Below are 57,671 nucleotides of genomic sequence, written 5' to 3' on the forward strand. Positions count from 1 at the left end.
GTGGTTGAAGCGGCCCCGGTTGTGGTTGCCGAGCCTGCACCAGTGGTTGAAGCCCCTGTGGTTGCCGAAGTCGCCGCTCCAGTGGTTGAAGCTGAAGCCGCTCCTGCCAGCGCCCTGACCGAAAACGGTCGCGCGCCGAACGACCCACGTGAAGTGCGTCGCCGTCGCAAGGAAGCTGAGGCCGCTGCCGCTGCCGCCGCTGCTGCACCGGCCGTCGCTGAAGCCGTGGTTGAGCACACTGCCCCAACCATCGACGAGAACCTGCGTTCCGTTGACGAAGTGGTAGAGCACACCCCAAAGGCCCTGGAAGCAGAGCACGAGCCTAAACCCCTCGTCTGATTCCATCAGCCACTAAAAGCCCCGCCTGAGTAATCAGGCGGGGCTTTTTTATGCCCGGACACATACGCTGTGATCAACATGAGCGTACGGCAGTTCGCCCTGAGCGCTATCCCAATTGGTCAGAATCCACGAACGGTCTATCCAGAAATCACGGGCTTATTTTTAAACCTGTGCTCCTGAGATTATGCGGCACCTCTTCACAACAAGGAGTGACCCGCATGACAGACCATTCGATCAAAGGCAAAGTCGTTCTTATCGCCGGTGGAGCAAAAAATATGGGCGGGCTGATCGCTCGCGACCTGGCACAGCACGGCGCCAAAGCGATAGTGATCCACTACAACAGCGCATCAAGCAAAAACGACGCAGATGCGACCGTTGCTGCGATCAAGGCTTTGGGTGCAGAAGCGGTATCCTTTCAAGCGGACTTGACCTCAACCGGTGCCGTCGAAAAGCTGTTCTCCGATGCCGTAGCCGCGGTAGGCAAGCCCGATATTGCAATCAATACCGTCGGCAAAGTCCTGAAAAAACCGATGTCCGAAATAAGCGAGAAAGAGTACGACGACATGATGGCCGTCAACGCCAAATCGGCATTTTTCTTCATCAAGGAAGCCGGTAAACACCTCAACGACGGCGGCAAGATTTGCTCTATCGTCACGTCCTTGCTCGGTGCCTTTACACCCTTCTATGCGGCCTATGCAGGCTCAAAAGCCCCTGTCGAACACTTTACGCGGGCCGCCTCGAAGGAGCTTGGCGAGCGAGGGATCTCCGTAACGGCGGTAGGCCCAGGTCCCATGGATACGCCGTTCTTCTATCCGGCCGAAGGCGCCGATGCGGTCAGTTACCATAAAACCGCCGCCGCACTGTCGTCGTTCTCCCACACAGGCCTTACCGACATCCAGGATGTCATTCCCTTTATTCGCCACCTGGTCAGTGACGGCTGGTGGATTACCGGCCAAACAATTCTGATCAACGGCGGTTACACCACCAAGTAATCTGCAACGTGGAGAGCTGCCCACTGCTTTATCAGTATTTGCGCTGCCCGCCTTGGCAGCTTCTATGCTGATCCAGTTATTTCGATAATTTGCCGGCATCTTCGCGACATTGGAGCCCGTTGCCTACATGGCAAACTTGCGTGTACAGGCAACCCCGGGCGAAACATCCCGGCGAGACGGTAAAGCATTGAAGCGCAAACCTCGGTAGCCACAGTATGGAAAAGTTCGAGCAGTACCGTGTATTCGTACAAGTCGCTGAAATGGAGAGCTTCATCAAGGCCGCTCGGGTTCTCCAACTACCGAGGGCCACAGTGTCGGCGGCCATTCAGCAATTGGAATTGAGTGTCGGCACTCGGCTCCTGCACCGAACGACGCGTAAGGTATGCCTGACGGCGGACGGCACTCGACTGCTGGAACGTACCCGACAACTACTGGCTGATATCAGTGAAGTAGATCAACTGTTCCACACCCATCAGACCCAGGTCGCGGGACGTCTGGACGTTGATGTTCCCAGCCGCATTGCGCGTCGATTGATCGTACCCGCACTCCCAGACTTTTTGAGGGATTACCCCGCGTTACAACTCGCCCTGGGCTCCACCGACCGGGCGATAGATCTGATCGAAGAACGTGTCGACTGTGTCGTCAGATTTGGAACCCCACACACCAGCAGCTTGGTGGTCAGGCCTCTGGGGCGGGTTGCCCTCATCAACTGTGCGAGTCCTGGCTACCTGGCGACGCATGGCACCCCTGAACACCCAAACGAGTTAACCAAAGGCCACGTAGCGGTCGGCTATGCGCCTGGTATTTCGGGTGCTGAGCTGCCATGGCAGTACATGCAGAACGGCATCGAAAAAACGCAAGTCCTGCCCGCTGACGTGATTGTGAACAACGCAGAAAACTACATCGCTTGCTGCTGTGCCGGGCTGGGTTTGATTCAGGTTCCCAGGTTCGATGTACAACACTTGATCAACGTAGGCGTGTTGGTAGAGGTAATGCCGAGGTATCGTCCGGCACCTATGGAGGTCTCGGTGCTCTATCCGGACCGCCGTCAGCGCTCCCGGCGCCTCAGCGTATTCATAGAGTGGCTTGGCACATTGATGTCACCTTATTTTGAGAAATGACGCAGCCATGCGGCGCTCTTGAGTTTTCGCGAGCACGTCCACTCCTACAGGTTGAAGCTCAATGACTGCGGCACATCCACGTCCCATAAAACGCCAGGATCATCCACCTGCACTTCCCTTAAGGCAGCATTCGTAAACAACGGCCTGGCCCCACGGTCGCCCGTCAACGTCATCAAGGCAGGGCCGAACGCCCGACCGAACGCAACAGGGTGCCCATACTCGCCGGCATGCACCGGCACGTGAATGCCCTCGACCTCTAGCCCCTCCATCACTTGCGTGATGCTCGACGGACGAATAAACGGCATATCCCCCAGCAACACCAGCCAACCCTGCGCCGAGGCACTGACCGCAACGGCCGCAGCAATACTGTCGCCCATGCCAGCCGAATGCAGCAGCAACACTTCACAGCCATGCACTTGCGCCAGGCGAATGACCTCGACCCGACCTGGTGAGGTCACCAACCAACGCTGAGTTACGCTCTCAGGCAAGTTCAACAGCACCTGCTCGATCACCGGCCGCACCACGCCATCCCGGCCGACGCAATCAGCCAGCAATTTGTCTTTGTCTGCCCCCGCCTCGGCCCGAAAACGACTGCCCTGCCCTGCTGCCAGCACAATCGCCGCAACGGTCACTCGGCCACCACCGGCAATGGCTTTTTCTGCATCGGTGCCACGCCGTTCTTGATCGCGACAATTTCAGCCATCAGCGACAGTGCAATTTCCGCAGGCGTATGGCTGCCGATATGCAAACCAATCGGCCCATGCAAACGCGCAATCGCCTCTGCCGACAAACCCAGCGCCGCCATGGTCTCCCGACGCTTGTGGCTATTGACCCGCGAACCAAGGGCGCCAATGTAGAACGCCGAAGAATTCAACGCCGTCAGCAATGCCATATCGTCCAGACGTGGATCGTGGGTCAGGCAGACGATGGCCGTGCGTTCATCAGTCTGAATATTCAGCACCGCCTCATCCGGCATGCCCGGCACAAAGCGGCCGTGCTGCTCTTCCCAGCCGTAGACGAACTCTTCGCGCGGATCGCAGATCAGCACCTCGAAATCCAGCAACCGCGCCATTTCCGCCACATAGCGCGACAACTGCCCGGCACCGATCAACAGCAGACGCCAGCGTGGGCCGTAGATGGCTCGCAGGCGTTCGTCATCGAAGGTCACGACATCGGTCTTGCTCGCACCGCTCAAGGTCACTTCACCGGTGGCCAGGTTCAGCTCCCGCGCGACAATCTGGTGATCCTCACAACGTGCCAGCAGTTGCGAGACCCACTCCCAGTCGCCCACACGCTCTTCGGTCAGGCGCAACGTACCGCCGCAAGGCAGGCCAAAACGCGCCGCTTCATCGCGTGTAACGCCGTAGGTCACCAACTGCACTGGTGGCCCGTCATCGGCCAAGCGCCCATCCTGCAAGCGCGCAATCAAATCATCCTCGATGCAGCCGCCGGACACCGACCCAATCACCACGCCATCGCCACGTAACGCCAACATCGCCCCCGGCGGACGCGGCGCGCTGCCCCAGGTCTGGACCACGCTGTACAACACCACCCGTTGCCCGGCGCGGCGCCATTCGAGCACGCTGCGCAGGACATTCAGATCCACACTGTCCATCAGGCCTTCGCCTCCTGCCAGCCTTGCAGCTGGTAACGTACCGGCAAGTTACGGATGCGCTTACCCGTGGCGGCAAAAATCGCATTGCACAGCGCCGGTGCAATCGGCGGCACGCCGGGCTCACCGACACCGCCCAACGGTACCTCGCCTTTTGGCGTCACCAAGTGCACAGCGACTTCCTTGGGTGCCAGAGACATGCGCGCCACTTCGTACATGTGGAAGTTGTCCTGCTGGACCTTGCCGTCCTTGAAGCTGATTTCACCCAGAACCGCGTTACCCAGGCCCATCACACAGGCACCTTCGAACTGCGAGCGGATGCGTTCCGGGTTGATCTGCGGACCACAGTCCACGGCAATATCGGCTTTGTGCACGATCAACGTGCCGTCGCCTTTGACTTCCACTTCGATCACCGCCGCCACGTAGGTCACGAAGCTGTAGTGCACCGCCAAGCCCAATCCTCGGCCTTTGGGCAGCGTACGCCCCCAACCGGCCGCCTTGGCGGCGGTTTCCAACACGCCACGCAGACGCGCGGTGTCGATCGGGTAACGCTCAGGGGATTCGCCGTAGTTCCATTCATCGCTCAGGGTCTTGGGATCGATCTGACGGTCCGGCCCGAGCAACTTGATTTGATACTGCAACGGATCTTGCCCGGCCTTGTGCGCCAACTCATCAACAAAGCTTTGAATCGCGAAGCCATGAGGGATGTTCGACACCGAACGGTACCAGCCCACGCGGGTGTGAGCGGCGGCCTCGGGGTTTTCCAGGCGCACATTGGGAATCGCGTAGGCCATGTTGGTAAAGCCCATGCCCAGCTCAAACGGCGCCTCGTGGTTCATGCCCGGCGCGAACAGCGCGGTGATACTCGGCGCGACGGTGCGATGCAGCCAGGCGGACGGCAGGCCGTCCTTGTTCAGGCCAGCCTTGAGGTACTCGGCGGACACGGTATGGAAGTAGGAGTTGTGAATATCATCTTCACGGGTCCATTGCACCCGCACGGCCTTGCCGGGGAACTCCTTGGCCAGCACCGCCGCTTCGATGATGAAGTCCGGCTTGGATTTGCGCCCGAAACCACCGCCCAGCAAGGTGACGTTAAACGTGACGTTGTCGAACGGCAAACCCAGACGTTCGGCGATACGCTCACGCGTCACTTGCGGCGCCTGACTCGGCGCCCACGCCTCGCACTGGCCCTTGTCAAACCGCGCAATGGCGACCATCGGTTCCATCGGCGACTGGGACAAATGCGGCAGGTAGTACGCCGCCTCCAGGGTGCTGTCGGCATCGCCCATAGCTTGATCGAGGGTGCCGGTATTGCGCACCACCTTGCCCGGCTTCAATGCCGCCGCTTCCAGCTCCTTGCGGTAGTCGATGGAGTTGTAGCCCGCGTTGACGCCGTCATCCCAGACAATGTTCAGCGCCTCACGGCCTTTGATTGCCGCCCAGGTGTTACTGGCCACCACGGCCACGCCACCCAGGGGTTGGAACTCGGAGGGCAAGGGCCGGCTTTCGATTTCCAGCACCTTGACCACACCGGGCACTTTCAACGCCGCGCTGGCATCGTAGGATTTGACCTTGCCGCCATACACCTGCGGTCGCGCGATGGTTGCGTAGAGCATGCCGTCGAAATGCACGTCGGCGCCATACACCGCGCGACCGTTGACGATGTCGGCACCATCGATGGCCTTGACGCCCTCTTTACCGATGTAACGGAACTCCGACGCAGGCTTGAGCCGCAGACTGTCACGTGCCGGAACCGCCAATGCACCGGCCGCGGTAGCCAATTCGCCGTAACCGAATTCACGACCGCTCGGTTGGTGAATCACTTTATGCAACTGTGCACGGCATTCGCCGACCGGGACTTTCCATTGCTCGGCAGCCGCCTGCTCGAGCATCGCCCGAACGCCGGCGCCGCACCGCCGCATCGGCTCATACCAGTGACGCATGCTGCGCGAGCCGTCGGTGTCCTGGTTGCCGAAACGCACCTCGTCGCCCGGCGCCTGCTGGACCTTCACGCGTGCCCAATCGGCTTCCATTTCATCGGCCACCACCAGGCTCAGGCTGGTGCGCACGCCCTGGCCCATTTCCGAACGGTTGCACACCACAGTCACCGTGCCGTCGGTGGCGATACTGACGTAGACCTTGGGGTCATCGATCAGCCCATTGGGCATCCCGTCGCCACCGTATTTCTTCACGGCATCGGCGGCGAAGGCATCGGGCAGGCCCCAACTGGCGGCAATCACCAGCGCACCGGTGGCACCCACGCCCTTGAGGAAGGCACGGCGACTGAGGTTATTGAGGACGAAATCAGCGGGTAACTGGCTCATGCCTTGGTCCCCTGCAGGTGAGTAGAGGCTTGGCGAATCGCAGTCTTGATGCGGTTGTAGGTGCCGCACCGGCAGATATTGCCGACCATTGCCTCTTCGATCTGCTCATCACTGGGGTTGGGGTTGGTTTTCAACAGCGCGGTGGCCGACATGATCTGCCCGCCCTGACAATAACCGCACTGGGCCACAGCAGTGTCCAGCCAGGCTTGCTGCACCACTTGGCCGATAGGGTCGGTGTGCAGGTTGTCGATGGTGCTGATGGCCTGGCCTTTCACCGAGCCGATCGGCGTGATGCAACTGCGCGCCGGTGAGCCGTCGATATGGAGGGTGCATGCGCCGCACAGGCCCATGCCACAGCCGAACTTGGTGCCGTTGTAGCCCGCCACATCGCGGATCGCCCACAACAGCGGCATATCCTCGGTGACATCCAGTTGATGATCTTGACCATTGAGCTTCAGGGTAATCATGGGCACGCCCGCCTATTCGTTTAGGGGCGAGCCATCTGTTGCGACAGGTCACACAGGTTCGGTGCGCACAGATGGGCTCAGGCTGAGGAGGCTCTCTTGTGAAGACGGGTCTTCACCGGGCCTTTGATGGAGCATTGACTTAATGTAAACCAAAAAACCCGAGAGTGACCGGGCACAAATGCAAACGCCCCGAACAAGTCGGGGCGTTTGTGGGTGGCTTTGGCGTCAGTTCACGCCATCAGCGTATTACTTGATGGCAGGTGCAGGGCCTTCGGCCACGCCCAGGTCATCTTCCTGACGGGTGTCGGAGATACCGGTACCGCCGGACGCCAGCTCGCTTTGCAGCTTGTCGGTGTCCAATTCCTTGACCCACTTGGCCACAACGATGGTGGCAACTGCGTTACCTACCAGGTTGGTCAGTGCGCGGGCTTCGGACATGAAGCGGTCGATACCCAGGATCAGTGCCAGGCCGGCAACCGGCAGGTGACCAACAGCCGACAGGGTGGCTGCCAGAACGATGAAACCACTACCGGTCACGCCCGCAGCGCCTTTGGAGGACAGCAGCAGCACCAGCAACAGGGTGATCTGGTGGGTGATGTCCATGTGGGTGTCGGTCGCCTGGGCGATAAACACGGCAGCCATGGTCAGGTAGATCGAAGTACCGTCGAGGTTGAAGGAGTAGCCGGTTGGGATCACCAGGCCTACTACGGATTTCTTCGCGCCCAGACGCTCCATCTTGATCAGCATGCGTGGCAGTGCGGATTCGGAGGAGGAAGTACCCAGTACGATCAACAGCTCTTCACGGATGTAGCGAACCAGCTTCAGCACGCTGAAACCGTGCGCGCGACAGATGGCGCCCAGCACCACGACCACGAACAGGATGCAGGTGATGTAGAAGCAGATCATCAACTGGCCCAGTTGCACCAGGGAACCTACACCGTAGGCACCAATGGTGAACGCCATGGCGCCCAGGGCACCGATTGGCGCGAGCTTCATGATCATGTTGATGATGTTGAACATCACGTGGGCGAAACGATCGATGAAGTCCAGCACCGGCTTGCCGTAGGCACCCAGGCGATGCAGGGCGAAGCCGAAGATCACCGAGAACATCAGTACTTGCAGGATGTCGCCGTTGGCGAATGCGCCGACGATGGTGTTCGGGATCACGTTAAGCAGGAAGCCAACGATGCTCTGGTCTGCACCGGCGGTCACGTAGGCAGCGACTTTCGAAGCGTCCAGGGTAGCTACGTCGATGTGCATGCCGGCGCCCGGTTGCACAACGTTCACCACAACCAGGCCGATCAGCAGGGCGATGGTGGAGACGATTTCGAAGTACAGCAGCGCGTAGCCGCCGGTTTTGCCGACCGATTTCATGCTTTGCATGCCAGCGATGCCGCTGACAACGGTGCAGAAGATGATCGGGGCGATGACCATTTTGATCAGCTTGATAAAGCCGTCACCCAGTGGCTTGAGGGCCACACCGGTCTGCGGGTAGAAGTGACCGAGCAAAATACCGATAACGATTGCAACGATCACCTGGAAATACAGGGATTTGTAGATTGGCTGACGAGTCGTCATTGCAAAATTCCTCAATCGTCCCGTGTGGCAAAGATCCGCCATTGCCCACGACACTTGAATTGCGAACCCTCCTGCACTGGAGGGATTTGTTGTTTGCGAGATCCTTGAAAGCAGGCCTGCGCTGTAATCTTTATCGCAAACGCCGTGCCACTTTCCTGAAAAACCCTGAAGGCCTTTAGACATCAGGGCTGGAGGATTTCAGTCACCCTCCATGGCATCGAATCAGATGGCGGAATTCCGCCCACGCACCCAATCCCGTCCTACAATTTGGCGGATATCCGCCTTGTCGCCCCGGCCAGTGATGGCTAACATCCGCCACTCCATGGACGAGGCCCTCACATGCGTGAACGTACCATCGCCAGTCACTACGCCCGAGCTGCCCTCGGCGGTGCGCGCCGGGCGGGTTACGACTATTCGGGCCTATTGCTACAGGTGGGCATCACTCCGGAGTTATTGACCGAACCCCGCGCCCGCATCGCCCCGGAGCAATTTACCCGGCTATTGCAAATGCTCTGGCTGGCGCTGGACGACGAATACCTGGGGTTTGCCGAAGGCCCAAGTAAGCGCGGCACCTTCGCCATGATGTGCCACGCGCTTATTCACTGCCGCACCCTGGAGAAAGCGCTGGAACGCGGCTTATTATTTTATAGCCTATTCCCCCAGGGTCCGCGCTGGCAGCTGACCAGAGAGGGCGACATGGCCCGCTTGAGCCTGGACGACTCGCAGTTGTGGGACCCGGATCACTTCCTCAGTGAGTGCCTGTTGGTCATCTGGCATCGCTTGGGCAGTTGGTTGATCGGCCAACGTATTCGTCTGCACCAGGCAACGTTCAGCTACCCGATGCCGGCCCATGCTGGCGAATATGACCTGCTGTTCCCCTGCCCCCAGGTATTCGGTGCACCGAACAGTAGCTTGGTATTTCCCAGCCGCTACCTGAGCCTTCCGCTGCTGCAGGACGAACGCACCCTCAAGCACTTTCTGGAGCGCTCCCCCGCCGATTTGCTGTCTCGCCCGGACGAGGGCGACAGTTTGAGCAGCCAGTTACGCCGCCTGCTGAGCCGCGATCGCACGCCCTGGCCAGACCTGGAGGCCGTCGCCCAACACCTGCACATCAGCCCGCAAACCCTGCGCCGGCATTTGCGTGAAGAAGGCACCAGCTTTCAGGCACTCAAGGATGAGTTACGACGGGACATCGCCATCTACCACTTGGGGCGGGCGGATTTGTCATTGCAGGAGATCGCCGAGCAGTTGGGTTTTTCCGAACCGTCGGCGTTTCATCGGGCGTTCAAGAAGTGGACGGGGCTGACGCCGGGCGCTTACCGCGCTCAAGAAAACTAAATACTCTCGTAGCAGTTGTCGAGCTTGAGCGAGGCTACGTAGACCGCACCACCGTCATCGAGCAAGGCACTGGGCAACTGCTACGGGATACTAGATTAAAGGGCAGGAAAGTGAATCTTGAACGCCGCGCCACCCAGCGGTGAGTCACCCAGGGTCAGGCGCGCGCCGTAGCTTTCGATGATGTCCTTGACCACCGCCAAACCGATCCCCTGCCCCGGATGCTGGCGGTCCAGCCGCTCACCCCTTTGCAGAATCCGCGCACGTTGATCGGGCGGCACGCCAGGGCCGTCATCTTCAATGCACAGTTCGGTGCCTTCGAGGTTCTCCACCAGGCTGATGCGCACCTCGCTCAGGCACAGGCGATAAGCGTTTTCCAACAGATTGCCAAGTAATTCGAGCAAAGCGCCCTTCTCGATGGGCACATCGCACTCTGGCGGCAGCTCAAAGGACACCGTGACGCGTTTATCGCGGTAGACCTTGTCCAACGTGTCGCACAGGCTTTGCAGCACCGGCTCAAGGCGAACCTGATGGCGCACCAAGCCGCTTTTACGCAGGCTCGCGCGCTGCAATTGGTAGCTGATCTGCTGGCTCATGCGCTCAATTTGCGATTGCAGCACCCACGCCTGATCGCGATCTTCGGGGCGCTGGGCCATGTCTTCGCTCACGCCCTGCAACACCGCCAGCGGGGTTTTCAGGCTATGGGCCAGATCGTCGAGGGAATCGCGGTAGCGCGTACGTTGTTCGCGCTCGCTGTGCAGCAAACGGTTGAGAGAGCCGGTAAGCCGTAGCAGCTCACGCGGGTGTTCTTCGGTGAGGCTTTCGCGGGTGCCGCCTTCGATCTGGTCAAGTTCCTGGCTCAGGCGCCGCAAGGCTTGCAGGCCCCAGGTCAGGCCCAGCCACAACAACGTCAGCAATACGAGCAAAGCCGCACCAAACCCCAGGTAGAGGTTTTCCCGCAGGCCTTCGAGGGTCAGCAGGTATTCGCGCACCGGTTGCAGGGCGACGATACTGAACGCCGCGCTCTTGCCCCCCAGCAGCTTGACCTCGACGTCATACACGAAAAATTCCTGACCATTGGCTTCGCGAATCCGCGCAAACTCGTTGCCACGCCCGTCGTAGCGCGGCTTGTAGTTGATGTTTTCTTCCTGGGTCGCCCGCGAACGCCACACCAGATGGCCTTCACGGTCGTAGATATAGCCGAGCAGCCGACTGTCGGTGAGGTTGAAGCGTTCATCCGGCAGCTGCGCCGGCATCAACAGGCGGTTATTTTCGACCCGCGCGGCGGAAATCAGGGTGGTGACATCCGACGCCAGGCGCTGCTCGATGGAGTCCTGCAACGCCAGGCTGAACGCACCTTGCATGGCGGGCAACAAGCCCAGCATAAACAACACGGCCAGGGTGGTGGCCGCCAGCATCAAGCGCACACGTAACGAGCGAATCAACGGCAGCGCTCATTGAACAGGTAACCGAGGCCCCGCACGGTGTCGATCGGCTTGAACCCCGCCGGGCCTTCCAGCTTACGACGCAGGCGGCCGACCAATACTTCGATCACGTTCGGATCACGCTCGTCGTCATCGGGGTAGAGCTGCTCCATCAAGCGGTCCTTGGCGACCACTTGCTGATGGTGACGCATCAGGTATTCGAGAATCCGATACTCATAGGCCGTCAGCGCTAACGGCTGCTCATCCAGGGACGCTTGCTTGCGATTGAGGTCCAGCAGCAACGGGCCCGCGACAATGGTCGACTGGGTAAAACCGCTTGAGCGGCGCAGTAAAGCGTTCATCCGGGCCTCCAGTTCTTCGAACTGGAACGGCTTGACCACGTAGTCGTCGGCGCCGGCGGCCAGGCCTTCGACCTTGTCCTGCCAATTGCCGCGCGCGGTGAGAATAAGGATCGGGAAGGTCTTGGCCTGGCTGCGCAGTTGGCGAATCAGGTCCAGGCCGCCCATGCCGGGCAGGCCCAGGTCGATGATCGCCAGGTCATGGTTGAATTGCCCGGTCTGGTACAGGGCTTCCTCGGCATTGGCCACAGCTTCGACCACATGCCCGCTGTCGGTCAGGCGGGTCAACAGGTGATGACGCAACAGCGCCTCATCTTCCACCACCAGCAATTTCATAAGGCTCTCCAAGGCGATTCAACTGTCCGACAGGGGGATATCATAGCGGCCCTGCAAGTCTTGCGGGCGCAGTTTAATGCCATTGTATTGGCCCGTCAGGTGTTCGTAGCCGGTGCGGTAACCCGGTTGCGGGGCGGTTTGCCCCAGGGACTGGCCCCACGGCGCGGCCTGGCTGCCCGCGTCTTCGAAGCTGACACGATGGATCAGGTTGCTGGACTTCTTGGTTTTCTCGCTACCAAAGGCCGCAAATGCACCGTCGGACGCCTGGACCCCGGCAGTGGCACTGAGCATGGTTAACGCCAACATCAGCTTTTTGATCGCAGTCATGGTGCTTACCTCTACGCGTTTGGCTGTTGAAGCCAGACTACGCAGGCGCCCCTGAACTCCCCCTGAACAGGCTCTGAACCTCGCCTGAACCGTTACGGGCTATCCACTGGCGCGCCAACTCGGCAAAATACCGCACATGACGCCATTACCCGCTTGCTGCACCCCACTCGATGCCCATTGGCCGTTGCCCGCCCCCTTGCCTGGCACGGTGTTTCTCAGCACTCGGTTCGATCCCGCCTTATTAATCGCCGATGACTTCCAGCGCTGCGCTGTGCCGCCACCGGCCAGCATCCAACGCTCAGTGGCCAAGCGCCAAGCCGAGTTTCTCGCCGGCCGCCTGTGCGCCCGTGCAGCGCTGCAACAACTTGACCACCTGGAGTGCGTCCCGGCTATCGGCGAAGACCGTGCGCCGGTGTGGCCTGAGCACATCAGCGGGTCCATCACCCACAGCACCGGGCATGCGGCGGCCATTGTCGGGCACAAGGCGCAGTGGCGCGGGCTGGGGATGGACCTTGAAAATGTGCTGACGCTGGAGCGGGCGGAACGCCTGGCCGGGGAAATTCTCACCGCTGATGAGCTGCAACGCATGGCCGCTATCCCGCGCGAGCAAGTCGCCCTGCTGGTGACGCTGACGTTTTCGGCCAAGGAGAGCCTGTTCAAGGCGCTCTACCCGATTGTGCAGAAGCGCTTCTACTTTGAGCATGCCGAAGTGTTGGCGTGGTCCGAATCGGGCCATGTACGGCTGCGCTTGCTGACGGACCTGTCTGCCGAGTGGTGCCATGGCAAGGAATTGGATGGGCAGTTTGCGCTGCATGACGGGCAGTTGTTGAGCCTGGTGGCTATCGGCGCCTAATACTCCCCGTAGCAGCTGTCGAGCGCCAGCGAGGCTGCGTTGGCAGCACCGCGGGAATCAAGTCTGGCGCGAAATCGAGTCGCGCCTGACGCAGCCTCGCTGGCGCTCGACAGCTGCTACGGGAACATACACATCAGGGTTTGTCTTGATCTCGCGGCCAACTGAGGCTGAAACACGCCCCACCCAGGTTGTTGCTCTTGCTGATCAACGCCCGGCCGCCATGCCAATAGATAATCCGCCGCACAATCGACAAGCCCAGGCCGTGCCCGCCCGAAGCACGTGTGCGGCTGTCGTCCAGGCGCAGGAACGGCGTAAAGATGCGCTCCCAGGCGCTTTCCGGGACGCCCGGGCCATCGTCCTCCACATCAATGCGGCAACGCACTTGGCCGACTTGGTAGCTGATCAACACCTGGCCCTGGGCATGGCGCATGGCGTTGCTCACCAGGTTTTGCAGCGCACGGTGCAGGTAGCGCGGCTCGGCATCGACCCAAGCGTCGTCCCAATGCGCCGAGGACAGGCAGATACCCCTTGTCACACTGACCTGCGGACGCAGTGGCGATAATTCGCCGATCACCTGATCAAGCAATGCACTGAGGTCAACGCGCTGGAAATTCAGCTCCGGCGCCCCCTGTTCCAGGCGTGCGTAGGTGAGCATTTCGTCCACCAGGCCATCGAGGTCCTGGATGTCGTTGTCCATGCCCTCCATGTATTTACGCCGCGCTTCGGGGGTGGCAGCGTCGCCGATCATCTCCAGACCAAAGCGCAGGCGCGCCACCGGTGTGCGCAGTTCGTGGGACACCGCGCGCACCAGTTCGCGCTGGATCGCCAGCAATTGTTGCAAGTGTTCGGCCATGCCATTGAAGGCCGCCGCCAAGCGCCCTACAGAGTCGGCGCCACGGGCCGGCACGCGCACTTCAAGGCTGCCTTTGGCAATGCGGGTGGCCGCTGCCTCCAACCCTTTGAGACGCCGCTCAAGCTGGCGCACCAGCAAATAGACGATCAAGCCGATCAAGGTCAGGCTGATCAAGGCGATCAGGATCAACCATTGCGGCGGGTAAGGATTCATCTGATACAGCGGGCCGATGTCCAGCACCCAGGGTGTACCGACCATCCCGGCAAATACGCGGATCGAATCGCCACCTTTGCCCAAGGCCATCACCGTATCGCCTTCCGATACCCGGCGGCGCTGGTCGTCGTCCATATCCGCCTGGTCGAGCGCCATCAGGTGCATCTCAAAACCAAAACCCTTGGCTTCTTTTATGTCTGCCAGCCGCTGTGGCTGCTCGGCCACCGGAAAACGCACCAACTCGTCAGCCAACAGGTAAATAGTCGCACGCGCCAATTGTTCGCTGATCTGCTGCACTTCGCCGGTGAGTACCAACTGTTCCTGCTCACTGACCAGGCGCAGCACCCGCGCCGCATGCGGCCCGGTCTGCTGTACCAGCACCTGGCCGCGTTGCAGGCGATTACGTTGGCTCAGGTCCAATTGGGCATCGGTGAGCGTGCGCAATTCCAGAGGGATGCCTAACAAGCGTTCCCAAATCGCCAGGGCACGCTGGCGCTCGATCGGGCTCATGGGTTGCAGGTTGTCGCCCATCAGCGCAAAGGTGCCGTGGGCCAGGCGTTCACGGTACTGGCCGCTGCGCACCTCGTTGAGCAGGTGCAGCGCTAATACGCCGAGCAACGCCACCAAAATAATCGCCGCGCACATGCCGCCGTAGATACGCAGGAAGATCGAGTTCACAGCGGCATATCGGCAGCGGCTTCGGGGACGAACAGGTAGCCTTTGCTGCGGATGGTCTTGATCAGGCGCGGGTGAATCGGGTCGTCGCCTATTTTCGGGCGAATGCGTGAGATGCGTACATCAATGGAGCGGTCCTGGCCGTCGTAACCGATGCCGCGCAGGGCGATGAAGATTTCTTCGCGGGACAAGATGCGGCCGGCATTCGCCACCAACAGCCACAGCAGGTCGAACTCGGCACTGGTCAGCTCGATGCCACCTTCGTGCAACCAGGCTTCGCGCAGGGCGTTGTCCACGACCAAGGGGCCGAATTGCAGGCGGCGCTGCTGTTCCACGGCGGCCGGTTCCGCCGGTTCGCTGCGCCGCAGCAAAGCCTGGATACGCGCCAGCAATAAGCGCGGGCGCACGGGTTTGCACACGTAGTCGTCGGCGCCCATGTCCAGGCCCAGCACCTGGTCCATGTCGTCGGTGCGCGCAGTGAGCATCAGAATCACGCCGTCGTAGCGCTCGCGCACTGCGCGGCAGATGCTCAGGCCATCTTGGCCGGGCAGCATCAGGTCGAGGATCACCAGGTCCGGTTGTTCGGCGATGATGCGTGCCGCGGCCAAGGCGCCGTCGCTTTCCACCGATACCCGCAGGCCGTTGCTCTCCAGGTAATCACGGGTCAACTCGGCCAATCGCTCGTCATCCTCGACAATCAATATTTGCCAGGCTTCTTGTTCCACAGGTGACCTCGATGTCCATATATAGAAGAAAGATCGCCCCCCGTGTTCTTTTTGTCATGTTCGGGAGGCATAACACTGCGTGTACAGGCGCCGATTGTAGCCATGGGCCAGGCCTCCAGCACAAGCCGGTAAATCCGTTCGGTGATCGCGTTTTTTTGTGATAGGGTTCGCGCCCTCAAAATTCCAACCGGGTGTTTTTGCCTCGGATTATTCGGTGACAAACGGTGTAATCCAGCAGCACTGCGGCCTACACGGGCATTCCACGTTTCATACACATTTTACCCACAGCGTTATCCACAGGTAGTGCGTTGCTAAGCCCCCCAAAACGCATTATCTTGTACCTCGGCGCTAAAAAAACCCTACATGTAGGGTTTTAAGCGAAAAACCAAACACAGATCAGACAAGAAACTCAAGCGCTTTCTTGCTCCCGTTTGGTTGAACTAATGCCTTTTTTGAAAGCCCAAACCGCGCACGCGGATGGCAGCCGTTTTCCAGCTTCAAGAGCAGAAAACGGTACGGGTGTTGCAGTGCTTGACGCGAGCAACTGTCACCCACTAGGAATACGGCGAAGGGCTCTTTAGCTCCGAACCGAAGACTTCGGCATGGAAGCGGCGCGATGAGCTCCCTTCCTCCTGTCCCGAAGTTGTTATGCCAGGCCCAGGCCTGCTGTAAGTGCTTCAGGACGGAACGGTGGGCACCGTGATGGTGCCCAAATAAATATAGAATGTGGAGACAACCCCCCATGCAAACCGACACAACTCGCGAGAACCCGCAAGGCTCCGTGCCGCAGGCCGCTGATTCAAATCTGGATCTGTCCGCTACCGCACCCGGCCAACTGCGAGTGATCAAGCGTAACGGCACTGTCGTTCCTTACACCGATGACAAAATCACCGTCGCCATCACCAAAGCGTTTCTTGCAGTTGAAGGCGGCACCGCTGCTGCCTCGTCGCGCATCCACGACACAGTTGCCCGCCTGACTGAACAAGTCACCGCGACCTTCAAGCGTCGCATGCCATCGGGCGGCACCATCCACATCGAAGAAATCCAGGACCAGGTCGAACTGGCCCTGATGCGTGCCGGCGAGCAGAAAGTGGCCCGCGACTACGTGATCTACCGTGATGCCCGCTCCAAGGAGCGCGCTGTACGTTCCCCAGCTGAAGAAGCTGCCGTACAAGCTCACCCATCGATACGCATCACCCTGGCCGACGGTACGTTTGCACCGCTGGACCTGGGCCGCCTGAACACCATCGTCACTGAAGCCTGCGAAGGCCTGGAAGAAGTCGACGGTGACCTGATCCAACGCGAAACCCTGAAAAACCTATACGACGGCGTGGCCCTGACCGACGTCAACACCGCCCTGGTGATGACCGCCCGTACCCTGGTTGAACGTGAGCCGAACTACTCGTTCGTGACCGCGCGCCTGCTGATGGACACCCTGCGTGCCGAAGGCCTGGGCTTCCTGGGCGTCGCCGAAAGCGCGACCCACCACGAAATGGTCGACCTGTACGCCAAGGCTCTGCCTGCCTACATCGCCAAGGGCATCGAGTTCGAATTGCTGAACCCGGTCCTGGCTACCTTCGACCTGGAAAAACTCGGCAAGGCGATCAACCACGAGCGCGACCAGCAGTTCACCTACCTGGGCCTGCAAACACTGTACGACCGTTACTTCATCCACAAGGACGGTATCCGCTTCGAACTGCCGCAAGTGTTCTTCATGCGCGTGGCCATGGGCCTGGCGATCGAAGAGAAGCAGAAAGAAGATCGTGCGATCGAGTTCTACAACCTGCTGTCGTCCTTCGACTACATGTCGTCGACCCCGACGCTGTTCAACGCCGGCACCCTGCGTCCACAGCTGTCCAGCTGCTACCTGACCACCGTGCCGGATGACCTGTCGGGCATCTACCACGCGATCCACGACAACGCCATGTTGTCCAAATTCGCCGGCGGCCTGGGCAACGACTGGACGCCAGTGCGTGCACTGGGTTCGTACATCAAAGGCACCAACGGCAAGTCCCAGGGCGTTGTACCGTTCCTGAAAGTCGTGAACGACACCGCCGTAGCCGTTAACCAGGGTGGCAAGCGCAAAGGCGCTGTGTGTGCCTACCTGGAAACCTGGCACATGGACATTGAAGAGTTCATCGAGCTGCGCAAGAACACCGGTGATGATCGTCGTCGTACCCACGACATGAACACCGCCAACTGGATCCCTGACCTGTTCATGAAGCGTGTCTTCGACGATGGCCAGTGGACCCTGTTCTCGCCATCCGAAGTGCCGGACCTGCACGACCTGACCGGCAAGGCCTTCGAAGAGCGTTACGAGTACTACGAAGCCCTGGCTCAGTACCCTGGCAAGATCAAGCTGTTCAAGACCATCCAGGCCAAAGACCTGTGGCGCAAAATGCTCTCCATGCTGTTCGAAACCGGCCACCCATGGCTGACGTTCAAAGACCCATGCAACCTGCGCAGCCCACAGCAGCACGTAGGCGTGGTCCACAGCTCGAACCTGTGCACCGAGATCACCTTGAACACCAACAAGGACGAGATCGCCGTTTGCAACCTGGGCTCGATCAACCTGCCGAACCACATCGTCAACGGCAAGCTGGACACCGCCAAGCTGGAACGCACCGTGAACACCGCCGTTCGCATGCTCGATAACGTTATCGACATCAACTACTACTCGGTACCACAGGCGCAGAACTCCAACTTCAAGCACCGTCCGGTTGGCCTGGGGATCATGGGCTTCCAGGATGCGCTGTACCTGCAGCACATTCCGTACGGTTCGGATGCTGCGGTCGAGTTCGCCGACAAGTCCATGGAAGCGGTCAGCTACTACGCGATCCAGGCTTCCTGCGACCTGGCCGACGAGCGCGGCGCCTACGAGACATTCCAGGGCTCGCTGTGGTCCAAAGGCATCCTGCCGCTGGACTCGCAACAGATCCTGATCGAAGCCCGTGGCCAGAAGTACATCGACGTTGACCTGAACGAATCCCTGGACTGGGCGCCGGTACGTGCCCGTGTGCAGAAAGGCATTCGTAACTCCAACATCATGGCCATCGCACCGACCGCCACCATCGCCAACATCACCGGCGTGTCGCAGTCGATCGAACCGACCTACCAGAACCTGTATGTGAAATCGAACCTGTCGGGCGAATTCACCGTGATCAACCCGTACCTGGTTCGCGACCTCAAAGCCCGCGGCCTGTGGGACTCGGTCATGATCAACGACCTGAAGTACTACGACGGTTCGGTGCAGCAGATCGAGCGCATCCCGCAAGAACTCAAAGAGCTCTACGCGACGGCCTTCGAAGTGGACACCAAGTGGATCGTTGACGCCGCCAGCCGCCGTCAGAAGTGGATCGACCAGGCTCAGTCCCTGAACCTGTACATCGCCGGCGCTTCGGGCAAGAAGCTGGACGTGACCTACCGCATGGCGTGGTACCGTGGTTTGAAAACCACTTACTACCTCCGCGCCCTGGCCGCCACCAGCACCGAGAAGTCGACCATCAACACCGGTAAGCTGAACGCTGTTTCCAGCGGCGGTAACCACGGTGATGATTCGGTACTCGCCGCACCTGCCGGCCCGGCGCCAGTGCCTAAGGCCTGCGCGATCGACGAGCCGGATTGCGAAGCTTGCCAGTAAGCTGAGCGATGGCTGAAAGCCCGCTAACCGAAAGGTTAGCGGGCTTTTTTGTTTCGCTACAGGGCCATGCTAGACAAATGCGTATGCCCCTCCCCAGTACCAGTCCTCTTCCTTAGGCTGGCCACCTTGCGCCCCCCATAACTCTACCTTCCCTCCGATCACTGCCATTGTGTGGCCGTCATAAGCGACAACGCCCAATGCACCACTGGCAAGCTCATCACTCGAAGACTGCCTGTACAGACCTTTGAGCCCCAAGCGATTCAGCACTTCATCGGGGAGCTCACCGTCGTTCAAGCTTACCAATGCGTCCATATAGCTTCTCTGGGCATTGTGATCATTACCGTTACCGCGCCCTTCATTCCCTTCCATATAGGCCCGCTTGGCACTGGCGGCGTACATGAAATTGGCGTTGGTCATCATTTCAGGATCAGTTCCCTCGAACCGGGCCTGCTGTGCCGCCTGCGCCAATTCACCTTTGCTCAAGTGAAGCTGGAACCCATCCCGCATCTGCACGTCATAGCCATCGCCTGACGTTTTCACATCTCTGAATACGTCAGTAGGTTTTTTGCCAAACTGCATCATTGCTGTCTTTATCACTGCAACCGTGGTGCAATTTCCGTCCGGCCCCTGCTTGAAACCAGCCCAGATATTGTCAGCCTCGTTGCCCGTGCCTGGCTTTCTTCCGGGATTGCTCTTGTCCGGCTTGTAGTCTGTGTAACCAGCCCCCTCGGTAAAGGGTTTATTGGTCATGGACTTTACGGAGCCAAAATTACTCTGATTAACGTTGCCGTTGCCAATGGGTGTCGGAGAAGGAGTGGCTAAGCGCTCACTCGCAAACAGTTCCGGAAACAGCGCCTTCAACAGCATGAGTAAATGTTGAGAGGCATCATTCCTCAGTTGCTCCAGGATCGCTTTGAACTTTTCGTCTCCCAGCTCCTTTCTCTTTTCATTCAGCTTGTCACGAAGGTCCTGAACGGTCTGGTTCTTGAAGGTTTTCTGGGCTTCATCAAGCGCTTTGAGAAGCGTGTTGACCGCCTCCTTGCTGGTATCGACATTATCCACTTTGTTTTCTGAACGACCTGCTCCCCAAGCCGCAGCCACGTCACACACACCCTCGACCCCGTTACCGGCCATCGACGAATTCCACATACCAACATCACCTTGTAGTAATTAGGCCCAACACCGCTTTGCTAGCTGTGTGGAAAGAACGAAGTAGTCGGTTCCAACAAAGGCATGTCGTCTCTTGATGGGCGCGCGGTGGGAAGAGTCCGTGATACCAAATAGCACGCAAAAAAAAGCCCCTCGATCAAGGGGCTTTCGTTTCGCTTACGCGTCAGACCAACCGCATCAAGTCATCTGAATGATGGTCTGCATGATGGTGCTCTGAGTGGAGATGGTCTTGGCGTTCGCCTGATAGTTGCTCTGGGCCTTGATCAGGTCCACCAGCTCGTTGGTCAGGTTGACGTTAGAGTTCTCCAGGGAGTTGGCCACGATCGAACCCAGGGTGCCGGCTTGCGGGGTGTCATAGCCCGGCTGGCCGGAAGCGAAGGTTTCCTTCCATGTGGTGCCGCCAGCTGGCTGCAGGCCCTGCTCGTTGTTGAAGCTGGCCAGGGAAATCTGGCCGATCGCCTTGCTCTGCTGGTTGCTAAAGGTCGCGAACAATACGCCGCTGCCGTCGATTTTCAGGCCAGTGATTTGGCCAGTGGCGTAACCGTCGGTGGTCGGCGGGTTGCGGTAGGTGGCCGAGTTGTATTGGGTGATGTTGCCCATGTTGACCGCGATACCGGTAGGGTTGGCATTCGCACCGTTTTTCGTCCAGACGCCGTTGGTCACAGTACCAGGCACCCACCCGGAAATGGTCAGGGTAGTACCGGTCACACCTGCCCCGGCAATACTGGTGAGCTTGCCGGAACCGTCAAAGGTCAAGGTCGACGCTACTGGCGGCGTCGACGGAGTACCGGTAGGCGCAGAACCATCAGGGTTGCGACCGTCGATCAGGGAATAGGCATTCCACTGGTTGCCGCCGGTTTTCACCAGGTACTGCACCATCGGGTGGGCGTTGCCCTGGCTGTCATACAGCGTGGTGCTGTACTGCGTCGTGAAGGTGCTGGTATCGGTCGGATCAAACGGCTTCTTGGTCTGATCGATCGGAAGTTCCGAAGAGTTCAGGTTACTGGTGGAGTCCACCTTGGTGGACGCCTTCGGCGGCAGGTTCGACAGGTTCAGTTGCAGGTCGGTCAGGCCGCCCTTGATGATCTTGCCGTCGGCGTCCGCCGCGTAGCCTTGCAGACGCGAGGTACCGGTGTTGTTGGTGATGTAACCGTCTTTGTCGGCACGGAAGGCACCACTACGAGTGTATTCCAGCGAACCGTCACTGCCCTTTTGCACGAAGAAGCCACCACCCTGGATCGCCATGTCCAGGATGCCGCCGCTGTTGTTCACATCACCTTGGGTGAACTGCTGGGAGACAGCCGCCAGGTTCACACCGTTGCCGATACTGTTCTGGCCGGTGCCCAGTTTGGACGCCGCGTAGATATCCGAGAATTCGGCACGGGACGATTTGAAGCCCGTGGTCGCGACGTTGGCGATGTTGTTACCGGTCACGTCCAGTTGTTTGTTGGCCGCATAGAGGCCGCTAAGGCCGATGTTAAAAGACATATTTCTCTCCTTCTGCCGTATTTAGCCGGCTCTATGTACCGATAGTCTGAATTTGCGACAGCTTGACGCTGCCCATGCCGCCCGCAAGGTTCAACAGCATTTCGCCGCCGGTCTTGCTCAACGTCACGCTGGTCACCGTCGCGGGCAGCGACGTAGCGAGAGCAACCGAGGCGCCCGCGTCATTCTTGGTGGTGGCGGCAAAGGTGTAAGTCCCGGCAGCCGCGACCTCGCCCTTGTCGTTCTTGCCATCCCAGATAAAGCTGGAATCACCGGCGCTCTGGGCGCCCATGTCTATGGTGCGAACCACGTTGCCGTCTTTGTCGGTGATCTTCACGGAAACGTTGCCCGTTGCCGCCGTTACCGCCACCGAGCCGGTCATGCTCTTGCTGGTATCGACCATGGCCTTGTCGGTCTGGGTGATGATCGAACGCCCAACCAGTGACGACGCTTGCAGCGCTTGCGAAGAGCTGAAGTTGCTGGAGATGTTATTCACCGAGTCGTTCAGGGTGTTGATGCCTTCCAGGCTGCTGAACTGCGCCAGTTGTGCCACGAACGCGCCGTTGTCTTGAGGCGACAGCGGGTTCTGGTTTTTCAACTGGGTAACCAGCAATTGCAGGAACGCGTCCTTGCCCAGCGACTGGTTGCCCGTTGCTGCCTTGGAAACGCTCGCGACATTGTTCGTTGCGGTGCTGACCTTCGAATTGAAAAGGTTCTGAACCGCCGTGTTAGTAGACGTGGTATCAACAATGGCCATTATTTGGCGCCCCTTATCACTGACCCAGGGTCAGGACCTTCTGCATCATGGTTTTGGCGGTATTCATCATTTCCGCGTTGGTCTGGAACGAGCGGCTGGCGGAGATCATGTCTGCCATTTCCTCGACCACATTGACGTTCGGGTAGTACACGTAGCCTTTTTCGTTCGCCGCTGGGTGGTTAGGCTCGTATCGGGCTTCCAGATTGCTCTGGTCTTCAACCACACCGAGTACTTGCACGCCTTGGCCTGCAGCATCCTGGTTCTGGAACAGCGAATCGCTGCCGCCGCTCTGGCCACCCTGGAACATGGTGGCGAACACCGGGTGGCGGACGCGGTAGGTCTGGTCGATGCTCGAAGACACGGTCTCGGCGTTGGCGATGTTACTGGCGACGGTGTTCAGGCGCGTGGTCTGGGCGCTCATGCCGCTGCCGGCAATATTGAAAACACTGGCTAAGGACATGGCTTACTCTCCACGCAGGGCTGACATCAGCCCTTTGAATTTGCTGTTGAGCAGGGTGAAGCTGGCCTGGAAGTTCACCGAGTTCTCGGCATAGGCCGATTGCTCCAACTGGGCGTCGACGGTGTTCTGGTCGATCGACGGCTGCATCGGCGTGCGATACAGCAGCGACTCGTCACCACTGCTCAGGCCTTGCGCTTCGATATGACGGCTGTTGGTCATATTCAAGGCGAAGGTGCCGTTCTTGGTCTTGTCCTGCTGTGCGGCGAGCACGGCGGAGAAGTCCAGGTCCCGAGCCTTGTAGTTCGGGGTATCGGCGTTGGCAATGTTGTTGGCCAGAACTTCAGCACGCTGGGCGCGGAAGCCCAGAGCTTGTTCGTGAATACCGAGCGCTTTATCGAAGCTGATGCTCATGGCGGAAACCTTTAGGCTGACCTGCTTTTCGTAACAAGGTCATAGCAAGGCGCATGCCAGCTTTCCCGAGCCCCGTATCTCAAGGGCTTGCGGGGAGGTTGCCGGCGGCAATGCCGGAAAAGCGGCAACCGGTTTCCGCGTGGCGTCAGTAAAGCGGCAATGGCAATTGCCGCTTTAATCAATAGCGGTAAATGAAGAGTGGAGACCGCTAAGGGCATTGAGCGCTTTTGACCGCTCGTCTGCACTGTCAATTCTGACAGTTGTAAGGCTCGAGCCCCTGGATGCCTTATTGGGCAGACTTCTCTTAGTGCGAAACGCAGAGGCAAAAAATGTTGACGCTCCCGCTACCAAGATTTCAACTCCAAGACTCAACACGCCCCACCCCGAACCTTGACACCGGCCTGATTCAGACAGACTCCGCCCGGGTGCTACTGGATTTTCCCGTCGAGGCCGGAGACCAGGTCTATCTAACCATTAGCAGCACAATCCTGGGCGGTGAGCATAATCAAAGCTTTTTCATTGCCTTGGCCGCCCCCAGTTGCGTGTACCTGGTGCCTAAATCCATTATCGAAATCAGCGCTGGAACCACCGTGACGTTGCTGGCCCGCCTGAGGCGTGGGGTGCAAATTTCCGGCGCACCATCCGCGGCAGTCAATATCAACCGGCTGCCCATCATCGTGGTCCCGCCCACCCCATCAACAGTCTGGGATTTCGCCAATGGTTTCCAGGGCTGGGTGGCCCAGGGGAATTACATTGGCGGCCTGCTGCATGTGATCGGCGGCAGGGTCGTCGCTGACTTGCTCAACAGCCAAGCCGGCAAATCCCACATCATTTCCCGTACAGTGCTGGTCACCGCAGGGCGCACGTATGACTTTTCCTTTGATGTCACCGGACGCAATCCCGCCGATGGCTCAACCTTGTTCCTGACCATAAACGGCAGCCGAATCGGTGCCAATGTTCAGAACATCACGTCGACCCAGCAGACCGGGACAGGGGTTTTCACTGCAACGACGACGGGCAACGTGACCCTCGGCATTTTCAATGATGCCGTCCCCCAAGGAGGGCATTACGTGTCCCTGGGCAATATCCGCATGACACAAAGACCCTGACGGTACACCGGCGCCATAAAAAAACGGGAGGCCTTTGCGGGCCTCCCGTTTTTTATGATGCTCATTACTTGGCCTGGTAAATGATACCCGGGCTGCACTGCACCATCTGGTAATGATCCGGCAGACCGTTCAGTGCTTCGGAAGCCCCCAGGAACAGATAACCGCCACGCTTGAGCGTGCCGTGGATGCGCAACAGGATGTCTTTCTTCACTTCGGCCGAGAAGTAGATCAACACGTTGCGGCAGAACACCATGTCAAACTTGCCCAGGCTGGCGTAGCTGTCGAGCAAGTTGAACGAGCGGAACTCCACCCGACTCTTGATCGGTGCCTTGATCGCCCAGCGCCCCGCCCCTTTCGGGTCGAAATAACGTTGCAGGCGCTCCTGCGACAAACCACGGCCCAGGGCCAGACTGTCGTACTCGCCGGTCTTGCAATTGGTGAGCATGGTGCCGGACAAGTCAGTGGCGACAATTTGCGCCCCAGCCTTCAATTGGCCCATGTTAGTGCGCTCGAACTCGTCGATGGACATCGAAATCGAATACGGCTCCTGCCCAGAAGAGCAAGCGGCCGACCAGATACGCAAGCGCTGACCCGGACTGGCCTTGATGGCCTCCGGCAGCACTTTGCTCTTGAGCACTTCAAAGGGGTAGGTATCGCGAAACCACAAGGTTTCGTTGGTGGTCATGGCATCAACCACCATTTCCTTGAGCCCGCTGCGCGGCTGGCCCTGAATGCGCTGCACCAACTCGCCCAGGGACTTGATACCCTGCTGCTCCATCAGTTTGTTGAGACGGCTGGATACCAGGTACTGCTTGTTTTCACCGAGCAATATGCCACAGGCCTTTTCCAGGAAGACCCGGAACTGTTCGAAATCCAAATTACCCGTAGACAATGATACAGCCTCTTAAATCGTGTGACCGCCAAGGGAAATCCCCTAGCCGTGATCTGCTGTCTTGATCCGGTCGACTACCCGGGATGCCAGGTCATCAGGGCGAAATTTAGCCAGGAAGTCATCGGCGCCGACCTTCTTGACCATCGCCTGATTGAATACACCCGACAACGAAGTATGCAGGATGATATGCAACTTTTGCATGCGTGGATCGTTGCGTATCTCGGCGGTGAGGGTGTAGCCGTCCATTTCCGGCATCTCAATGTCGGAGATCATCATCAAAAATTCTTCTTCCGGCCTCTTGCCTTCATCCACCAGCTTGCGCAGGTAATCCAGGGCCTGGCGACCGTCATTGAGTGCCACCACTTCCACACCGACGGTTTGCAGGCAACGGCTCACCTGTTTACGCGCCACCGAGGAGTCGTCCACAGTCAGCACGCGCAGAGAGATCGCCTTGTGTGCAGTTTCGGCGTCAACCACACCCACCGAAATGGTTTCCGAGGTAGGGGCGACTTCGGCGAGGATTTTCTCCACGTCGATGATTTCCACCAACTGGTTATCAACCCGCGTCACCGCCGTAAGGTAGTGATCGCGCCCGGTGCCCTTGGGCGGCGGATGGATCTCCTCCCAGTTCATATTGACGATGCGCTCCACCGAGCGCACCAGAAAGCCTTGGGTCTTGGTGTTGTACTCAGTGATGATCACGAACGGGTTCTGACGATCCTGCAGACCCGCCGAACCAGTGGCCATGGCCAGGTCAAGAATCGGGATAGTCGCACCACGGATGTTGGCCACGCCACACACCACAGGGCTGGATTTTGGCAGGATGGTCAGTTTGGGGCACTGCAATACTTCCCGCACTTTAAACACATTGATGCCATACAGCTGCTTGCCGTCCAGGCGAAAAAGCAACAACTCCAGGCGATTCTGCCCTACCAGCTGTGTGCGCTGGTTTACTGAATCCATTACACCTGCCATGCCTTTACTCCTACGCTAAAACCTAGGCTATACCTACGGTGCAGCGCGTACCCAACACTAAACGGCACGAGCTTTGCTATTTATTGGTCATGGATATTAAAACGACAGTTTCCCGACGCCTTCATCTCCCACGGTACCGCAGATTGCTCTGCGTCTCGATGGCGTTGCTTGCCCTGGGCCTGGGCGTCACGGCCCGCGCAGACAATGTCACCTTGCCTGATCTCCTTATCGGCGTCACTCAAGGTTTTCTTGAGTTCACTGTAGAAGATTATCTGGCGACCACCCAGACGCCTGGACGCTATGAAATCCAAGTAAACCAGCTAGACCCGCGCCTGCGCATGCCAATGTGCGACAAGGAATTGACAGCCACCTTGGAAAGCCCCGCACAACCGATCGGCCGCGTGACGGTAAAAGTGCGCTGCGACGGAGCTTCGCCCTGGACCGTGTTTGTACCGGCACAGGTCAAGCTGTTCCGCGATGTGGTGGTGGTAACGCGCCCCCTTAAACGCACCGGCATCATCGGTTTTGAAGACGTCACCCTGCGCGAGCGGGACATCAGCCTGATCAACCAGGGTTACCTCACCTCAGTGGACCAAGCCATCGGACAGAAACTCACCCGACCAATGGTCACCGACCAAGTCATTACACTGGTTCACCTGGAACAGGCCGAAGTGATTCGCAAGGGTGACCAAGTGGTGATCTCCGCCAGCAGCGGCGCGCTGAGCGTAAAGATGCCGGGAGAAGCGCTATCCAACGGCGGTATGAGCGAGCAGATCAGAGTCAAGAACCTCAACTCCAACCGAGTGATCAAGGCACGGGTGACAGCGCCAGGCCAAGTCGAAGTAGCTTTATAGATCACTGGTATCAAACGCCAGCTTTTCCTACACTGTGCGTTGGATGTCGGCCTAGACAGGTTTATTGTCAATCGAGCCTAAAGTTTGTCCGGGTATGGCCGAAAACATGGCAAGCGTCCAAATACCCAGAGGTTTTTTTATCATGGTCATCGATTTCAGTCGTTTGAATAACACCCAGGCTTTGCCGGGCAATACGCGCACCAGCGGGGCCAAGGACAGCGTAGAAGCCAAGTCCCAGCCAGCACCTGCGGCCAAGACAGAACAGGCCGGCGCCAGCCAAAGCGGGGAGTCCGTACACCTGAGCAATGAGGCTCAACAGTTGCAGAAGGTCACTGACTCGCTGCGCGATCAACCGGTTGTCGACAAGTCCCGTGTGGCCGAGTTGAAACAGGCAATCGCCGATGGCAGCTATAAAGTCGACAGCAACCGTATAGCCAGCAAGCTGCTTAACTTCGAAGCCGAGCGCTAGGCAAAGGCCTGCGCAGGGCTTTTGGACGCTTAAAACCCAAGGCCAGCCATGCACCACGACGAACATTTGCTTCAACTGATCATTGATGATCTGGCGCCGACGCAACATTTGCTCGAGCTGCTCAAAGAGGAATCCCTGGCCCTGTACGGCCGGGACATGCGCTTGCTGGAAGAAATCCTGGCACGCAAACAGTCGCTGATCGTACTGCTCGAACAGCATGGCAAGAAGCGCAGCGAGATTCTCATCAGCCTCGGCCTGCCGGCAGACCACGACGGCCTCGCCCAACTGGCTAGCCACTCCTCGGTCGGCGATCAATTGCTGGCGCAGAGCACAGCACTCAATCAATTGCTCGCCCAGTGTCAGGAAGCCAACCTGCTCAACGGTCAGTCGATCCAACTGCAGCAAGCTACGACCGCCAATCAGTTGCGTATACTCCACGGCGGAGAGCCTCCGGCCCTCTACAACGCCCAAGGCTCTACTTCACGCCTGGTCAAGCCAAGCACCCGCAGCCAAGCCTGACGCCGGTTTACAGCGCGACCTATCCAAGGCGTGCTACATACTGGCAAAATGCCGGTTCTTGCGTGTAGTCGTATTTTGTCTGGAGATGGAAGAACCGTGTTCAACGCCCTTAACGCGGAAGATGCCCCGCAGCCACCGAAGGTCCTCACCACGCCTCTGGAAATCGCCGGCACTTTGCGGATGCTGCAAGAAAGCCACGACCCGCTGATCATTACCTTCCACGAACGCAGCCAGCGCTTCCAAAGCTACCTGGTGGACGTTGATCGGAACAGTAAGACGCTGGCACTGGACGAAATGATTCCCCGTGACGGTGAACGCTACCTCGAGAATGGCGAATCCTTCCGTATCGAAGGCTTCCATGAGGGCGTGCGCGTCGCCTGGGAAAGCAACGGCACCCTGACCATCAGCGAAAAAGACGGCCATCGCATCTACACCGGCAGCATGCCCGACGAAGTGGTTTACCATCAGCGCCGCAACGCTTTCCGCGCCGCGCTGAAGCTTGCCCAATTGGTGAACATCGAGCTGGGTGGCGAGAAACTCAAGGCGCCGATCAGCGGCAAACTGCTGGACATTTCCGCCACCGGTTGCAAATTGCGCTTTGAAGGTGACATCTCCGAGCGCCTGCAATTGGGCCAGGTCTACGACCGCTTTATCGCTGCCCTGCCCTTCGGCAGCATGACCACCTCCGTCGAACTGCGTTACCTGCACTTCGAAGAGAAGATCAACACCACCTTCGCCGGCGTGCGCTTCCACAACATGAGCGGCCTGGTACAGCGCCAAGTGGAGCGGTTTGTGTACCAACTGCAACGTGAAGCTCGGCGCTTCGACAAGGACGACGATCTTTAAACCTTAAAGATCTCGGCAAAAAAAACGGGCAGATCCTAGTGGGATCTGCCCGTTTTTTTTGCACTCAGGGGCGCGCCCTGCTCAAGTCATGAGGATGATCATCGGGGTCCGGGTGTTCCGGTAGCGCTTCAACTGCGGGCTCATCTGCCGGCGACTGCGGATCGGTTTCAGGGTTAGGGTCAGGGTCAGGGTCAGGGACTGCAGCTTGTTGCATTTGCTCCTGCACCACCGCCTCGTCTACCCGAGGATCCAGGCATGCCACGAGCGGCGAGCTGGACATGCTGTCGGGCATCGCAACGTGATGCAGCGGCGCATCGTCAACCTGATGCAGGTTGGTCACCGCCTTCGGCCGGATACGCCACACCAGGATCAACGCACACACGCTGAAAAACGCATACAACATGTGACTGCCAAACAGCTTCATGAGTACACCGGCCAACAGTGGCCCGATGCTCGCGCCGACGCCATAGGTCACCAGCAACATGGCCGTCAGCGACACCCGGCGATCACCTTCCACATGGTCGTTGGAAAACGCCACCGCTAACGGGTACAAGCAAAACTGCACCAGGGAACACAAGAACCCCGCCACGAACAGCACTTCCAACGGCACCTCTGTCAGCACGGCCAACGGCAACGCCGCCACCGCCAGACACAAGGCAAAGGAACGAATCAGCAATGCGCGATCGTAGCGATCCGACAACCATCCCAACGGCCACTGCACCACCAGCCCAGCGAAAATGCAGCACCCCATGAACAGACCAACCTGCTCGGTGGTCAGGCCTTGCTGGGAGGCATAGAGCGGCGCCAAACCGTAGAACGAACCCACAATCAACCCCGCGCCCAACACAGTACTCAGCGACTGCGGCACACGCTTGATAAAGAAGCGCGGCTCCATCGGCGCTGGATGCAGAGGGGCTGGGTGAATGCGTCGGGTCATAGCCACCGGCACCAGGCACAGCGCGAAGCACAGTGCGACCAGCATCAGCAATTCGAGGCCCAACTGTGGATGCATCACCAGGATCAGCTGACCCAGCACCAGCCCCAGGTAGGACGCAATCATATAGCCGCTGAACACCACGCCACGTTGCTTGGCATCTGCCTGCTCATTGAGCCAGCTTTCGATGACCATGTACTGGCACATCATCCCAAGCCCCACGATCATTCGCAGAACAATCCAGGCCGGCAGCCAGTTGATCAGACCGTGGCCCAACACCGCCGCCCCAACAATCCCGGCACAAGTGGCATAAGCCCGGATGTGTCCGACCCGGGCGATCAGGCGATGCCCGATCTTGCCGCCCAGTACCAGACCAAAGTAGTTGGCCGCCATCAGCGCGCCCACCCACAGACTGTCAACATGGTCGGCCGCCAGGCGCAAGGCCAGGTAGGTACTGAGCAGGCCGGAGCCGATCAGCATCATCAAGGAGGCGAAGTAAAGGGCTCGAAAAGATTTCCAGATCTGGCGCATCGGCGTTCCGAGCGGCTCCTTGCGGTGAGAGACAGGGCTATCGGCATGATAGTCCGGGGTTGCCGGGTCCGGACAGGCGATACGTGCTGTTTCCGGGGAATATTTTGCTTAATAGTTCAGACGCTGTGTAGCCGCGTGCAAGGTACACAGATTGCGATAAATACACTGTGCACCTGCTGTGAACCCTGATCGCCGGCAAGGTTCGACTCGTGCTTGAAAAGCAGCCACAAAAAAGCCCCGCCAGAACATTCTGGGCGGGGCTTTGGATCTGGTGTCCCAGGGCCGGTTCGAACGGCCAACCTTCCCCTTAGGAGGGGGATGCTCTATCCAATTGAGCTACTGGGACAAATGACAGCCATCGAGCCAAGAGCGCAGCGACGGACGGCGTGCATGTTAACGGCCGAGGTGGGTTTTGTCATGTCGTCCGTGGGCTTTTTGAGTGTAGGCCGATCCCTGCCTGGAGAACCCTGGTTTCATCCAGCAAACACGGACACTTGGTGCCATCGTGCAAAATGCCCTACCCCAAAACGCCATCATTGCAAATTGCAACCCCCCAAGGATTTAAAGTAGACTCAAATCATTGATTTTATTGAAGTAATAGATTGGCACAACACCTGCACCGTTTCTCCTACAAGACCCACTCAGCCAAGGCGTTAAGCGGAGAACCTAACCATGAACAGTGCCCTTCTGTTAGCCCTCAATACCGTAGCCCTGGCCACACTGGTGATGCTCCATTTTCAACCAACCAGTAGCAATGATCCGGCACAGATCACTCAGGCCGTGCCGCACTATCTGCAACAACGCCCGCAACTGGCGGTGATGACGCCTAACGCACAATCACCGGTACGCCTGACCCAAGGCAACCAATCTGCGCCTGCATCCGAACACTGGGTGTTCTGAGGAAATCGCTCATGACTAAAACTGCCTGGTTTTTTTTGTGCCTCACTGCCATCACTGGCATCACCGGCCTCAGCACCAGCGCTCAGGATGAGCAAACCACTGCGTTTATTGCCGCTGGCGTGTCTGCCAGCCTCCTGCTACTGAACCTTATCGTGGGGCGCCGAATCAAATTTGACCCGATTTTACGCTGACCTTCCCTCCTCCACGCCCGACCTTATGTCGCCTCACACTCGTAAATCGGCAAATTGCCACTAGTCTTAATGTTAAGGGCAAAAGGCCACTTTGCTATAGGATGTGCGACCTAAAACCCTGTGCGGCTTGGGCTTGCGGGGAAATTGCGTTCGGATACCTCCCCGCAGAATAGTTTTCAAACCAGTCCGCAAAAATGCAAATGAGTGCTGGCATAAAGCCTTTAGGGAGTTCAATATTTGTCACAGAATTGACGCCAAGGAACTGTCAAATCTGAGGCATGATGCGGCCTCTTTGCAATTCGGGTTGAACTTTGGTCGTGAGCCTTGTCTTAACACTCATCTTGCGGCCAATTCCAATAACCGCTCCCCTGAACTAACCGGTTAAATATATGCGCCCATTGAAACAGGCAATTTATTCCAGCCGTACGGCTGACAAGTTCGTCGTACGTCTGCCAGACGGAATGCGGGAACGCATTGCCGAGGTGGCTCGCAATCATCATCGCAGCATGAACTCCGAAATCATCGCGCGCCTGGAGCAGAGCCTTATTCAGGAAGGTGCGCTGGGCGAAGAGTTGAGCATGCGCCTGGACAGCCCCGAGCTGTCACTGCACGAACGCGAACTGCTGCAGCGTTTTCGTCAGCTCTCCCACCGCCAGCAAAATGCTCTCGTCTCGCTTATCGCGCACGACGTTGAGGCGGCCGCAGAAGCCAATTGATCTGCAACTGAAAGTCGAAGCCAGCCATGCGCTGGCTTTTTTTCGCCTGGGATTTGGGAAAGAGATACAAGGCGGAGGAAGATTTCCCCCGCCGAAAGGGATCAGAGCAGAAAGATCGTCGCCAACCCCAAGAAGATAAAGAAGCCACCACTGTCGGTCATCGCCGTAATCATCACACTGGCGCCCATTGCAGGGTCGCGCCCAAGGCGCGCCAAGGTCATAGGGATCAACACCCCCATCAACGCAGCCAGCAGCAAATTAAGAGTCATGGCGGCAGTCATCACGACGCCCAGCGACCAACTGCCATACAGCAAATAGGCCACGACACCGATCACGCCACCCCACACCAAGCCATTGATCAACCCCACCGCCAGCTCCTTGCGCATGAGGCGCGAGGTATTGCCGGTGTTGACCTGGTCGAGTGCCATGGCGCGCACGATCATAGTGATTGTCTGGTTACCAGAGTTGCCACCAATACCCGCAACGATAGGCATCAACGCTGCCAGAGCTACCAGCTTCTCAATCGAGCCTTCAAACAACCCGATCACCCGCGAAGCGATGAACGCAGTGATCAAGTTGACAGCTAGCCAGGCCCAGCGGTTACGCAGCGAACGCCAGACCGAAGCAAAGATATCTTCCTCTTCACGCAGACCCGCCATATTGAGGACTTCGGTTTCACTTTCCTCACGGATCAGGTCGACCATTTCATCAATGGTCAGACGACCGATCAGCTTGCCGTTCTTATCGACCACCGGGGCCGAGATCAAATCATAACGCTCGAACGCCTGAGCGGCATCGTAGGCGTCCTCATCCGGATGGAAACCAACCGGATCGCTCGCCATAACGTCCGCGACCATCTTCTCCGGATCATTGACCAGCAGGCGCTTGATTGGCAAAACACCCTTGAGAATGCCTTCGTAGTCAACCACAAACAATTTGTCGGTGTGGCCAGGCAGCTCTTTGAGGCGGCGCAGGTAACGCAGCACCACTTCCAGACTAACGTCTTCACGGATGGTGACCATCTCGAAGTCCATCAGCGCGCCGACCTGATCTTCATCATAAGACAGTGCGGAGCGCACACGCTCACGCTGCTGACTGTCGAGAGCCTCCATCAGCTCATGGACGACATCACGAGGCAGCTCAGGAGCCAGGTCAGCCAGTTCGTCCGCATCCATCTCCTTGGCCGCAGCCAGGAGTTCTTGATCGTCCATGTCGGCGATCAGCGTTTCACGGACCGAGTCAGATACTTCGAGGAGGATGTCGCCGTCGCGATCAGCCTTGACCAACTGCCAGAGGGTCAGTCGATCATCCAGCGGCAAGGCTTCGAGGATATAGGCGACGTCGGCGGAATGCAGGTCATCGAGTTTGCGCTGCAGCTCGACGAGATTTTGCCGGTGCACCAGGTTTTCAACGCGGTCGTGATTCGGACCTTCCTGGCGGTGCGTGAGATCTTCGACCACGCGCTGGCGCTGCAGCAGCTCGATGACTTGAGCCAGACGATCCTGCAGGCTTTCTTGTGTTTTCTTTACTTCTACTTCGGTCATAGGCGAACTCCACTCCCAGCAGCGGGGCACGCCGGAAGGATCAATCAGTCAATTCATGATTGGTAAAGCGGGGTACTGAGCAACTACTGGGTAAGTCCATGGAGGTATTCCACAAGCCCCGGCGGGGCTGACGGGCGCAATGATACACGCTGCGTGCGCTTTTAACGTTAAAAAACTGGAAAGAACAAGCGCTTGCGAGCCAAAGCTGAGCATTGGCTGCATCTATGAACTGCGACGACGTGGCCCGAAGGGAAAACACATGGGAGGGGAGAAAAAGCACAAATCCTACACAAACCCCAGACGGCAAAAAGCCCGCACTAGGCGGGCTTTTTGTTTGTATGGTGCACTCGACAGGATTCGAACCTGTGACCGCTCGGTTCGTAGCCGAGTACTCTATCCAGCTGAGCTACGAGTGCAGATTGTGTTTTTAGACCAGATCACAACTGGTTGAAGCCGAATCACCTGCATTGCTGCAACTGACTCTTAAATGGTGCACTCGACAGGATTCGAACCTGTGACCGCTCGGTTCGTAGCCGAGTACTCTATCCAGCTGAGCTACGAGTGCATTTGTTGCCGCGCATTATAGGCCGTTCAATCTCTATGTAAAGCTATTTTTTCGTTTAATTTCAACAACTTACGAAAAAACCAGATTGCAACGTACTAAGCAAATAATGGCGGAGAACGGGGGATTCGAACCCCCGACACCCTTTTGAGGTGTACTCCCTTAGCAGGGGAGCGCCTTCGGCCACTCGGCCAGCTCTCCGCAACACGGGGCGTATATTAACCACGTTCATCCCCGTTTGCAAACATAAAAAACGATAAAAATTAAAGGCTTGGTTCTTCGTCCTTCTCTTTCTTGATCCGCAGGTAGATTTCCTCGCGGTGGACCGCTACCTCTTTCGGAGCGTTAACCCCGATACGCACTTGATTGCCTTTGACGCCGAGCACGGTCACGGTGATTTCGCCATCACCGATAATCAGGCTTTCTGCGCAACGACGAGTCAAAATCAACATACCTTTCACCTCACGCATTTCAGTTCAGGAACAACAGTCTGCAAAAAAAGGCCTTCGACCTACGGCCAAAAGCCATAGTCCTACCGCCTAAGTATTGTCGAGCCCACGCAAAACAACATGCGCCCTACAAAAAAATGAAAGGCGCGGTAAACCGCGCCTTCCTGGCATTGCATCACTCGCCCTGTCGGGCCGGAGCGTCCAGTTCAAAAGCGGTATGCAGCGCGCGCACAGCCAGTTCCAGGTACTTCTCTTCAATCACCACCGAGACTTTGATTTCCGACGTGGAAATCATCTGGATGTTGATGCTTTCCTTGGCCAGGGCCTCGAACATACGGCTGGCAACGCCGGCGTGGGAACGCATGCCCACACCCACGATCGACACCTTGGCAATCTTGGTATCGCCGACCACTTCACGGGCGCCAATCTCGCTCGCGGTGTTCTCCAGGATCTTGTGGGCCGCATCGTACTCGTTGCGGTGCACAGTGAAGGTGAAATCGGTGGTGTTATCGTGCGAAACGTTCTGCACGATCATGTCGACTTCAATATTGGCGCTACTGATAGGGCCGAGGATCTTGAACGCCACGCCCGGAGTATCCGGCACGCCACGGATCGTCAGCTTGGCTTCATCGCGGTTGAAAGCGATGCCGGAAATGATCGGCTGTTCCATGGATTCCTCTTCATCAATAGTAATGAGGGTGCCCGGACCCTCTTTGAAGCTGTGCAATACGCGCAGCGGAACGTTGTACTTGCCGGCAAACTCCACCGCGCGGATCTGCAACACCTTGGAACCGAGGCTGGCCATTTCCAGCATCTCTTCAAAGGTGATCTTCTCCAGGCGCTGCGCCACAGACACAACACGCGGATCAGTGGTGTAGACGCCATCCACATCGGTGTAGATCTGGCATTCATCGGCCTTGAGAGCCGCTGCCAATGCCACCCCGGTAGTGTCCGAACCACCACGCCCCAGCGTGGTAATGTTGCCGTGCTCATCCACACCCTGGAACCCTGCTACAACTACCACGCGCCCGGCTTTGAGATCAGTACGAATTTTCTGATCATCAATCTGCAGGATGCGCGCCTTGGTATGTGCGCTGTCGGTCAGGATGCGCACCTGACTGCCAGTGTAGGACACCGCAGGCACGCCACGCCTGTTCAGCGCCATTGCCAACAGGGCAATGGTCACCTGCTCGCCGGTGGACACAATCACATCCAGTTCGCGCGGCAGCGGTTGTTGATCGCCACTGATGGCCTTGGCCAGATCGATCAGGCGATTGGTCTCGCCGCTCATGGCCGACAGCACCACTACCAGGTCGTCGCCGGCATCGCGGAATTTCTTAACCTTGTCGGCAACCTGCTCGATTCTTTCGACAGAGCCGACCGAGGTGCCTCCAAATTTCTGTACGATCAAAGCCATTTCTAAGCCGCCTCAGCCCGTAAAGGGGCGCCCAATAAACAAATCTTCCAGCAACCGAACAAGCCCATGACTAGACCATGGGCTCATTAACAGCGCCTTAAATGCCTGCCTCGACGAACGGCACGGTCAGGGCCAGGGCCGCATCCAGGGAGCCGGCGTCCACACCACCGCCTTGCGCCATATCCGGACGACCACCGCCCTTCCCGCCCACTGCCGCGGCGGCTTGCTTCATCAAATCACCAGCCTTGAGTTGGCCAGTCAGGTCCTTGGTTACACCGGCAACCAGAACGACCTTTTCCTCATGGACACCGCCGAGCAGGATCACTGCGCGGCCGAGCTTGTTCTTCAACTGATCGACCAAGGCCAACAGCGCCTTGCCGTCCTGACCGTCCAGACGCACAGCCAGGACTTTCACACCTTTGACGTCCAGCGCGCTGGCCGACAGATCGTCGCCCGCCGCACTGGCTGCCTTGGCCTGCAACTGCTCCAACTGCTTCTCCAGCGCACGGTTGCGCTCCAGGACAGCGGACAGTTTGTCGATCAGGTTGTCGCGGCTACCCTTGACCAGGCCCGCCGCTTCCTTGAGTTGTTCTTCAGCTGCATTGAGGTAGGCCAGGGCCGCAGCACCGGTCACCGCTTCAATACGACGCACACCAGAAGCCACACCACCTTCGCTGATGATTTTCAGCAGGCCGATATCGCCGGTGCGGTTGGCGTGAATACCGCCACACAGCTCCACCGAGAAGCTGCCGCCCATGCTCAGCACGCGCACTTCGTCGCCGTACTTCTCGCCAAACAGCGCCATGGCGCCTTTCTTTTTAGCGGTTTCGATATCGGTTTCTTCGGTTTCAACCGCACTGTTCTTGCGAATCTCGGCGTTGACGATGTCTTCCAAGGCCTTGATCTGCTCAGGTTTGATCGCTTCGAAGTGGCTGAAGTCAAAACGCAGGCGTTGACTGTCAACCAACGAACCTTTCTGCTGCACATGCTCACCCAATACCTGACGCAACGCGGCGTGCAGCAGGTGAGTAGCGGAGTGGTTCAAAGCGGTTGCATGCCGAACGTCAGCATCGACCTGAGTGTCTACCGGCGCGCCTACCGTCAAGTTACCCAACACCAGCACACCGTGGTGCAGGAAAGCACCGCCGGTCTTGGTGGTATCGCGCACGTCAAAACGACCGGACGTCGAACTCAGGAAACCACAGTCACCGACTTGGCCACCGGACTCAGCGTAAAACGGTGTCTGGTCAAGGACCACAACCGCTTCTTCACCCTCATTCAAGACGTCGACCGACTTGCCATCTTTATAGATAGCAACAATTTTTGCCGAGCCCACAGTGGCGTTGTAGCCGGTGAACTCAGTCGGTACGTCAACCTTGACCAGGGTGTTGTAGTCCAAGCCAAAGGAGCTGGCGGAACGGGCGCGAACGCGCTGGGCTTCCATCTCACGCTCAAAACCCGCTTCATCGACGGTCAACTCGCGTTCGCGGGCGATATCAGCGGTCAGGTCCATCGGGAAGCCGTAGGTGTCGTACAGCTTGAACACCACGTCGCCCGGCACCACGGTGCCTTTGAGTTCAGCCAGGTCCTGTTCCAGAATCTTCAGGCCATGCTCCAGTGTCTTGGAGAACTGCTCTTCTTCGGCCTTGAGCACGCGCTCGATGTTGTCTTGCTGCTGCTTGAGTTCCGGGAAGGCTTCGCCCATCTCGGCTACCAGCGCGGCAACGATTTTGTAGAAGAAGCTGCCGGTGGCGCCCAGCTTGTTACCGTGACGGCAGGCGCGACGGATGATACGGCGCAGCACATAACCACGACCTTCGTTCGACGGCAGCACGCCGTCAGCAATCAGGAAACCGCAAGAACGGATGTGGTCCGACACAACCTTGAGCGAAGACTGGCTTTCGTTGGCACAGCCAATAGCAGCGGCCGAAGCGCTCAGCAGGTTGGTGAACAGGTCGATTTCGTAGTTGGAGTGAACGTGCTGCATCACCGCACTGATCCGCTCCAGGCCCATGCCGGTGTCCACCGACGGCGCCGGCAGTGGATGCAACACGCCATCGGCGGTGCGGTTGAACTGCATGAACACGTTGTTCCAGATCTCGATGTAACGGTCGCCGTCTTCTTCCGGCGAGCCCGGCGGGCCACCCCAGATGTCGGCGCCGTGATCATAGAAAATCTCGGTGCAGGGGCCGCACGGGCCGGTATCGCCCATGGTCCAGAAGTTGTCGGAGGCGTACGGCGCGCCCTTGTTGTCGCCGATGCGGATCATGCGCTCGACCGGCACACCGATTTCTTTGGTCCAGATGTCATACGCTTCGTCGTCGGTTGCGTAGACGGTGACCCAGAGTTTTTCCTTCGGCAACTTCAGCACGCCGGTCAGGAAAGTCCAGGCAAAGGTGATCGCATCTTTCTTGAAATAATCGCCGAAGCTGAAGTTACCCAGCATCTCGAAAAAAGTGTGGTGGCGGGCGGTGTAACCCACGTTTTCCAGGTCGCTGTTCTTGCCGCCGGCGCGTACGCACTTCTGGCTGCTGGTGGCGCGGGTGTAAGCGCGCTTTTCCTGGCCCAGGAAGCAGTCCTTGAACTGGTTCATGCCCGCGTTGGTGAACAGCAGGGTTGGGTCATTGCCTGGGATCAAGGAGCTGGAGGCTACACGGGTGTGGCCTTGCTCTTCGAAGAAGCGAAGGAAGGCTTCACGGATTTCTGCGCTTTTCATTAGGTTCTTCCACGGAGGCTGCGGCCAAAGGCCAGTGCGCAACATCATCAGACGGAGCGACGGCAAAGGGCCGCATTATATCGGCCCTTTGCCGGTGGTACAGCGTGTTTATGCGATAGAGACGCTCAATTAGACGGTCTGCACTGTCATTTCCGCGAGAATTCGACGAATGCCTCAAGCACTCGCTCAATCTGCGCCCGGCTGACGTCCAGATGCGTGACCATGCGCAGGCGTGGCGCAGCCGTCAACTTGATCCCTCGCTCGGCGGCAAACGCTTTCAAAGCCTGCGCCTGATCACCAATCTGCACGTAGACCATGTTGGTCTGCACCGGCTCCACCGTATAACCAGCCTTGCGCAGCTCATCGCCTAGCCATTGGGCGTTGGCGTGATCCTCGGCCAGGCGCTGCACCTGGTGATCCAGGGCATACAGCCCCGCCGCTGCCAGGGAACCGGCCTGACGCATACCACCGCCGACCATCTTGCGTAGACGCCGAGCCTTGACGATCAATGCCGTGGAGCCACACAGCACAGAGCCAATCGGCGCGCCCAGGCCCTTGGACAAGCACACCGACACCGAATCGAAATGCTGGGCAATCTCTCGGGCATCCACCCCCAGCTTGACCGCCGCGTTATAAATCCGCGCGCCGTCCAAATGCAGCGCCAGGCCGTGTTCACGGGTAAACGCCCGCGCCTTCGCCAAGTATTCCAACGGGAGTACCTTGCCCTGCATGGTGTTTTCCAGCGCCAGCAAACGGGTACGAGCGAAGTGAAAGTCGTCCGGTTTGATCGCCGCCAGCACGTGGTTCAAGTCGAGGGAGCCGTCCGGCTGGACTTCCAACGGCTGCGGCTGGATCGACCCAAGCACCGCCGCACCGCCGCCTTCGTATTTGTAGGTGTGGGCCTGCTGCCCGACGATATATTCCTCACCGCGCTCACAGTGAGCCATCAACGCCAGCAGGTTGCTCATGGTGCCAGTGGGCACGAACAACGCCGCCGCGAACCCCAGGCGCTTGGCCAACTCGGCCTCCAGGTGGTTGACGCTGGGGTCTTCGCCATAGACGTCGTCGCCGCTGACGGCGCTGGCCATGGCGTCCCGCATACCGGCGGTGGGTTGGGTCACGGTGTCGCTGCGCAGATCGATCACAGACATGAAACAAGCCTCTAGAAGGTTATGTAAGTTCCTTTTGTGAGTGATTACTGCGGGCAAAGCCACGGAATATCAAGCCCTGCCTGCATTCAATCGAATACCAACCAAACAAACCGATATAGCTTATCGATACGACGATCGTGCAGTTTTTGAAAAACCATGTTAAAAACTCTCCGCCGCCAGGGTTCTGGCGACAACGTTCTCAGGGCGGGGTGTAATTCCCCACCGGCGGTAATTACACGCAATGTGTATAGCCCGCGAGCGCTTGGCGCCTCGAACTGCTCACGCAGGACGGCGACAAGGTCAGCAGACCCGGTGTGATCCCGGGGCCGACGGTCATAGTCCGGATGAAGAGAGAACGGGATTGGCACCTAAGGGCCGAACGCCGAACTCATGCGCGCATGACGAAGCTGTCCGTACCCTTAAATCCCATTCGATTCATAACGCCCTGTTTTTTTCTTAAACAGGAGTCAGAACATGCAACCCACCGCAATCGACAGCAAAAGCAAACACCATCACGGCGAACGTATCGCGTTTATCCAGGCCTGCTGGCACAAGGATATTGTCGATCAGAGCCGTAAAGGCTTCCTCGCCGAAATCATCGCCCAGGGCTACCAGGAATCGGACATCGATTTCTTTGAAGTCGGCGGTGCCTTTGAAATGCCCCTGCACGCCAAGCTACTGGCCAAGACCGGTCGTTACGCCGGTATCGTCGCCGCTGCGCTTGTGGTGGACGGCGGGATCTACCGTCACGAATTCGTGGCCCAATCGGTGGTCAGCGGCCTGATGCAGGTACAGCTCGAAACTGAAGTGCCGGTATTCTCGGTGTCCCTGACCCCGCACCACTTCCACGCCGGCAGCGAACACCACGCGTTCTTCCACGACCATTTCGTGCACAAAGGTCAGGAAGCTGCACGCACCTGCGCCGACACCCTGCACAAAGTTCGCGCGATCCGTCGTAGTGAGCCGCGTGCTGTAGCAGTCTAAGCAACACTGTAAAACCAATGTGGGAGCAAGCCCGCTCCCACATTTGGATCCGGTTAAGTCTTAAGATTTATGCCAACCCGGCATCCGTAGTCGGCACAATCAATATTCCCGCTCGCAAGCCATTCTTCACCTTCGGGTTAGGAAAGATGATGCGTGCGCCCTCCTCCTCGATCACCCAGCGGGTCTTGGCCACGTCTTCGGCCAGTAAATAACCCTTCGCCAACGGCGAGAAGTTTTCCACATCCGCCGGTAAGTGAAGCAGGAACGCATCGCTGTGCTTAATCACTTCGCGCGAGACGGCGAACAGTTGCAGGCCATCGAGACTGTCGGTCTCAGGTTCGGTGCCTTCGATAATTTGCTTCAAGCGAGTTTCCAGGCGCGAAACATCCACACCCTGGTTTTGTCCGAACGGCCGCGCCTTGCCCAACTCCAGGGTGAAGGCCTCGGCATCGAGCTGCTCATAAGTAAACGCTGTGAAGGTGATCGAGGTCTTGTTCTGCAACAGCACCGCTTCCATACCGGCGGCACGCAAACGCTCCAGCTCACGGCGCGAATGCTGACGCCCCTCCTTCCACGGGTACAAGGCGAACTGCTCGATCTTCGAGCCACGGATGGCTGTGTGCAGGTCGTAATGCAGGCGCGAACGGTCAGGCAAGCTGAAGAAACTGCGAGCCAATTGCTCCAGCTCGGCGGCGCGCATGGCTTCGGGGCCAATGTTTTTTTCATGACGGCCGTTGAACAGCCGGTTGACGTCCAGTTCGATATAACGCTCGCCGCGGCGCATGGCCTCGGGGTTGCCGAACAGGAACAGAATACGGGTGCGGGGTTTGATCTCCCCACGGGCGATGCCATGCAACAGGCGGTCGAGCAGTTCGATCGGCGCCGTTTCATTGCCATGGATGCCGGACGACAGCAGCAAGTCGCTGCCGTTGTCCAACGCCTGCGGCGGGCGCACCTCAAGTACGCCCTCGCTGAGCCAGCGCATTTGCACGCCGTCGACAGTCAGTTGAATTTTTTGCGCCGGTTCACGACCGGCGAGGGTCAGTTCAAGCAGTTTGCCGAGGGCGAGCATAAGCAGCTTCCTTAGTGGTTGCAGCCTGGGCCGTGGACGTGATCGTCGTCGTCACCTTCAACGTCGGCCGGTTCCATTTCCAGTTGCAGGCTCATCAGGTTGGTGGCCAATGGGCGCATCAGCAGGTTGGCGTATTCGGCGTCGCCTTCTTCCACATCCACACCGATCAGCAGTTGGCCGCGACCGTCGTGCTGGATCCAGATTTCCTTGCCCTGCCAGACCACGGCGACGCGGGTGCAGGAGGTTTCCAGCTGGGTGCCATCGGTGTCTTCAAGAATCAGTTTCAGGGTGTCGGTGGTCATAACAATAGTTCTCAGCCGTATGGCGTTAATTGATCTGGAAAGGATAAACCGAGCCCAGTTTAAGGATTTGCGTCAGTTCATCCAGTGCCGTCCGGCACTCAAGCAGCAATTGCGGGTCAGCCAAGTCGGTTTCACGCAGGCTGTCGCGGTAGTGCTTGTCGACCCATTGGGTCAGCGTCTCGTACAACGGCGCGGTCATGATAACGCCTGGATTCACCGCTGCCAGCTCAGTTTCATTCAACGCCACGCGCAAACGCAGGCACGCCGGGCCACCGCCGTTCTGCATGCTTTGCTTGAGATCGAAGACTTTCACTTCACGAATCAGCCCGCCGGAAGCGGTCAACCCTTGCAGGTAGTGCCAGACGCGTTCGTTGGCGCGGCATTCTTCCGGCACGATCAGCAGCATCGAGCCGTCGGCGCGCGTCAGCAACTGGCTGTTGAACAGGTAGGAACGCACTGCATCTTCGACGCTGACCTGGGCACGCGGTACACATACCGACTGGAAGTTACCGCCCAGCTTGCCCAACTTGCCTTGCAGCTCGGCGAGCATCTGCTCGGTCTTGAGGAACGCATCCTCGTGATAGAACAGCACCTCGCCGTTGCCCACGGCGATCACGTCGTTATGGAACACCCCGGCATCGATCACCGCCGGGTTCTGTTGACCGTAGACCACGCCTTCATCTTTCAGGCCATGCAAGCGCGCAACGGCCTGGGACGCTTCCAGCGTCTGGCGTGCCGGGTACTTCTGCGGGGCCGAGTAACGGGTGTCGAACGCACTGCGGCCGAACACGAAAAACTCGACGCCAGCCTCGCCATATTCACGGCAGAAACGCGTGTGGTTGGCCGCGCCTTCGTCGCCGAACTGCGCCACCGCCGGCAATGCGGCGTGATGGGCGAAGTGTTTTTGGTCGGCAAACATAGCCCCCAGTACACGGCTGGTGGTCGGATGCTCAATGCTGCGGTGGTATTTGCAATTGAGGTTGGCAGCCGTGAAATGCACGCGGCCATCGGCCGTGTCGGCGCTTGGGCTGACAGTGGCAGCGTTGGCCACCCACATGCTCGACGCAGAACAGCTGGCAACCAGCAGCGGCATGGCCTGCTTAGCCGCTTGCTGGATCACCTGCGCGTCAGTACCGCTGAAACCAAGGTTGCGCAAGGCAGCCACATCAGGACGTTCCTGCGGCGCCAATACACCTTGTACAAAGCCCATTTCCATCAGGGCTTTCATTTTCTGCAGCCCCTGCAACGCCGCTTCCTTCGGGTTCGAAGATTGCTGGCTGTTGCTCTGGGACGCGACGTTGCCGTAGGACAAACCGCCGTAGTTATGGGTCGGCCCCACTAGACCGTCAAAATTGACTTCACAGGATTTCATCGGCGAGGCTCCACGAACATCTGTTTTTATAGGCTTCAACTTGTTAACCCGGTCAACTGTGGGAGCTGGCTCCCACATTTAGATCAAGGTAATGCCGGGGGTCAGCGTTGCTGGAACCACCAGGCTTGGAGTTTCCAGCGACGCCACCGGGTACGCGCAATAATCCGCCGCGTAGTACGCACTGGCGCGATGGTTGCCCGAGGCGCCTACCCCGCCGAACGGCGCAGTGCTGGCGGCGCCGGTCAGTTGTTTGTTCCAGTTGACGATACCGGCGCGGCTTTCCAGCCAGAACTGCTGGTAACGCGCTTGCGAATCCGACAACAAACCCGCAGCCAAGCCGTATTGGGTGTTGTTGGCCTCGGCAATCGCCGCTGCAAAGTCAGCGTAGCGGATCACTTGCAACAGCGGGCCGAACAGTTCTTCGTCTGCACGCTCGGTCACTGCAGTCACATCGATGATGCCCGGGGTCAGCAAGGCAGCCTGATCCTGTGGCTGAGTCATTTCCAGCAGCGCCACGGCGCCATTGGCTAACAACAGTTCTTGGGCGTCCATCAACGCTTTGGCTGCACCCAGGGAAATCACCGAGCCCATGAACGGCGCCGGTTGTTGGTCGAACGCACCGACTTCAATCGTCGAGCTAACCGCCACCAGGCGCGCGAGCAACGCATCACCCCAAGCGCCTTCCGGCACCAGCAGTCGACGGGCACAGGTACAACGCTGGCCAGCCGAGATAAACGCCGACTGGATAATGGTGTAGACCGCCGCATCCACGTCAGCGACTTCATCCACCACCAACGGATTGTTGCCACCCATTTCCAGGGCCAGGATCTTGTCCGGGCGCCCAGAGAATTGCTGATGCAGGTGATTGCCGGTGCGGCTGGAGCCAGTGAAGAACAAACCGTCGATACCCGGATTGGCCGCCAGGGCGATACCGGTTTCCCGCGCGCCTTGCAGCAGGTTCAACACGCCCGCCGGCAAGCCGGCTTCGATCCAGCACTGCACCGTCAACTCGGCAACTTTCGGGGTCAGCTCGCTCGGTTTGAACAGCACGGTGTTACCCGCCAGCAACGCCGGGACGATATGCCCATTCGGCAAGTGCCCTGGGAAGTTGTAGGGACCAAACACCGCCACCACACCGTGGGGTTTGTGGCGCAGTACGGCGGTGGCGTCGCCCAATGGGCCGCTCTTCTCGCCGGTACGCTCGCGGTAGCTTTGCACCGAGATCGCGATCTTGTTGGCCATGCTGGTGACTTCAGTGGCTGACTCCCACAGTGGCTTACCGGTTTCTTCACCGATGCAGCGCGCAATTTCATCGGCACGGCTTTTCAGCGTGGCGGCGAAGGTTTCGAGCACGCCGATGCGCTCTTCCAGCGAACGCTTGGCCCACGCCGGAAACGCCTGACGCGCAGCCTGCACAGCGGACTCGACTTGCTCGGCGGTGGCACCATTACCAGCCCACAGCACCTGTTGAGTCACCGGGTTGCGCGATTCAACCAGCTCCCCCTGGCCAGCCAGCCAGGACCCTGCGATATACAACGAGTTCATTACTTCGACTCCCGAGCAGCGGACAACGGTACGGCACGCACTTGATCACCCACCACCAGTTTCAGGCGTTTAGCGGTCTGCGGATCGACCACCAATGTGCCCGCCGCCAGACGGGCGGGAGCGGCGGTGATACGGCACTCCTCGCGCTTGCGGTTATGAATCAGGAACGGCGTGGCATCGTCCCCCGGCGTACCGATGGCCAGTACCAACGACTGGCTGTCTCGCACCGCACGAATCTTGCTGGTTTCACACTCCACCGCCGGGCCGGCGTCGAAGATATCGACATAACCCTGGTAGCTGAAACCTTCACTCTTGAGCATGCTCAGCGCGGGCTCGGTATCCGGGTGGACCTTGCCGATCACATTGCGCGCATCCTCGGAGAGGAAGCAGCTGTACAGCGGAAACTTCGGCATCAGTTCGGCGATAAACGCCTTGTTGCCCACACCGGTGAGGTAGTCGGCCTGGCTGAATTCCATCTTGAAGAAGTGACGGCCCAGGCTTTCCCAGAATGGCGAACGCCCCGCGTCGTTGGACACGCCACGCATCTCGGCGATGATCTTGTTGCCGAACAGTTGCGGGAATTCGGCGATAAACAGCAGGCGCGCCTTGGCCAGCATGCGGCCATTGAGGCCGGTGCGGTAATCGGCGTGCAGGAACAACGAGCACAGCTCGGAATTGCCGGTGAGGTCATTAGCCAAAAACAGCGTCGGAATCTCGCGGTAGATATTCAGCTCCTGGGAGGCGCTGACAGTCAGGCCCACCCGGAAGTTGTACCAAGGCTCGCGCAGGCCAACGGCGCCGGCGATGGCAGAAATCCCCACCACTTGGCCTTCGTCGTTTTCCAGCACGAACAGGTAATCGGCATCACCGCGCCCGGCGTCGCCGCGAAAGGTTTTTTCCGCCCAGCCAACCCGATGGGTCAGGCGCTCTTCGTTGGCCGGCAAGGTGGTGAGGCCGGTGCCGGTGCTGCGCGCCAGATCAATCAGGGCTGGTAAATCGCTGCTGCGTACGGGACGAACGATCATGCTATCTCCTCAGACGGGCCGCTGTGCAGCCACCCGCGAAACTCTGTTTTAAACCGCTACCAGGCGCACACTCGCGCCCTCGCCAACACCCAGGGCTTCGGCCGTTTCCAGGTCCAACGTCACCGGTTTACCAGGTGCGTAGTCCAGCTCCAGCATCAGCGCGCGGTAATCCTGCAACTGCGCGTTGCTCACCAGGTACTGGCGGCCTACTCCTTTGACCATCTCACCGATCTTCACCGGCACTACGCGGCTCTGGGCGATCGAGCGAATGCCCGAAACCCGCGCGTGCAGCGTTGGGCCGCCGTCGAAGATGTCGATGTAGTGGTCGGTCTCGAAGCCTTCGCGCATCAGGATGTCGAAGGTGATCTGCGCACGCGGGTGTACCTGGCCCATCGCTTCCTGGGCTTCGTCCGGCAGTAGCGGCACGTAGATCGGGTAGTGCGGCATCAACTCGGCGAGGAAGGTGCGGCTTTTCAGCCCACACAGGCGCTCGGCGGCGGCGTAGTTGAGGTCGAAGAAGTTGCGGCCGATGGCATCCCAGAACGGCGAGTCACCGTTCTCGTCACTGTAGCCGACGATCTCGGTCACCACCGAGTCGGCAAAACGCTCGGGGTGGCTGGCGACGAACAGCAGGCGACCACGGGAATTGAGTTCCGACCACGGCGAACCGACCAGCTCCGGCACCACATAAAAACTGGTGAGCAGGCTGTTGCCGGTGAGGTCGTGGCACTGGGAAAGCACGTGGATCTTGTTGTGGATCTTCAGCTCGCGCGAGGCATGCACGAAGGTCTCGTTACGAAAACTGTAGAAAGGCTCCGAGTAACCAGCCGAAGCGACGATGGCCGAACAGCCCGCCAGCTTGCCGGTCTCGGTGTCTTCGAGCACGAAGAAATAGCTTTCTTCACCGTTGAAACTGACCTCGGCCGCGAAGGACGCTTCGCTGGCGGCGATCTTGTCGCTCAGGCGCTCCACATCGTCCGGCAAGGAGGTGACACCAATCGGGCTGTCCGCAGCCAGACGCTGTACCTCGCCCAGATCAGCCATTTGCGCGGGGCGCATCACCAGCATGGTGTCACTCCTTAACTCGAAAAACTCACAGAGGGAAAAATGCCGGACTCAGGATCTGGACTCACACACCTCTCAATGTGCAAGCAGACCCATGTGGGAGCTGGCTTGCCTGCGATGGCATCAGCTCGGTCTCACTGAAAGACCGAGTTGTCTGCATCGCGGGCAAGCCCAGCTCCCACATTTGATTCGGTCCGGCCTATAGAATTTTTGCTCGACGCCTGATCGCCAGGCGCCGAGCGGCGCATCAGGCTTGCGTCAATGTCTTCACAGCACGCTCGAAACGATCCAGGCCTTCCTGGATGTCGGCGTCTTCCACCACCAGGCTTGGGGCGAAACGCACCACGTCCGGGCCGGCTTGCAGGATCATCAGGTTTTCTTTCTCGGCCGCGTTGAACACGTCCTTGGCCTTGCCTTTGAAGGCATCGCTCAGCACACAACCAATCAGTAGGCCCATGCCGCGCACCTCAGTGAAGATGCCGTATTGCTTGCCGATCTGCTCCAGACGCGCCTTGAACAGGTCGTGCTTGGCATTCACGCCAGCCAGCACTTCAGGGGTGTTGATCACGTCAATCACCGCTTCCGCCACCGCACACGCCAGCGGGTTGCCGCCGTAGGTGGTGCCGTGGGTGCCGACGACCAAGTGCTTGGCCAAGGCTTCGGTGGTGAGCATGGCAGCAATCGGGAAACCGCCGCCCAGGCTCTTGGCACTGGTGAGGATGTCCGGCGTCACGCCGTAATGCTGGTAAGCGAACAGCTTGCCGCTGCGGCCCATGCCGGTTTGCACTTCGTCGAACACCAGCAGCGCGTCGTTTGCGTCGCACAGCTCGCGGGCGCCTTGCAGGTAAGCCAACTCGGCCGGCAGTACGCCGCCTTCACCCTGGATCGGCTCCAGCACTACGGCGCAGGTCTTGTCCGACACGGCGGCTTTCAGCGCGGCCAGGTCGTTATAAGGCACGTGTGTGATACCGGTGATTTTAGGACCGAAGCCATCGGAGTACTTCGACTGGCCACCGACGTTAACGGTGAACAGGGTACGGCCGTGGAAGCTGTTCAGCGCGGCGATGATTTCGTATTTCTCGGTGCCGAAACGGTCAAACGCGACACGACGGGCCAGCTTGAACGCGGCCTCGTTGGCCTCGGCGCCGGAGTTGCAGAAGAACACGCGCTCGGCAAAGGTGGCGTCGATCAGCTTATGAGCCAGGCGCAGGGCCGGTTCATTGGTGAAGACGTTGGAGACATGCCACAGCTTGTTGGCCTGTTCGGTCAGTGCACCGACCAGCGCCGGGTGGGCGTGGCCCAATACGTTGACCGCGATGCCGCCGGCAAAGTCGATCAGCTCGCGGCCCGCCTGGTCCCATACGCGCGAACCTTCGCCACGCACGGGGATGAATGCGGCAGGTGCGTAGTTGGGAACCATGACCTGGTCGAAATCGGCACGTTGCACCGGGGCTTGCTCAACGGACATCGGAGTCTCCTGAAGAGGAACGCCTGCCTGGAACTGGCGGGCGATGCTGGGATTGTAAGGACAGTTTTCAGCGCGACCTTGTCGCCAAGCGACAACTTCTTATAGCGCAAACCCGTGTTTTCAGCGGGTTTACGCCAATGCGACAAATAGCGTCGCAATGGCGCAGTTTAAACTGCCCAGGGGTTTTGCGGCAGGGCCAAAGGCAGCCGATTGAAACAAGGCAATCACCCTAACTATCTAGCCTCTGCCACCACCAGGCGCTTGATTTACTGATGCTCTTTCCAGACATACAGAGATCAGCCCCATGGACACCCACCCCGATAGTCATTATCAGCTTCTGAATACGGCGGTTCCGCGCTGGCTAGGCATGGCCAGCGCCAGCAAGCGCGAGACGCTGAAACAGACCACGCCGCGAGTGACTACGGCGCCCGCAGCCCAGCGAACCGAACTGCATCGACTGAACGCCGCTCACTGGGAGGCGCAGAACAGCGTCGACGGCGCACTGAAGAACCTGCTGGACGCCAAAGCCTTCGCCAAACCCATCCTCGACAGTGCGCTGCTGACCCGCTTCAATCTCGACCTGGACAGTGAGGCGGTGTACCTGCGCCTGTACATCCCACAGACCGTCCCGTGGTTTCCGATCCGCACCGGCGGCGCACGCACCTGGACCGTGTCCCTGCTGGATGCTGCCCTGCACAACTTCGACTACAACGAAACCCGGGACCACGCCTACGAGCCCGACTCCACTTACATCAGCCAGCCGTCCACCGACGGCCGGTTCGATACGTTGCCCGCCATCCGACAGGCCCTGCCGATCAGTGCGTTTACCCGACTGTGCCGCGAGCTGGACATTGGCGCCCGCTATGCCCAGTACTTGCGTACTCAATTGGGCATGGATGAAGCGGTGGCCGCCGCCGTGCTGCGACACAAGGTCGATACCAGCCAGAAAGCCCAGTTGCGCGCCTCCTTGCAACTGGCGTGGGTCCAGGGCGATATCGACGATGACTTTCGGCAGTTGATCGAAGCACTGGTCAGAGGCGAACAAGGCGTAGCACTCGACGGTTCGCCCTTGCTCTGTCACGACTTAAGCCTGATGGACGCGCCACTCACCGGCCCCCTGCTGTTTGCCCCCAACCTGGAAACCTCACGGAAAGCGCAACGACTGGTGGCCTATATCCCGGATGATCCTGTGCACCCGATCAAGCAATACACCTCACCCTTGGCGTTCAAGCAAGAACTGGTGCGCCAGCTACGCGACGAGGATTACCAGGTGTTCTTCAGCCGGTTTGTCGACCACGACCGGCGCGGCGTGTTCTTTTCAAGCCTGAGCGAACGCCTGGCGAAAGTCACTTTCCACCCGCCCGAGCCCGGCAGCGGCCTGGCGCCTTGGCGCAAAGCCCCCACCAATGATCCTAAGCTGCAGTTTGTCGCCACCCCCATCACGAACGATCCGTGGCTGCACCTCTACGAACAAAAACTCAACAAACTGCTCAATGACGCGCGCACACTCGCGGTGTCCACGGCCAATGCAGACCGTACGGCGCGCTGGGCGCTGTGGGACTCCTTCGTCAATGTCGCCTCGGCAATCGTCAACGCGGTCGTGCAAGTGGCGGCGCCGTTTGTGCCCGGCCTCGGCGAATTGATGCTGGGCTACATGGCTTACCAACTCCTCGATGACGTGTTTGAAGGGGTCATTGACTGGGCTGAAGGCGAAGGCAGGGAAGCGATCGGTCACTTTGCCGGGGTTGTTGAGTCGTTGGTGCAATTGGGCGCCTTTGGCGCAGGCGCCACCATCGGTGTCGCCGAGCTACGCAAAGCTTTGCCTGCCGACATCGCGGCCTTCATCGACCGCTTCAAGCCAGTGAAGCTGGCCAACGACACCACCCGCTACTGGAAGCCCGACCTCAAGCCTTACCAACAACCCTTCACCGCATCACCGCGCCTGGGCCTCAACGAACAGGGCCTGCACATGATCAATGGCGAATCAATGCTGCCGCTGGACGGCAAGCTGTACGCCGTGGAAAAAGCTCCGGACAGCCAGCACTACCGAATCAAACACCCCACACGCCCTGACGCATTCAAGCCCGGCGCACGCCATAACGGCGCGGGCGCCTGGCACACCGAACTAGAGCGCCCGTTGCAATGGGACCGCCTGACCCTGCTGGATCGAATCGGCCACAAGGTGAGCGGGCTCAGCACCGCAGACCGTGAACTGGCCCTGAACATCAGCGGTGTGCAAGAAAACGCGTTGCGCAAGATGCACGTCAACAGCGAGCCTGTCCCACCGCTACTGAGCGATACCCTGGCGCGCCTGAAGATCGACCGCAACCTTACGCAACTGATCAGCAGCCTGCGCAGCGATAACCCGACCGAGTACCACAGCGTCGATCCGCAAGACCAATTGCAACTGTTGACCAGCTACGGCTACTGGCCAAAATCCAAAGCCCTGCAATTTTTCAATGAGCGGGGCCAAGTCACCTGGACCTTCGGTGACCCACGCAAGACCACGGTGCAGATCCACGAGGACCAGTTACAAAATGGCGACCTGCTCAAGACCGTCCTGAGCGCCTTGCCCCCCGAAGAAATCACCGCGCAATTCGGTGAGCGTGCCAGCGACCCACAACTGAGCCTGGAGGCGCGCACGCGCAACCTGAGTAAGAAACTTGCGGACATTGCCGAGAGCAACCGAGCCGCGCTGTTCGATTCGCGCTACGGCCCCTTGCAATTCACCCGTGAACCGCTTACCCAACAGATCCAGAACGCTGCGCCGGGCCTGCCCGCGAGTATCGCCGACAGCCTGCTCAGGCATGCCACCGGGGCAGACCTTGAGGCACTGGACCTGCATCGAACACCCGACCACTTGGACCAATTGGCCCGCAGCGTAATGGAGGAAGTGCGGATCAACCGGGCCTACGAAGGCCAACACCTGGACTCGCAGCACAGCCTCGACACCGACAGGCTGGTGCTCAACTCACTGAAACTGCAGCCAGGTTGGTCGGACCAAATACACCTCGAGGCCCGTCATCTGAGCATGGAGGGCGAAGTCTGGTGCGCAATTGGCCCCGACGATGCGCCCATTCGACGCACATTGGTTCGTACCGAAACCAACCGTTATGTACCCCATGATCCCAAAGGCCCACTGTCCAGTGAAACCGATCTGTACACAGCCGTATTGCATGCCTTGCCCGACACCCAACGCGATGCGCTCGGTATCGAGATCCACCAGGGCGCCGAACTGCGGCGCCGTTTGCGCCTGCACCCGTTGGGACGCGACACAGTGCGCACCTTGCTTAACCCCGACGAAAGCGACCCGCCGTCCATCGAAACCCTGCGTTTGCTCGGCAATGTCGACGGTTACCCTGTCGAAACCGCAAACGCTGTCCAGCCACCCAGTCTGCAGCAGCGCACGCGGGAGCTGTTTCCCAGTTTTAACGATAGGGAGGTCCAGACGTTCATCGACCGATTGCAGAACCAGCCGGGTGGCGCCGACGGCCGGCTCGCAGCGCTGAACGCTGAATACAGGCAATTGGAGCTGGACCTGTATGGCTGGCAACGCGACACCCCCACTACCCACCCTGTCACCAGCGTCCCATTGCACGCTCGCCAGCGCACGTACGACCGACAAAACCGTGCACTTATCGCAGAACGGATCCAGCAGTGCTGGCGCCGCGAAACGGTCATCGATGACTATTACGAGGACCCTGATCGCGATGGCAGGACACTGCGCCTGGAGTTTCCGATTCTGGGGGAGCTGCCATCCCTGAATGCAGACTTTAATCACGTGAGCTTACTGGCCATAACCGGCAGTGACGGCACTCAAAGCGTCGAACCTTTCTTGCGGTGCTTCCCCAATTTGCGACATCTGGAAGTGCGGGAGACCCCCTTGGGCCAACTGCCCGCAGATCTCCATACCTTGCCCAACTTGAATACGCTGAACCTGGACAACTGCAATATCACCCTCACCCCCACGAGCCACGCACGGCTGGCTGGGATGCATCGCCTGCGGGGTCTGAACCTGCACCATAACCCGCTGGGGCTGGTGCCCGATGTGGCCTCCATGATTGACCTGCTGGACCTGGATTTGTCCGACACGGGCATTGACCGCCTGCCGCCTGGCCTGCTGAATCTTACTGAACTTGAAACCGCCTTCTTGAGTGACAACCGCATCAGCGAGTTGCCTGCCGCCCTGTTCGAGCAACCAGCTGCGGGCAGCAATCGATTTGACCTTTCCGGCAACCCGTTTTCGCGGGCCACACTGGAGCAAGTCAAACGTTACTTCCAACGTCATGGCACGTGCTGGGAAATCGAAGCACCGGCGGTGGATGTGCACGACGCACGACGTCTCTACCCGTCACTGAGTAACGACGAACTCAACCGAGTGGTCTTCGGACTGCCTGGCGATATCGAAGCCGGCAAGCGCGAACTGGCGCGCCTCGCCAGCGAACTGGAGACCCTGCAACAGGAACTGGCGCACTGGTCGCTGGACGCCCAACCGCTGCCGGTGGAACAAGCCCGGCGAAAGGCGCTGCACCAACTGTTGGAACGAACCTGGCGCCGGGAAATCCCGCTGGACACTCACTTCACCCACGTGCTGACCCTGCCGCAAAGACTGACTGGAGAGCTGCCCGTGCTCAGTGCCAAGTTTGGGCACATCGGCTACCTGAACGTCGAAGGCAACGGCGGTACATTTCAGCCCGGAGCTTTTCTCAAAAGCTTCCCGGCGTTGGACATTCTCAATATCCAGAACACGCAGATGGGTGACATCCCGGCTTCGGTGTTCGATCTGCCGAGGCTTACGCACCTGGGCCTGTCGAACTGCGGCATCGAGCTGTCCGCCGCTAGCCAGTCGGCACTGGAAGGCATGAGCCGCCTGCAATACCTGAACCTCGACCGTAACGCCATCGGGAAGTCGTTGGATTTTCGCCGGCTACCCAACTTGGCCCTGGTTTCCCTGCAAGCCACCGGCCTGCGCGAAGTGCCGCCGGGGCTGTTGATCCAGCCTCGGCGGATGGGCGTAAACCTCAGCCACAACGTCATTCAGGAGCTGCCAGACGCCACCTTCAATTTGCCGCCCCATGTGACACTCGACTTCAATATCGCCGCCAATCCTCTGTCCGACACGACCCTTGCGCGCATCAAACTTTACTGTCAACGCACTGGCGAGTACTTCAACGCCCAGCCATCCGCCGCACTGCGCGAACGGGTACAGCGCCTGTATCCGAACCTGCTGGAAAGCGAAGCCGATCGCTTCATTTTCAAGCTGCCGGGTACGATGAACGACATCCTCCCGCACTTGACTCAACTGGAAGCCGAGTACCAACAGCTGGACACCGACCTCGAGCAGTGGGTCCTGGATGTGCCCGAGCGGCACCCCATCCTCGACATACCGCTGGACGACACCGCCCGAGCCCAGGAGCAACTGCAGCGCCGCAACTTTAAAACATTGCTGAAGCAGGTCTGGCGCCGTGAAAGCGCAGAAGACGAAGAGAACCTCGACGACGAACTCACCCACAGCCTGCTTATAGATACCCCGCTCATGGGCGCATTGCCGCAGTTGAGCGCGCGCTTCGAGCATGTGTCGCGGTTCGAGCTGATTGGGAACGGCATCACCACCCATGTCGACGGCACGTTGCAATGTTTTCCCAATCTGCAAACACTGGCCTTGAGCAAATGCTCTCTGAGATCACTACCCGCTGCTTTGTTCAGCCTGCCAAAGCTGTCCAGCCTGGAACTGTCTCACTGCGCCATTACGTTGACCGCCGAGTCGGCACGCTCACTATCAGATCTGAGCACGGTGGAATTCTTCGACATGAGCCACAACCCCTTGACCCATGCTCCGGATGTCACAGGTATGAGCCAACTGGTGGCGCTGCACTTGCGCCACTCACAAATCAGCCACGTCCCCCAGGGCGTGTTCCAGCTCACCGAGCTTCAGACACTCGACCTGAGCCACAACCAGATCACACAGATCCCGGCCGATATTCTTGAAATGATGCCGACGTTTCATGACGACTCGGACCTGAGCGGCAACCCGCTGTCGACGCAAAGCCTGGGTTATCTCAGGACCTACTACCTGCGCACAAGCATCGACTTTCAGGTGCCGGAGGTTCTGCTCGATGAACAGGGAGAACCGATACAGCCTGCCTCCCCGCGCCCGCAGGAAGAGTGAGCGCAATCAGCCTCGTTCAGACGGAACCGATGACAATTCGAACGGGCTGCTGCTGCGCCGCTGGTTGCGATCTTCGCGCGGGGTCGCGCCGAAGAAATTGCGGTAGGCGCTGGAGAAGTGCGGCCCCGAGGAGAAGCCGCACGACAGGCCGATCTGGATGATCGACTTGCTGGTTTGCATGAGCATCTGGCGCGCTTTGTTCAGGCGCAATTCCAGGTAGTACTGGCTGGGGACGCGATTGAGGTACTGCTTGAAGATCCGCTCCAGTTGTCGTCGCGATACACACACGTGCTGGGCGATTTCGTCGGTGGTCAGCGGCTCTTCGATATTGGCTTCCATCAACAACACCGCCTGGGTCAGCTTGGGATGGCTGGAGCCCAGGCGGTTTTGCAATGGAATGCGCTGGCGCTCGCCGCCTTCACGAATGCGCTCTACAACCAGTTCTTCGGAAACCGCACCGGCCAACTCGGCACCGTGATCACGGGCCAATACCGCCAGCAGCAAATCAAGTACCGACATGCCACCGCAAGCGGTCAAACGATCTCGGTCCCAATCGAACAGATGGCTGGTGGCGATGACCTTGGGGAAACGCTCAGCGAAATCGTCCTGCCAACGCCAGTGCACGGCGGCGCGGTAGCCATCGAGCAAACCGAGCTGGGCCAGCGGGTACACACCCGCCGACAAGCCGCCGATCACACAACCTGCGCGAACGAGCTGCTTGAGCGCGGTGCTCAGCTGTGAGGCAATGGCGGTGGGCGGTTCGTCCGCCAGCAGGAACAGTTTTTGGAAGCCTTCCAGCTTACCGGCCCATGGCTCGCCCGGCAGTTGCCAGGAGCCTTCGGTCGCGGGCTCTGCGAGCAGAAACGACAACTCGTAGACCACGTCCGGATGCACCCGCTGAGCAACGCGCAAAGCCTCTTCAGCCAGCGCAAGCGTGAGTGCTTTTGTGCTGGGCCAAATCAGGAAACCAATTCGATGGGCGGTCATGGAGGGCTATCCGAAGCGAGTAACGGTAATGAAGACAAAGGCCAATGCTAGCCGGTAAACCAACACAAATCTCAAAACATATGAGGATCTAATGTGGGAGCTGGCTTGCCTGCTCCCACAGGGGATCGGGGCCAACCTCAAGGCTGCGGAGCATGCACTAATTCAGTGCATAAAAGCAGCCTTGATTATTTCAAGCTACCGGACAAAAACTGCTGCAACCGTTCGGATTGCGGGTTCACCAGCACTTCGCGCGGGTTGCCGCGCTCTTCGACGATGCCTTTGTGCAGGAACACCAGTTGGTTCGACACTTCACGGGCAAAGCCCATTTCGTGGGTGACCACCACCATGGTGCGACCTTCCTGGGCCAGGTCCTGCATGACCTTCAGAACTTCGCCGACCAGCTCCGGGTCCAGTGCCGAGGTGGGCTCATCAAACAGCATTACCTCAGGCTCCATCGCCAGGGCGCGGGCAATCGCTACGCGCTGCTGCTCGCCACCGGACATGTGGCCGGGGAACGCATCTTTACGATGGCCCACGCCCACTTTTGCCAGGTAGTGCTCGGCCTTTTCACGGGCGTCTTTTTTCGACATGCCCAACACGTGCACCGGGGCTTCCATCACGTTTTCAAGCGCGGTCATGTGCGACCACAGGTTGAAATGCTGGAACACCATCGACAAGCGCGAACGCATGCGTTGCAGTTGTTTTGGATCGGCGGCCTTCATGGCGCCGTCCTTGTTGGCCACCAGTTTCAGCTCTTCGTTGTTGAGCAGAATCTTGCCGGCGTGGGGTTGCTCCAGCAGGTTGATGCAGCGCAAAAAGGTACTTTTGCCCGAGCCACTGGAACCGATGATGCTGATCACATCACCGGCCGCGGCGGCCAGGGACACGCCTTTGAGCACTTCATGACTGCCATAGCGTTTATGCAGGTCTTGGACTTCAAGTTTGTACATGCGGTCGGTTCTCACAAAAACAGGTGGTCAGTCGTTGAGCAAGCGCCCGTGACGCAGCGCTTCGCGCCCCGCCACCTTGGCCAGCCAGAAACCCGCTTGGGCATAACGTAGCCGTTCAACGGCAAACAACACCCCGGACGTGCCCGCGCAAACAATGCTCACGCGGTCGGTCAAGGGATCAATCACTTCAAAAATCGGCTCGCCCGACTCGACCCGATCACCGGCTTTACGCAGGTAACTGATCACACCGGCGTGGGGCGCAAACAGCAATTCGGTGCCTTCGAAGGGCAAGCCTTCGCAAGGTTCGTGTTGCGGCGCAGGCCATTCGCCGCTGATCAGGCCCTGCTCGGCCAGGAACGCAAGAATACCTTCGGCGTGGAAGATAGCCTCGTCGCGGCCGGTGTCAGCTTGGCCTCCCAATTCCAGGGTCGTCGCCAGGCATGCCAGCGGAACCTGTGCCTCTGGGAAAGCCTGGGACAGACGCAACCAAGGCAGCGAACA

The 57,671-nt window shown here is 58.9% G+C and carries 49 protein-coding genes, 4 tRNA genes and 1 riboswitch (2 of these 54 only partly in view); of the genes, 16 read left to right on the plus strand and 37 right to left on the minus strand.

All coding sequences use genetic code 11. The annotated features are described in order from the left end of the window. The 3 genes from rne to BFL40_RS06585 form a co-directional block, all read left to right on the plus strand. On the plus strand, window positions 1–339 hold the final stretch of the coding sequence (gene rne / locus BFL40_RS06575) for a ribonuclease E (RefSeq protein ID WP_071483182.1). 2,856 nt of this gene lie to the left of the window's left edge; 339 of the gene's 3,195 nt are visible here — the last part of the coding sequence; its start codon lies beyond the left edge, outside the window; it ends in the stop codon at window positions 337–339. 218 nt (window positions 340–557) lie between these two features. Further along, window positions 558–1,331: an SDR family oxidoreductase gene (locus BFL40_RS06580; protein WP_071483183.1), complete on the plus strand. Its 774-nt coding sequence runs from the start codon at window positions 558–560 to the stop codon at window positions 1,329–1,331. Between the two features lie 215 nt (window positions 1,332–1,546). Further along, a complete protein-coding gene (locus tag BFL40_RS06585) occupies window positions 1,547–2,452 on the plus strand; it encodes a LysR family transcriptional regulator (RefSeq protein ID WP_071483184.1) in 906 nt (301 codons plus the stop codon). A 44-nt stretch (window positions 2,453–2,496) separates the two neighbouring features. On the opposite strand, the gene BFL40_RS06590 is transcribed toward BFL40_RS06585, so the two are convergent. From BFL40_RS06590 to BFL40_RS06610, 5 genes are all read right to left on the minus strand, one after another. After that, on the minus strand, window positions 2,497–3,084 hold the full coding sequence (locus tag BFL40_RS06590; RefSeq protein WP_071483185.1) for a nucleotidyltransferase family protein: 588 nt from the start codon (window positions 3,082–3,084) through the stop codon (window positions 2,497–2,499). Next, a complete protein-coding gene (locus BFL40_RS06595) occupies window positions 3,081–4,067 on the minus strand; it encodes an XdhC family protein (protein WP_071483186.1) in 987 nt (328 codons plus the stop codon). The genes BFL40_RS06590 and BFL40_RS06595 overlap by 4 nt, the downstream gene beginning before the upstream one ends. Beyond that, on the minus strand, window positions 4,067–6,388 hold the full coding sequence (locus tag BFL40_RS06600) for a xanthine dehydrogenase family protein molybdopterin-binding subunit (protein ID WP_071483187.1): 2,322 nt from the start codon (window positions 6,386–6,388) through the stop codon (window positions 4,067–4,069). Before BFL40_RS06600 ends, BFL40_RS06595 begins: the two co-directional genes overlap by 1 nt. Next, entirely contained in the window at window positions 6,385–6,855 is a 471-nt protein-coding gene (locus tag BFL40_RS06605; RefSeq protein ID WP_071483188.1) for a (2Fe-2S)-binding protein, read from the minus strand. The genes BFL40_RS06600 and BFL40_RS06605 overlap by 4 nt, the downstream gene beginning before the upstream one ends. 246 nt (window positions 6,856–7,101) lie before the next feature. Then, on the minus strand, window positions 7,102–8,433 hold the full coding sequence (locus BFL40_RS06610) for a dicarboxylate/amino acid:cation symporter (protein WP_071483189.1): 1,332 nt from the start codon (window positions 8,431–8,433) through the stop codon (window positions 7,102–7,104). Window positions 8,434–8,772: 339 nt separating this feature from the next. Here BFL40_RS06610 and BFL40_RS06615 point away from each other — a divergent pair, with 339 nt between their 5' ends. Then, on the plus strand, window positions 8,773–9,771 hold the full coding sequence (locus BFL40_RS06615) for an AraC family transcriptional regulator (protein WP_071483190.1): 999 nt from the start codon (window positions 8,773–8,775) through the stop codon (window positions 9,769–9,771). A gap of 95 nt (window positions 9,772–9,866) precedes the next feature. On the opposite strand, the gene BFL40_RS06620 is transcribed toward BFL40_RS06615, so the two are convergent. From BFL40_RS06620 to BFL40_RS06630, 3 genes are read right to left on the minus strand one after another with little or no spacing between them, the layout of a single operon-like run. Beyond that, window positions 9,867–11,213, minus strand: coding sequence for an ATP-binding protein (locus tag BFL40_RS06620; RefSeq protein ID WP_071483191.1), 1,347 nt, complete (start codon window positions 11,211–11,213; stop codon window positions 9,867–9,869). Continuing rightward, a complete protein-coding gene (locus BFL40_RS06625) occupies window positions 11,210–11,887 on the minus strand; it encodes a response regulator transcription factor (RefSeq protein ID WP_071483192.1) in 678 nt (225 codons plus the stop codon). Before BFL40_RS06625 ends, BFL40_RS06620 begins: the two co-directional genes overlap by 4 nt. Window positions 11,888–11,905: 18 nt before the next feature. Then, window positions 11,906–12,214: a hypothetical protein gene (locus tag BFL40_RS06630; protein WP_071483193.1), complete on the minus strand. Its 309-nt coding sequence runs from the start codon at window positions 12,212–12,214 to the stop codon at window positions 11,906–11,908. Between the two features lie 136 nt (window positions 12,215–12,350). Here BFL40_RS06630 and BFL40_RS06635 point away from each other — a divergent pair, with 136 nt between their 5' ends. Then, window positions 12,351–13,067: a 4'-phosphopantetheinyl transferase family protein gene (locus BFL40_RS06635; protein ID WP_071483194.1), complete on the plus strand. Its 717-nt coding sequence runs from the start codon at window positions 12,351–12,353 to the stop codon at window positions 13,065–13,067. 133 nt (window positions 13,068–13,200) lie between these two features. Here BFL40_RS06635 and BFL40_RS06640 read toward each other — a convergent pair whose 3' ends face one another. Beyond that, complete coding sequence (locus BFL40_RS06640) at window positions 13,201–14,811, minus strand: ATP-binding protein (protein ID WP_071483195.1); 1,611 nt, start codon at window positions 14,809–14,811, stop codon at window positions 13,201–13,203. Then, the gene (locus tag BFL40_RS06645) at window positions 14,808–15,533 is read right to left on the minus strand and encodes a response regulator (RefSeq protein ID WP_071483196.1); all 726 of its coding nucleotides are present in this window, start codon (window positions 15,531–15,533) and stop codon (window positions 14,808–14,810) included. Before BFL40_RS06645 ends, BFL40_RS06640 begins: the two co-directional genes overlap by 4 nt. A 742-nt stretch (window positions 15,534–16,275) precedes the next feature. Between BFL40_RS06645 and BFL40_RS06650 the strand changes: the two genes are divergently transcribed. Further along, the gene (locus tag BFL40_RS06650; RefSeq protein ID WP_071483197.1) at window positions 16,276–19,173 is read left to right on the plus strand and encodes a ribonucleoside-diphosphate reductase subunit alpha; all 2,898 of its coding nucleotides are present in this window, start codon (window positions 16,276–16,278) and stop codon (window positions 19,171–19,173) included. 69 nt (window positions 19,174–19,242) lie between these two features. On the opposite strand, the gene BFL40_RS06655 is transcribed toward BFL40_RS06650, so the two are convergent. From BFL40_RS06655 to flgB, 5 genes are all read right to left on the minus strand, one after another. Continuing rightward, window positions 19,243–20,322 (minus strand): hypothetical protein, encoded by a 1,080-nt coding sequence (locus tag BFL40_RS06655; protein WP_174555572.1) that lies wholly within the window; start codon window positions 20,320–20,322, stop codon window positions 19,243–19,245. Window positions 20,323–20,520: 198 nt separating this feature from the next. Then, window positions 20,521–21,831, minus strand: coding sequence for a flagellar hook protein FlgE (gene flgE, locus BFL40_RS06660; RefSeq protein WP_071483198.1), 1,311 nt, complete (start codon window positions 21,829–21,831; stop codon window positions 20,521–20,523). A gap of 31 nt (window positions 21,832–21,862) precedes the next feature. Next, window positions 21,863–22,585, minus strand: a complete 723-nt coding sequence (flgD, locus tag BFL40_RS06665; RefSeq protein WP_071483199.1) for a flagellar hook assembly protein FlgD — start codon at window positions 22,583–22,585, stop codon at window positions 21,863–21,865. A 16-nt stretch (window positions 22,586–22,601) separates the two neighbouring features. Then, on the minus strand, window positions 22,602–23,045 hold the full coding sequence (gene flgC / locus BFL40_RS06670) for a flagellar basal body rod protein FlgC (protein WP_071483200.1): 444 nt from the start codon (window positions 23,043–23,045) through the stop codon (window positions 22,602–22,604). Between the two features lie 3 nt (window positions 23,046–23,048). Further along, window positions 23,049–23,456, minus strand: a complete 408-nt coding sequence (flgB, locus tag BFL40_RS06675; RefSeq protein WP_003175633.1) for a flagellar basal body rod protein FlgB — start codon at window positions 23,454–23,456, stop codon at window positions 23,049–23,051. A gap of 329 nt (window positions 23,457–23,785) precedes the next feature. Between flgB and BFL40_RS06680 the strand changes: the two genes are divergently transcribed. Next, window positions 23,786–24,565: a hypothetical protein gene (locus tag BFL40_RS06680; RefSeq protein WP_071483201.1), complete on the plus strand. Its 780-nt coding sequence runs from the start codon at window positions 23,786–23,788 to the stop codon at window positions 24,563–24,565. 64 nt (window positions 24,566–24,629) lie between these two features. Here the strand turns inward: BFL40_RS06680 and cheR are convergent, their stop codons facing one another. Then, a complete protein-coding gene (gene cheR / locus BFL40_RS06685) occupies window positions 24,630–25,457 on the minus strand; it encodes a protein-glutamate O-methyltransferase CheR (protein ID WP_071483202.1) in 828 nt (275 codons plus the stop codon). A gap of 42 nt (window positions 25,458–25,499) precedes the next feature. Continuing rightward, the gene (locus tag BFL40_RS06690; protein ID WP_071483203.1) at window positions 25,500–26,432 is read right to left on the minus strand and encodes a chemotaxis protein CheV; all 933 of its coding nucleotides are present in this window, start codon (window positions 26,430–26,432) and stop codon (window positions 25,500–25,502) included. 89 nt (window positions 26,433–26,521) lie between these two features. Between BFL40_RS06690 and flgA the strand changes: the two genes are divergently transcribed. The 4 genes from flgA (at window position 26,522) to BFL40_RS06710 (ending at window position 29,120) form a co-directional block, all read left to right on the plus strand. Beyond that, a complete protein-coding gene (flgA, locus tag BFL40_RS06695) occupies window positions 26,522–27,286 on the plus strand; it encodes a flagellar basal body P-ring formation chaperone FlgA (RefSeq protein ID WP_071483204.1) in 765 nt (254 codons plus the stop codon). 142 nt (window positions 27,287–27,428) lie between these two features. Beyond that, entirely contained in the window at window positions 27,429–27,755 is a 327-nt protein-coding gene (gene flgM, locus BFL40_RS06700; RefSeq protein ID WP_071483205.1) for a flagellar biosynthesis anti-sigma factor FlgM, read from the plus strand. A gap of 48 nt (window positions 27,756–27,803) precedes the next feature. Further along, entirely contained in the window at window positions 27,804–28,274 is a 471-nt protein-coding gene (locus BFL40_RS06705) for a flagella synthesis protein FlgN (RefSeq protein WP_071483206.1), read from the plus strand. Window positions 28,275–28,370: 96 nt separating this feature from the next. Further along, window positions 28,371–29,120 (plus strand): flagellar brake protein, encoded by a 750-nt coding sequence (locus BFL40_RS06710; RefSeq protein WP_071483207.1) that lies wholly within the window; start codon window positions 28,371–28,373, stop codon window positions 29,118–29,120. A gap of 64 nt (window positions 29,121–29,184) precedes the next feature. On the opposite strand, the gene BFL40_RS06715 is transcribed toward BFL40_RS06710, so the two are convergent. Beyond that, window positions 29,185–30,585 carry an MFS transporter gene (locus BFL40_RS06715; RefSeq protein WP_071483208.1) on the minus strand — a complete coding sequence of 467 codons (1,401 nt, stop codon included), beginning with the start codon at window positions 30,583–30,585 and terminating at the stop codon, window positions 29,185–29,187. Window positions 30,586–30,854: 269 nt separating this feature from the next. After that, window positions 30,855–30,931, minus strand: a tRNA-Arg gene (locus BFL40_RS06720). Window positions 30,932–31,257: 326 nt separating this feature from the next. On the opposite strand from BFL40_RS06720, the gene BFL40_RS06725 reads away from it, so the two are divergent. The 3 genes from BFL40_RS06725 (at window position 31,258) to BFL40_RS06735 (ending at window position 32,392) form a co-directional block, all read left to right on the plus strand. Further along, window positions 31,258–31,485, plus strand: coding sequence for a hypothetical protein (locus tag BFL40_RS06725; RefSeq protein ID WP_071483209.1), 228 nt, complete (start codon window positions 31,258–31,260; stop codon window positions 31,483–31,485). Between the two features lie 11 nt (window positions 31,486–31,496). Then, complete coding sequence (locus BFL40_RS06730) at window positions 31,497–31,676, plus strand: PA3371 family protein (protein ID WP_071483210.1); 180 nt, start codon at window positions 31,497–31,499, stop codon at window positions 31,674–31,676. Window positions 31,677–32,065: 389 nt separating this feature from the next. After that, window positions 32,066–32,392 carry an Arc family DNA-binding protein gene (locus BFL40_RS06735; RefSeq protein ID WP_003193592.1) on the plus strand — a complete coding sequence of 109 codons (327 nt, stop codon included), beginning with the start codon at window positions 32,066–32,068 and terminating at the stop codon, window positions 32,390–32,392. Window positions 32,393–32,493: 101 nt separating this feature from the next. Here BFL40_RS06735 and mgtE read toward each other — a convergent pair whose 3' ends face one another. The 8 genes from mgtE to ltaE form a co-directional block, all read right to left on the minus strand. After that, entirely contained in the window at window positions 32,494–33,936 is a 1,443-nt protein-coding gene (gene mgtE, locus BFL40_RS06740) for a magnesium transporter (RefSeq protein ID WP_071483211.1), read from the minus strand. 339 nt (window positions 33,937–34,275) lie between these two features. Next, a tRNA-Arg gene (locus BFL40_RS06745) sits at window positions 34,276–34,352 on the minus strand. 72 nt (window positions 34,353–34,424) lie between these two features. Continuing rightward, a tRNA-Arg gene (locus tag BFL40_RS06750) sits at window positions 34,425–34,501 on the minus strand. A gap of 107 nt (window positions 34,502–34,608) precedes the next feature. Next, window positions 34,609–34,699 (minus strand) — tRNA-Ser (locus BFL40_RS06755). A gap of 62 nt (window positions 34,700–34,761) precedes the next feature. Continuing rightward, on the minus strand, window positions 34,762–34,950 hold the full coding sequence (gene csrA / locus BFL40_RS06760; protein WP_003175645.1) for a carbon storage regulator CsrA: 189 nt from the start codon (window positions 34,948–34,950) through the stop codon (window positions 34,762–34,764). A gap of 172 nt (window positions 34,951–35,122) precedes the next feature. Then, complete coding sequence (locus BFL40_RS06765) at window positions 35,123–36,364, minus strand: aspartate kinase (RefSeq protein WP_071483212.1); 1,242 nt, start codon at window positions 36,362–36,364, stop codon at window positions 35,123–35,125. A 97-nt stretch (window positions 36,365–36,461) separates the two neighbouring features. Further along, window positions 36,462–39,080 carry an alanine--tRNA ligase gene (alaS, locus tag BFL40_RS06770; protein ID WP_071483213.1) on the minus strand — a complete coding sequence of 873 codons (2,619 nt, stop codon included), beginning with the start codon at window positions 39,078–39,080 and terminating at the stop codon, window positions 36,462–36,464. Between the two features lie 146 nt (window positions 39,081–39,226). Next, window positions 39,227–40,231, minus strand: a complete 1,005-nt coding sequence (gene ltaE, locus BFL40_RS06775) for a low-specificity L-threonine aldolase (protein WP_071483214.1) — start codon at window positions 40,229–40,231, stop codon at window positions 39,227–39,229. A gap of 191 nt (window positions 40,232–40,422) precedes the next feature. Beyond that, window positions 40,423–40,592, plus strand: a riboswitch (FMN riboswitch). A 113-nt stretch (window positions 40,593–40,705) separates the two neighbouring features. On the opposite strand from ltaE, the gene BFL40_RS06780 reads away from it, so the two are divergent. Next, the gene (locus BFL40_RS06780; protein ID WP_071483215.1) at window positions 40,706–41,215 is read left to right on the plus strand and encodes a 6,7-dimethyl-8-ribityllumazine synthase; all 510 of its coding nucleotides are present in this window, start codon (window positions 40,706–40,708) and stop codon (window positions 41,213–41,215) included. Between the two features lie 67 nt (window positions 41,216–41,282). Here BFL40_RS06780 and astE read toward each other — a convergent pair whose 3' ends face one another. The 7 genes from astE to BFL40_RS06815 form a co-directional block, all read right to left on the minus strand. Next, window positions 41,283–42,287 carry a succinylglutamate desuccinylase gene (gene astE / locus BFL40_RS06785; RefSeq protein ID WP_071483216.1) on the minus strand — a complete coding sequence of 335 codons (1,005 nt, stop codon included), beginning with the start codon at window positions 42,285–42,287 and terminating at the stop codon, window positions 41,283–41,285. A gap of 11 nt (window positions 42,288–42,298) precedes the next feature. Further along, window positions 42,299–42,589 carry a hypothetical protein gene (locus BFL40_RS06790; protein ID WP_003214319.1) on the minus strand — a complete coding sequence of 97 codons (291 nt, stop codon included), beginning with the start codon at window positions 42,587–42,589 and terminating at the stop codon, window positions 42,299–42,301. Between the two features lie 25 nt (window positions 42,590–42,614). Beyond that, entirely contained in the window at window positions 42,615–43,961 is a 1,347-nt protein-coding gene (gene astB / locus BFL40_RS06795; RefSeq protein ID WP_071483217.1) for an N-succinylarginine dihydrolase, read from the minus strand. Between the two features lie 78 nt (window positions 43,962–44,039). Continuing rightward, window positions 44,040–45,506: a succinylglutamate-semialdehyde dehydrogenase gene (astD, locus tag BFL40_RS06800; protein ID WP_071483218.1), complete on the minus strand. Its 1,467-nt coding sequence runs from the start codon at window positions 45,504–45,506 to the stop codon at window positions 44,040–44,042. Further along, window positions 45,506–46,531: an arginine N-succinyltransferase gene (astA, locus tag BFL40_RS06805; protein ID WP_071483219.1), complete on the minus strand. Its 1,026-nt coding sequence runs from the start codon at window positions 46,529–46,531 to the stop codon at window positions 45,506–45,508. The genes astD and astA overlap by 1 nt, the downstream gene beginning before the upstream one ends. A 48-nt stretch (window positions 46,532–46,579) precedes the next feature. Continuing rightward, a complete protein-coding gene (gene aruF / locus BFL40_RS06810) occupies window positions 46,580–47,599 on the minus strand; it encodes an arginine/ornithine succinyltransferase subunit alpha (RefSeq protein WP_071483220.1) in 1,020 nt (339 codons plus the stop codon). A gap of 244 nt (window positions 47,600–47,843) precedes the next feature. After that, window positions 47,844–49,064 (minus strand): aspartate aminotransferase family protein, encoded by a 1,221-nt coding sequence (locus tag BFL40_RS06815; RefSeq protein WP_071483221.1) that lies wholly within the window; start codon window positions 49,062–49,064, stop codon window positions 47,844–47,846. Between the two features lie 304 nt (window positions 49,065–49,368). Between BFL40_RS06815 and BFL40_RS06820 the strand changes: the two genes are divergently transcribed. Beyond that, entirely contained in the window at window positions 49,369–55,233 is a 5,865-nt protein-coding gene (locus BFL40_RS06820) for a dermonecrotic toxin domain-containing protein (RefSeq protein ID WP_071483222.1), read from the plus strand. Window positions 55,234–55,239: 6 nt separating this feature from the next. Here BFL40_RS06820 and argR read toward each other — a convergent pair whose 3' ends face one another. The 3 genes from argR to BFL40_RS06835 form a co-directional block, all read right to left on the minus strand. Beyond that, window positions 55,240–56,220: a transcriptional regulator ArgR gene (argR, locus tag BFL40_RS06825; RefSeq protein WP_071483223.1), complete on the minus strand. Its 981-nt coding sequence runs from the start codon at window positions 56,218–56,220 to the stop codon at window positions 55,240–55,242. A gap of 185 nt (window positions 56,221–56,405) precedes the next feature. Continuing rightward, complete coding sequence (locus BFL40_RS06830) at window positions 56,406–57,170, minus strand: ABC transporter ATP-binding protein (protein ID WP_003214336.1); 765 nt, start codon at window positions 57,168–57,170, stop codon at window positions 56,406–56,408. Between the two features lie 27 nt (window positions 57,171–57,197). Next, on the minus strand, window positions 57,198–57,671 hold the 3' portion of the coding sequence (locus BFL40_RS06835) for a succinylglutamate desuccinylase/aspartoacylase family protein (RefSeq protein WP_071483224.1). The gene runs 639 nt beyond the window's last position; 474 of the gene's 1,113 nt are visible here — the last part of the coding sequence; the start codon falls outside the window, past its right edge; it ends in the stop codon at window positions 57,198–57,200.

Origin of the sequence: Pseudomonas costantinii (genome assembly GCF_001870435.1) — a bacterium.
GTDB classification, from domain to species: Bacteria; Pseudomonadota; Gammaproteobacteria; order Pseudomonadales; family Pseudomonadaceae; genus Aquipseudomonas; species Aquipseudomonas costantinii.

Coding starts and splice junctions, on each gene's coding strand:
- BFL40_RS06580 (WP_071483183.1), top strand. CDS start 558: ATGACAGACCATTCGATCAAAGGCAAAGTCGTTCTTATCGCCGGTGGA.
- BFL40_RS06585 (WP_071483184.1), top strand. CDS start 1,547: ATGGAAAAGTTCGAGCAGTACCGTGTATTCGTACAAGTCGCTGAAATG.
- BFL40_RS06595 (WP_071483186.1), bottom strand. CDS start 4,067: ATGGACAGTGTGGATCTGAATGTCCTGCGCAGCGTGCTCGAATGGCGC.
- BFL40_RS06600 (WP_071483187.1), bottom strand. CDS start 6,388: ATGAGCCAGTTACCCGCTGATTTCGTCCTCAATAACCTCAGTCGCCGT.
- BFL40_RS06605 (WP_071483188.1), bottom strand. CDS start 6,855: ATGATTACCCTGAAGCTCAATGGTCAAGATCATCAACTGGATGTCACC.
- BFL40_RS06610 (WP_071483189.1), bottom strand. CDS start 8,433: ATGACGACTCGTCAGCCAATCTACAAATCCCTGTATTTCCAGGTGATC.
- BFL40_RS06615 (WP_071483190.1), top strand. CDS start 8,773: ATGCGTGAACGTACCATCGCCAGTCACTACGCCCGAGCTGCCCTCGGC.
- BFL40_RS06625 (WP_071483192.1), bottom strand. CDS start 11,887: ATGAAATTGCTGGTGGTGGAAGATGAGGCGCTGTTGCGTCATCACCTG.
- BFL40_RS06630 (WP_071483193.1), bottom strand. CDS start 12,214: ATGACTGCGATCAAAAAGCTGATGTTGGCGTTAACCATGCTCAGTGCC.
- BFL40_RS06635 (WP_071483194.1), top strand. CDS start 12,351: ATGACGCCATTACCCGCTTGCTGCACCCCACTCGATGCCCATTGGCCG.
- BFL40_RS06650 (WP_071483197.1), top strand. CDS start 16,276: ATGCAAACCGACACAACTCGCGAGAACCCGCAAGGCTCCGTGCCGCAG.
- BFL40_RS06655 (WP_174555572.1), bottom strand. CDS start 20,322: ATGTGGAATTCGTCGATGGCCGGTAACGGGGTCGAGGGTGTGTGTGAC.
- flgE (WP_071483198.1), bottom strand. CDS start 21,831: ATGTCTTTTAACATCGGCCTTAGCGGCCTCTATGCGGCCAACAAACAA.
- flgD (WP_071483199.1), bottom strand. CDS start 22,585: ATGGCCATTGTTGATACCACGTCTACTAACACGGCGGTTCAGAACCTT.
- flgC (WP_071483200.1), bottom strand. CDS start 23,045: ATGTCCTTAGCCAGTGTTTTCAATATTGCCGGCAGCGGCATGAGCGCC.
- flgB (WP_003175633.1), bottom strand. CDS start 23,456: ATGAGCATCAGCTTCGATAAAGCGCTCGGTATTCACGAACAAGCTCTG.
- BFL40_RS06680 (WP_071483201.1), top strand. CDS start 23,786: ATGTTGACGCTCCCGCTACCAAGATTTCAACTCCAAGACTCAACACGC.
- BFL40_RS06690 (WP_071483203.1), bottom strand. CDS start 26,432: ATGGCAGGTGTAATGGATTCAGTAAACCAGCGCACACAGCTGGTAGGG.
- flgA (WP_071483204.1), top strand. CDS start 26,522: ATGGATATTAAAACGACAGTTTCCCGACGCCTTCATCTCCCACGGTAC.
- flgM (WP_071483205.1), top strand. CDS start 27,429: ATGGTCATCGATTTCAGTCGTTTGAATAACACCCAGGCTTTGCCGGGC.
- BFL40_RS06705 (WP_071483206.1), top strand. CDS start 27,804: ATGCACCACGACGAACATTTGCTTCAACTGATCATTGATGATCTGGCG.
- BFL40_RS06715 (WP_071483208.1), bottom strand. CDS start 30,585: ATGCGCCAGATCTGGAAATCTTTTCGAGCCCTTTACTTCGCCTCCTTG.
- BFL40_RS06725 (WP_071483209.1), top strand. CDS start 31,258: ATGAACAGTGCCCTTCTGTTAGCCCTCAATACCGTAGCCCTGGCCACA.
- BFL40_RS06730 (WP_071483210.1), top strand. CDS start 31,497: ATGACTAAAACTGCCTGGTTTTTTTTGTGCCTCACTGCCATCACTGGC.
- BFL40_RS06735 (WP_003193592.1), top strand. CDS start 32,066: ATGCGCCCATTGAAACAGGCAATTTATTCCAGCCGTACGGCTGACAAG.
- mgtE (WP_071483211.1), bottom strand. CDS start 33,936: ATGACCGAAGTAGAAGTAAAGAAAACACAAGAAAGCCTGCAGGATCGT.
- csrA (WP_003175645.1), bottom strand. CDS start 34,950: ATGTTGATTTTGACTCGTCGTTGCGCAGAAAGCCTGATTATCGGTGAT.
- BFL40_RS06765 (WP_071483212.1), bottom strand. CDS start 36,364: ATGGCTTTGATCGTACAGAAATTTGGAGGCACCTCGGTCGGCTCTGTC.
- alaS (WP_071483213.1), bottom strand. CDS start 39,080: ATGAAAAGCGCAGAAATCCGTGAAGCCTTCCTTCGCTTCTTCGAAGAG.
- ltaE (WP_071483214.1), bottom strand. CDS start 40,231: ATGTCTGTGATCGATCTGCGCAGCGACACCGTGACCCAACCCACCGCC.
- BFL40_RS06780 (WP_071483215.1), top strand. CDS start 40,706: ATGCAACCCACCGCAATCGACAGCAAAAGCAAACACCATCACGGCGAA.
- astE (WP_071483216.1), bottom strand. CDS start 42,287: ATGCTCGCCCTCGGCAAACTGCTTGAACTGACCCTCGCCGGTCGTGAA.
- BFL40_RS06790 (WP_003214319.1), bottom strand. CDS start 42,589: ATGACCACCGACACCCTGAAACTGATTCTTGAAGACACCGATGGCACC.
- astB (WP_071483217.1), bottom strand. CDS start 43,961: ATGAAATCCTGTGAAGTCAATTTTGACGGTCTAGTGGGGCCGACCCAT.
- astD (WP_071483218.1), bottom strand. CDS start 45,506: ATGAACTCGTTGTATATCGCAGGGTCCTGGCTGGCTGGCCAGGGGGAG.
- astA (WP_071483219.1), bottom strand. CDS start 46,531: ATGATCGTTCGTCCCGTACGCAGCAGCGATTTACCAGCCCTGATTGAT.
- aruF (WP_071483220.1), bottom strand. CDS start 47,599: ATGCTGGTGATGCGCCCCGCGCAAATGGCTGATCTGGGCGAGGTACAG.
- BFL40_RS06815 (WP_071483221.1), bottom strand. CDS start 49,064: ATGTCCGTTGAGCAAGCCCCGGTGCAACGTGCCGATTTCGACCAGGTC.
- BFL40_RS06820 (WP_071483222.1), top strand. CDS start 49,369: ATGGACACCCACCCCGATAGTCATTATCAGCTTCTGAATACGGCGGTT.
- argR (WP_071483223.1), bottom strand. CDS start 56,220: ATGACCGCCCATCGAATTGGTTTCCTGATTTGGCCCAGCACAAAAGCA.
- BFL40_RS06830 (WP_003214336.1), bottom strand. CDS start 57,170: ATGTACAAACTTGAAGTCCAAGACCTGCATAAACGCTATGGCAGTCAT.